This is a genomic window from Halobellus rarus, assembly GCF_024494595.1.
Lineage (GTDB): Archaea > Halobacteriota > Halobacteria > Halobacteriales > Haloferacaceae > Haloquadratum > Haloquadratum rarum.
The window spans coordinates 280,100-334,327 of record NZ_JANHDI010000004.1 but is presented as its reverse complement, the minus strand read 5'-3'; the positions used below and the strand labels follow the sequence as shown (position 1 = coordinate 334,327).

Below are 54,228 nucleotides of genomic sequence, written 5' to 3'. Positions count from 1 at the left end.
ATGGTGATCGCGTACTTCCGATTCTCCATCGGCATCTGCTCGTACGCGTCCATCACGGACGAGAGGAACTCCCGGATCTGCTGCTTCTGCGCGCTTAACCCGGCGTCGACGTTCGCCTCGCTCATCGGCTCCTCCCTGGATCTCTCATCTGTTTTGCTCGTTGTCGATGCTGAATCCCTTTCTCGCGCTCATCAGTCGACCCTCGTGATGTCGAACGGGATGCCTTCCGTTCCGTCGCGCTGGAAGTCCTCGATGAACTCGTTGACCTCGTGGTAGCCCACGATGTTCTCCTGGATCGCGCGTTCGATGATCTCCGTGCGGAACTTGATATCCTCGTAGATCTTCCGCGTGTCGTCGTAGCCGAGCAGCGTCGCGATCTTCTCCTCCATAATGTAGGAGTTGTTCCGGCCCTGGAAGACGATCTCGTCCTCGACGGGGTCCCAGTAGAACGCCTCGCGGGTGACGACGCCGCCCATCTCCTTGGAGTATCCCTCGATCTCCTGCACCGAGGTGACCCGACGCAGGGTGTCGTTGCCGCGCTTGACGCGGTTCTGGAAGAGCGCGATGTCGGCGTTCGACATGAACGTCTCGGGAACGTTGATCGGGTCCCCGGTGAACCGCTGGATCATCGAGACGATGTCCGACGCGTGGAACGTCAGCATCACCGGGTGACCGGTCTGTGCGGCCTGGAAGGCCATCCGACCCTCCTCGCCACGGACCTCCCCCACGATGATGTAGTCGGGACGAGACCGGAGCGCGGCCGCGACGAGGTCGAACATATCGACTTCCGAATCCGCGCCGCGCCCCTCCCGCGTCAGGAGTTGCTGCCACGTGTTGTGCGGCGGCAGCACCTCGGCGGTGTCCTCGGCGGTGTATATCTTCGAGTCCCGCGGGATGAACGACGTGATCGCGTTGAGCGTCGTGGTCTTCCCCGACGCCGTCTCGCCGACGACGAAGATCGTCCGCTCGTTCTCCAGGGCGATCCAGAGGTACGCGCACAGCTCCGGCGAGAGCGTCCCCCACTTCGCGATCTGAAAGATCGACAGCGGCACGTCGTCGCCCTGGCGGATCGTGAGCGAAGACCCCTTCAGCGACACGTCGTCCGAGTAGATGATGTTGATACGCGACCCGTCGGGAAGCGTCGAGTCGACGATCGGGTGGGCGTCCGAGACCGGGTCGCCGATTCGCTCGCCCATGTTCCGGAGCCAGTTGTCGTACTGTTCCTCGGAATCGAACTCGACGGTGGTCTCGAGCAGTCCGAACTCGCCGTGGTCGACGTCGACCTGGTTCGGGCCGATGACGTGGATGTCCTCGTTCGCCGGGTCCCGCATAATCGGTTCGAGCGGGCCTAGCCCGACGATGTCGCGGACGAGCCGGTACTGGACCTTCTCGTAGGTCTGTTCGGACACCTCGAGCGGTCCGAGTTCCAGTCGCTGGACGAGTTCCGCCAGCCGGCCGTTGCGCTCGTTCTCGAGTACGACGATCTCCTCGAGCAGCTCTCGAATCCGGTCCTCGTACTCGTTTTCTTCCGCCGGCGCGGGCTTGGTGACTGACCGTTCCAGGAGTTTGTCCTTCACCTGCCCGAAGATGTCCCGCTCGGGGCCGTCGAGCTCCGGTTCGATGGTGTAGTACTTCGTCGTCTCCCCGAAGTTCCCGTACACCTGACAGTAGACCGGTCCGCCGAGGTGATAGAGGATGTTCGGTCGACGCGACTCGTAGCCGTCGGGGTCGTCGACGTACTTCGGGAACTCGCCGGTGATCTGCCGGAAGCGCTTGAGGTGCTCGCGGAGGTGTCGCCACCGACCCGCGTGCTGTTTCAGATCGTTGCCGATCTTCGCGGAGCCGTGTTCGGTCGCCATTACGCCACGCTCCTGGACTCGATGACGATCCCGATCCCCGAGCGGACCGAGAATCCCACGCGGTCACCGACCTGTTCGCCCATCCCGGCGAACCGTTTGACGAAGATGTTCCGCCGGACGTCGTTGCCGACTTCGACCATCTCCAGTTGGAGATAGACGTCGGCGATCGAACGGAAGGGACCGATCGCCTCGTCGTCGACGGTCGAGGGGTCGACGGTCAGCACGATCGTCTTCCCCTTCGTGGTCAGGTCCCGGAAGAACGAGATGATCTCCAGGGCGGCCTGTCGCTCCTCGTTCTGTCGAACGAGCGCCTCGAACTTGGGGTCATTTCGGAGGATCGCATCGAAGGTATCGATGATGATCGCGTCGGCGTCCCACATCGTCTCGGCCTCCATCATCCGCCGGAGGAGGTCCTTCCGCTCGTCGTCCTCCCCGCTCCCGGTCAGGGTCCCGGAGGCGTCGATCTCGGCGGGGATGAACAGGATCTCCTCGTCGAGCAGCGGCTTCACGACGTCGTACGTGAGGGAGTGCATCTGATCGAGAAACCCGCGGACGCCCAGCTCCGTCGAGACGAGCGTCGTGACGACGTTCTCCTGCGTGAAGCCGTAAGTAAACCGCTGCGAGAGCACGCTCTTTCCGGCCCCGTAGTCGCCCTCGATGAGGACGATCGAGCCCTTCGGGATTCCCCCGCCGAGTTCCTTCTGGAGGCGGTCGTGCTCCTTCAGCCCGATCGGGTAGTGATTCGTGCTCATGTGTTGAACCTGAATATCTCTTCGTCGCCGTCGACGGTCAGCGTGATCCGGTGATCACCCGCCCCCAGGTCGAGGTCGCCGATCCGCACCTCGACGACGCCGTGCGGCGTCCACTCGTCGCCGCCGTCGACGACGTCGACGGAGACGTTCGTCCGGTACTGGGCGTCGACGATGACGTCGAAAGTCTCGCCAGTCGCCGGAAGCGTTCGACGCCCGGTGTTCTTCACGTAGAGGGTGACGGTGTCGGTGTCGTTATCGTAGACGCCGCCCTCCGCGCTGCTGATGATCTCCACGTCGGTTCGGATGTTGTCTGCGACGTCAGCGCCGCGGTCGTCGAGCGCACCGGAGATCCCGGTCACCGTGTCGATGAGGACGCCCGCGACGCCGGCCGCGATGACGATGCTCGCGATGAACAGGATCAGGCTCGGTACGGAGACGTCGGCCACTCAGATCACCTCGACCGTCGAGTTGCCGTCGGCGACGCCGTTCTCGGCGACGACCTTCACGCGATCCGGTTCGGCGGTGACGTCGCTGACGTTGATAACGAGCGTCTGGTCCCCGCCCCAGACGTCGGTCGACTCGTCACCCTCGACTCGCGTCGAATCCGCGGTCTCGAATCCGTTGTCGACGAGGACGCTCGCCCCATCCACCGAGAGTGTCGTCGTTCCCCTGTTGGCCACGTTGATTTCGAGTTCGTCAGTCGAGTTGTCGTAGGCGACGCTCGTGATCTCCAGTTCCGTGTTCCGCCGATCGAGGAGGTCCTCGCTGTCCTCGTCGCGAGCCTCGGAGATCTGCTCTGCGCTCCCCGCCGCTGCCGTGTACAGCGTCCCCGACGCGATCAAGATTCCGAGGAAGATGACCGCCGTCGACCCGCTAACGCCGAATCCCACGAGCACCACCTCCGAGCGCCGATAGCTCTTCGAGGAGCCGCGCTTCGTCGACGTCGCCGGCGAGGCGACTGATGTACGTCAGGCTCTCTTTGTGGTGTTCGACGCGGAGGTCCTGCGGCCGCTCGGTCTCGCCAGTGGTGGCGGCGTTCCGGACGTGCTCGCTCATCGTCCGTTCGACCTCCCGGGTGATCCACCCCTGCGAGCGGTACTGTCGGAGCGCTCGCGCGGCGCCGATCGCTCCGCCGGTCTCGACGAGGAACCGTGTCCACTCCAAAACGACAGATTCGGCGGTGTACCGCGCCGGGAGCGTCGACAGATACACGTCTTCCGCTTCGGCGGAGCGGCGAGCGGTCGACGTCTGTCCCGCATCCGTCGCCTCCCGGCTCTGTGCCTCTGTCGCCTGACCCGTCACGGCCTCGTTAGACGGCTCCTCGACCCCCGGTTCGACAGCCTCGTTCTCCTCGCCAGTCTGCTCGGAGTCGAACAGCGCCTCGTCGGTGTCAACTTCCTCGGCAGGACGTTCTCCCTCGAGGACGCCCTCCCCGTCGTCCTCTGATTCCTCGTCGGGCAGTTCTTCGATTTCGTCGTCGAACTCGCCTTCCTCACCGAGTTCCGATCCGTCCTCGTCGTCTTCGTCGTCTCCCCCTTCGACGTCGTCCCATCCCTCGTTCTCCTCGTACTCGGCTTTCAGGTCGTCGAAGCTGGCACCGCCGCTCGCCGTGTCTTCTTCCTCCGCGCTGTCGTCGAGTTCCATCGCGGGGTCCTCGTGTTCCTCCTCGGCGAGTTCGTCTTCCGCCGCGAGCTCGGCCTCGTCCTGCTCGTCGTCGAGGTCGCCGAAGTCCTCGTCGAAGAACGACTCGGCGTCCGCGCTCGCGACTTCCGAATCGAGGTCGTCCTCGGTCTCTTCCTCCATCTCGAAGAGACCGAAGGCACCGTCGCCCTCCAGTCCGCCCATCTCGCGGGCGTCGTCGACGAAGGGGTTGATCCCGCGGGTCACCATCTCGTAGATGTCGAGGAGCTTTCGAATCGTCTCGTCGAGCTCCTCGACGGTCTCGCCGATCTGCTTGTTCTCCTCGCGGACCGTGTTCATCTCCGAGGTGGTCGAACTGACCTGGTTTTCGAGTTCGGAGATCCGATCCTCCATATCGGCGATCGTATCGGGGTCGACGTCGCCACCGCCGAAGTCTCCGCCATCGTCGAAACCGCCCATACCATCGCCGAAGTCGTCCATTCCGCCCTCTAGACCGCCCATCTCGCCGTCGAGATCGTCCATCTCGCCGTCGAGGTCCCCCATATCTCCCATCTCGTCGTCGAGGTCCTCGTCGAACCCGAGCCCGTCGGTCGCGACGGTGTCGGAGCCGTCGCCGTCGTCACCGTCCATCCAGTCCATCACGCCCATCCGTACCCCCTCCTGTCACCCCAGCACCGGCCACTCGTCGTCGGACGCGGTCGCCACGGAGCGTTACGACACGCTGTGGGCCGCGCCGACCGCGTGGTCCGACCGGTCCGGTCGTCCGGTCTCGGTGGAGCAGGTCTCATTAGCCTAACTGTCCAGTCTTCGGTACAAGAAGGTTCGCTCCAAATTATCGCTCGTGATAGAGAACTTGGGTGACAGAAATCGCATCGCCCCGTCGCGGTGTATCCACCGACACTGCACGCGGAATTTCTGATCTTTCGACCACAGGAGGGATTAAATAGTAGCGTCTGATCGTTCGATCACAGCCTCGTGTGATCGCGTCTGGAACGAATTGCAACTGCCACGGCAGGATCCGCTCTTTCAGGGTGGGAAGAATTATCCGCGTGCAGGACCGACCTCGTAGCCAACACCCGCCAGGAAGTGATCACAGGTATGCCAGAATTCGTCAAGACCGGAATTGAGGGTCTCGATTCGATCCTCAACGGGGGAATCGTCAAGAACGCTGCCGTACTCGTCAGCGGTAACCCCGGAACCGGAAAGAGCATCCTCGGGCTCCAGTACCTCTACAACGGCGTCGAGATGTTCGACGAGGGGGGAATTTACCTCACTTTCGAGGAGACGAAAGACGACATCAGCCAGGCCGCCGAGTCGATCGGGTTCGACCGCTGGGACGAGTTCGTCGAGTCGGGCCGCATCAAGGTGTACGACAAGCGGACGTTGCTCCGTAGCGGCGATTTCTCCTCGACGCTCGATACGATCCTCGAAGACCTCCAGGACACCCAGTACGACCGACTCGTCCTCGACTCGCTGACGATGTTTCAGCTCTTCTTCGAGAACGAGCAGGAACAGCGACAGTACCTCCTCAAGTTCATCGACATCCTGAAAGACAGCGGCCTCACCTCGATCCTGACGATGGAGCAGTCAGCGGTCTTCCCCGACACCGAAATCGGTCTGGAGAACTTCCTGACCGACGGCAACATCTATCTCATCCAGTCGCCTGCGGGATCGACCTCCAATCGATACATCTGGGTCGCGAAGATGCGGAAACAGCCGATCAAGAACTCGATGTTTCCCCTGGAGATCGACGAGGGCGGCATCGAGGTCTACGAGCAGGCGGCGGGCTTCTCGATGATGGGCGACACGCCCCCGATGTTCGGCGAGGAGGACACCGGCGGACTGGAGTAGCGTACTTTTTCGAGGGGATATCGACGGCGGCGCTGTCGCTCTCTGATCGGCGTCGAGAGAAGTGAAAGTCTGTTCGTCGGCGATGCGAGGGGAGAGACCGGAGCTTAGAGCTTGACCGGTTCGTTTTCTTCCTGCCCAGCCAACTGCTGCGGCATCGTCAGGATCACCTGCGTGGTGCCGCCCGTCTGGCTCGTGATGTCCAGTTGGACTCTCGCCCCCGTGTCGAGGCCGTCCCCACCCTCGATAGCCGCCGTATCGATCGCGACTTCGTACCGGTCGTCGCGGCTGTTGAGAACGCCGAAGGACGTATCGTCGTCCCGGACTTCGGTGAGACCGAACTGGGTTGCGTCCGGCGTCGGTCCGTCCGAGTTGTTGGTCAGTGTCGTGACCGTACCGTCGCTGAGATACTTGATCGAGGTGGTGTTCATATTCACGCTGCTGGAGCCGGCCGCCAGGCGGACGGTCAGATTGAGCCGTTTGATTTTGTCACTCTGACCGACGGTCCCGTGCTGATTGATGACCTCGACGCGGTTCGTCACTTTGTCGACGCTCTCCTGACCGGCCTCTTCGGCAGTCGCCTGCAGGAAACCGGCCGTGTTCACGAGGACGCCGGCCGCGATCGCGGCGACCAGCACCATCGCGATGAACACGATGAGCGTTCCGATCCCGACCTGACCGCGGTCGGCGTCTTCGTCTCGGTTGAAGATATTGAATTCGAACATTTAGATCACCTCACAGCGGCACCGGGTCGTTGTTGTCCTGTCCGGCGAGCTGTTGGGGCATCGTGAAGATGACCTGCGTGGAGCCGCCGTCTCTGCTCGTGATGTCCAGTTCCACCGAGTCGCCCGTGCCGAGGCCCTCCTCGTTACCCTCGACGAGCGAGGTGTTGATGACGATCTCGAACCGGTCGGCCTGGCTGTTCAGCACCGGGTACGAGGTGTCACCGTCGTCTTCGAGCGCGTAGGCGGTGTACTCGGAGGTATTCAGTCCGAAGCCAGTTCCCGAGTCGTACCTGGTCACGTTGCCGAGATCCTTTCCATCGTTCGTTGTCTCGTTTTCGAACACGAGGTTCTCGGCGGTGGTGCCGCTCACGTACTTTATCGTGGTACTTTCGAGCGAGACACTCCCAGAGCCGGCAGCGAGACGAACCGTGAGGTTCAGGCTGTCGATAGCTTTCCCGTCATTGGTGTCGTTGACGAGGCCGTGAGAACTCACGACGTCGAGTCGATTCGTCACCTTGTCGACGCTCTCTTGCCCCGCGTCCTCCGCAGTCGCTTGGAGGAAGCCGGCCGTGTTCACGAGGACGCCGGCCGCGATCGCGGCGACCAGCACCATCGCGATGAACACGATGAGCGTTCCAATGCCGACCTGACCACGGTCGGCGTCGTTTTCTTCGAACATATTGTTGTTGTCTCCAGTCTGGTCCCAGTGCCTCCCCGCCGGAGGTGAGGACCGTCAGGTCGATCAATCAACGGACTGTACATAATAGTACTGACCGAGATATCAGAGTTGATATCAATATCTACAGGCCACATAACGTGCTATAACCCGACTTTAGGAAGTTCACACTCACGAGAATGTGTTCGAATCCGAGTCCGCACTCCACTACGATCGACGAACGTGAACCAGCCGACATACGCGGCCCGACCGCGCTGACTGCCCCGAGAATCCATACTCCGCTACCGTAAACGAGTCTGACCGGATCGCTGTCGATCGAGACTTATCCTATTCCTGTGAGATCTTCCGCCAGACGTCGTCGAGTTTGTTCTTCACTTCGGGACGTTCCGTCACCTGAATGTTGAGCTCGTTCTCGTCGAAACTGATGACGATCTCGTCGATGTCGCGGCGGTAGACGTTCGTCCGGCGGTGTTCGTCCGAGAGGACGCGGTCGTGTAGTTCGAGCAGTCCGGCTCCGGTGAGTTCCTCGATCCGGCGGTAGCACGTCGCGATCGGGATGTCGAGCATTTCGCTGAACTCCTGTGCAGAGTGGGCCTCGTCAGCAGCGCGTAGAATGTCGGGATTGTATTCGTTCCCGAGCGCGGCGAGCGTCCTGTCAGACTCCATAGACAGCGCCACGTTCTAACCGGAATTATGTGAATGTGACGGTCGTTCGCTTTCGCTATTGATACTGATATCACACTTCGTTCACGCCCGATCAGGTGCGCCTGCGATGCCCTTATTATTCCGCCGCGGGCATTCCGGGTATGGCTCCCGCGGACCCTCCCGACGACGCGCCGCCTGCAGCGCGCGAAGAGGAGGGTGTCGTCCGGCCCGACGAACTCGATTACACCAGTTCCGAGCGCGTGGCGGAGCTCTCGGACGGGCGGTACGTCGTGGCGACCGACAGCGACGACGCGCCGTCGGCGGACGGGGCCGACGGCGCGGGCGAGTCAGACGGCGATTCAGCGCCCGACGACCGGGGCACGCTCGCTCGCCAGCAGATGGCTCGATACGTCTCCGAGCGCGATTCGGACTACGGATTCGCCCTGACGGCCGCATTCGACGGGGAAGTCGCCCAGCACGAGCGGTTCACCGACGACGTCGCAGCGGGGTTCGGAGACCTGGTCACCTGGTACGTCGAACAGATCGATACGGAGGCGTCTCCGGCCGAGGCGATCGGTATTCTTCTGTTGGCATCGGAGACGTCAGTCACGTACCCCGCGAACACCCTCGCCGCCGTCCTCCGCGAGCACGGTCTCACGATGGACAACTCCATCGCGGAGCTGATCGAGGCGCTCAGAGACGAGCGACTTCAGATCCCAGCGGACGAGTGACCTCCCGGGGCCGGCGTCGGCGGTTCGAGAGTCCGGTGGATCGCGTATCAGCCCTGATAATGAGGACGATGCGTTTATACAGCGTTTCTCGGAAGGAAACGTATGGCACGCTCCGTACTGGTGGTGGACGATTCGGCGTTTATGCGGAACCTCCTGAAGCAGTTACTCGAGGACGACCACGAAGTCGTGGGCGAGGCAGAGAACGGCGTCGAGGCCGTCGAACTGTACCGCGAACTCGACCCCGACGTGGTCACGATGGACGTCGTGATGCCGATCCGGAACGGCATCGAGGCGACGTCCGAGATCAAGTCGATCGATCCCGACTCCTCGGTGATAATGTGCACCTCGGTCGGGCAGGAGGAGAAGATGCGCGAGGCGGTGGAAGCGGGGGCCGACGGCTACATCACGAAACCGTTCCAGAAGCCGAACGTCCTCGAGGCCATCGACGACGTGGTGGGCGTCGAAGCATGAACCTCGACGTCCAGTCGCTCCGGACCTTCAGCCGCCTCGCCCACTCCGGGGCCGAGGAGGCTGCGGGCTCGCTCTCGACACTGACCGGATTCGACGCGCGGGTCGCCGTCACGAAAGTCGAGATGGCGACCCGCGCCGACGTCGAACGGGAGTTCCGGGAGCGCGATCTCGTCTCGGTTCACATCGGGTTCTCGGGCGCGATCGAGGGTCACACCGTTCTCGCGTTCGACCGCGAGCGTGCGGTCTCTCTCGTGGACGCGCTCGTCCCCGGCGCGTCCGACGATCCAGACAGCGACCTCGCGACGAGCGGGCTGAAAGAACTCGGCAACATCATGCTCGGCGGGTTCATCGACGGCTGGGCCGACTTTCTCGGAGATTCGATCGACATCACCACCCCGACCTACGTCGAACTGGACGCCGGGCGCTCGCTGCAGGACGTCATCGGTGCCGAGGGGGTCCCCGGCGGCGCAGCCGACACCGACGTCCCCGACCCCTCCGGCACCACGATCGACTCCGATCACGTCCTCGCGTTTCGAAACCACCTCGAAACCGTGGACGAGGAGGCGGGATTCTACATCTATATGCTCCCGACGCAGGAGTCGGTCGAGACGATCGTCGACGTCGCCGGCAACGCGGAGGACGCGATCCCGGTCGAGACGTTCACCTCGTTCTCGCAGATGATCTCCGAGGGCGCGGGACAGGCGTCGGAGGACCTCACGGCGATGACCGGAATCGACACGAACGTCGACGTGAGTCGGCTGAGCTTCGTCCCCGTCGAGGGCGTGCCGATGGAACTGACCGACGACGCCCGGCGCGGCGTCGTCTTGGAGTTCAGCGGGACGCCGTCGGGGTACATCGCGATCCTCTTCGACCCCGAGTCCGCCGAGAGCGTCGCCGACGCCCTGATGCCGGGGATGGAGTCCGACCCGGCGATGCGAAAGAGCGCCTTACAGGAGATCGGTAACATCGTCACCTCCGGCTTTCTCGACGGGTGGGCGAACGCCCTGGAGACGACGATCGAGATCTCGCCGCCGCGGTACGTCGACGACATCGCCTCCGCGATCGTCGACCCGCTGGTGACGGAACTCGCTCGGACGCAGGACTACGCGTTCCTCATCGACTCGGCGATCGCGACACCGGACGAGACGTTCACCTGCGACATCTACGCGCTGCCCGACGAGCGGGAACTCCGCGCGGCGTTCGATCAACTCGCGCCCGAGGCGAACTGACGCTGTGAGACGAATCCGCTCCAGATGAGAGCCGTGAACGTCCGACACGCGCCCCGCGACCCACCAACGGGCCCCCCGCAGTCGATCGATACTCCCGAAAGGAACCTATGAAGGTCTACACCACCGACCGTTCGAACGACCGATCGGAGCCCGAACGGATCAAAGTCGGCGTCGCCGACTACGCGATCGCCCACGCGGGGTCGACGCTCGTGACCAGCGGTCTCGGCTCCTGCGTCGGAATCGCGCTCGCCGACGTCGAGGCCGGCGTGGCCGGACTCGCACACGCGATGTTGCCGTCCGCGGGTGCAGAGACCAAGCGGGAAGCGGCCGAGGACGACGTCCATCCGGACACCTGGAAGTACGTCGATACCGCGGTCCCCGAACTCGTCCGCGAACTGACCGACGACGGTGCCGAGCGGTCCCGGATCGAGGGGCGCATCGCCGGCGGGAGCGCGATGTTCGAGTTCGAATCCAGCGCCGGTGCGGTCGGAGAACGCAACGTCGCTGCGGCCCGAGAGGCGCTGGGAGCAAACGGGATCACGCTGATCGACAGCGACGTCGGCGGCGACTACGGCCGCTCGCTGGCGTTCGACGCGGAGACGGGGGAGCTCTCGATCCGTCGCGCCCACGGCGAAACGCACGTCATCTAATCCGACCCTCTGAGAGCAGTTCCGTACCCGTCCGCGGTATCTGTTCTGATAATCTCGGGGCCACGTTTATGCACGGGCCTGTGAATGATCCGGTACGACAGACGAGCGGCGTCCCGGTCGCCGCGACACAGGAGACAGTCAATGACAATCGATCCCGACGACTACGACCTCCGAGAGCTCAGACGCATCGCAGACGAACGCCGGGGGGCGCGTCGCTCCGAGAGCGACGAACGGTCCGCCGACGCGGACGACGCCCCGAGACGACGGACGGACCGCCGACGTCGCGACCGGCGCGACAGCCGGCGGTCCGAGTCGACGTCGGGTCACGACTCCGCCCGGCGGAACGGCCGACGGCGAACCGGTCGGGACCGTGACGGCGACGGTCGAGGACGGAACGGGCGCACGACCGATAGCACAAGCGGCGGCGGCCGAGGTCGGAGCGGTCGGGGCGACAGCCGCCGAAGCGAGGAATCGTCAGCTGATCGGGATACAGCGGACGGGCGGGGGGCAGCCGACGACGTCTCTGTGCGGCCCCGCGAAGGAGTGACCCCGCCCCGACGCGGCGACTCGGATCACGCCCGCGGCCACGACGAGGTCGTCCTGGCCGATCAGATCGCGCGTGACCTCGGATTCGACAGCGCGGCTCGGGAGCGACGGCGCGACGGCCGTCGCGAGGAACGGTCCCGCGGTCGGGACTCCCGATCCGACTCGCCCCGGCGGAACTCCGGTTTCGGATACGATTCGCCGGACGACGTCGGTCGGTTCCAGTTCGACACGGAGATCCGCGAACGTCCCCGCGGGCGGGCGGGCGAAGCGCTCCGACAGAACCAACTCGAACACCTCCTCGTACACGAGACTGCCGCGGCCGACGGCGGCCTCACGAAACCGTACCTGGGCTCGCTTCCCGACGCCTACGCCGCCGAACGCCTCGTCTTCGACTGGCTCGAGTTCCTCGTGCTGAAGGGGGGATACAAACGGACGATGGACGCGCTTCGGTACTACCACACCGTCGAGTGGCTCACCGAGGACGTCGAGGCCGAACTGCAGGACTACCTCGTGGGCTTCTCCGGTGAGGTGTCGGAGACGACCGACTACGACGTCGACGATCATCACCTGAGCCTCGTCTACATCGCGCGGCTCGCCTCGATGACGTAGTCGCTCGGCGATCGAAAGCCGCTCTCTCGGACCGGCGATCGCGGGGGTTGCGACGGACGCGTCTACCGCGGCACACAGCACTACCCATCTGTATACTGTCACGTCTCTGAACGCCAGTCTCGTCCCCGATGTACGACGGTTCGACTCGTGTCAACCGAGACACCAACAGGACTTTTTACCCGTTCTCCTTCGATTAGCCTATGACAGACGACGAAGACGTTTCGGCGGACGGCGAGGATGCAGGGCAGGCTGCGGGACCGACCCCCGTGGGAGTCAAACTCGGCAGTACGCGGACTGTCCTCCAGTACGTTCGCGACGGGGAGATTCAGACGGTCCGAACGCTGACGTGTCTGGCGACCTACGAGGACGCGCTGACGGGCGAGGAGCGCGTCCTCTTCGGCGAACAGGCCGCCCGGGAGTACCCCGACACGGTCCAGTACATGCTCCGCTCGGGGCTGCCGGAGGACGACGACCGCGCCGATCTCGCCGCGAAGTTCTTCGAGGAAGTCGTCTCTTCGGAGGGACTCGACGCCGACAGCGCGGTCGTCTACGCGATCCCGACGATCGACAACGAACCCGGCCTCCGAAACCTCAACCGCGTCATCGAGGAGAGTTCCGTCGGCGACGCCCTGGTCCGGAGTTTCCCCGAGTCGCTGTGTGGTTCGATCCCGGCGTTCGGCGACGGACTCGACGCGATCGACGAGGTGTTCGCCGCGGTCAATATGGGGTCGACGAACCTCGAGGCCTCCGCGTACCGCCACGGGGAACAGCTCTCGCCGTTCGTCTCCGGCGCGGTCACCGGCAACGAGGTCGACCGCCGGATCGCCAACGCCGTCGAGGAGGAGACGCAGGGCCGCGTCAACATCGACCTGACGACCGCCCGGGAGTACAAGGAAGAGCACGCCGACTTCGACGACTTCGACCCGTTCACCGACGTGATCCAGCAGCCCGGCGGCGGCGCTCACGAGTTCACCATCGAGCGCTCGGTGATGGAACCGCTCGACGACTACGTCGACGACGCCGTCGACGAGGTCGCCAACAACTTCCTCGCCCAGTTGGCCAACGACCACATGAAACCCTACCAGCTCGCCCTCTCGCAACCGATCGTCCTCACCGGCGGGATGGCCTGCATTCCGGGCATCGTCGACGTCTTCGAGGAGCGCCTTTCTGAAGAGCTCGACCGCGACGTCGAATGCATCTCCGCGGACCGCCCGGACCTCGCACCCGCGGAGGGTGCCCGCCGGATCGCCGAACGGCTGAGCGAGTGAGTCGGTGCCGGTCGTGGGACGGTCGATAACGCCGGCTGTCGCTATCTCCCCCGCTCTTTTCGCCGGTTCCCGCCCCACCCTTTCGGTCGTTCCCGCCCCGCGGTAGCCATCCAAAACGTCTAACTGTCAGTCCGCGAACCACGAGGTATGTACGATCGTATTCTGGTGCCGACGGACGGAAGCGAGTGCGCGGACCGCGCGGTCGAGCACGCGCTCGACATCGCGGGCCAGTACGACGCCGAACTGCACGTGCTCTCGGTCGTCGACGCCCGGGACGTGAGCCACAGCGCCCCCGCGATCAGCCCCGATCAGGTCGAACAGACGCTCCGAGACCGCGCCGAATCGGTGGTCGAGGAGGTCGCCGACCGCGCCGAAGCGGCGGGCGTCGACGCCGTCACCGCGGTCGAACCGGGTATTCCCGACGACGTCGTCGTCGAGTACGCCGAGGACGAGGACTGCGACCTGATCGTGATGGGGACCCACGGGCGCACCGGCCTCGAACGGTATCTCCTGGGGAGCGTGACCGAGCGGACCGTGCGCCGGTCGTCGGTACCGGTCCTGACGGTCCGCGGAACCGACGAGGACGGGGACGAGGACGCGTAAGCGACTGCGGCGGGCGATATATGCTATCGTAATTCGGACAGGCCGACCGTATATACGCCCGGAGACCGTTCGCCGTGATATGGAACTCCGGCGGCTCCTGCGCGGTCGGGTCGAGTGGTCGCGGCTGGAGGCCGTCGCCCGCGAGATCCGCGATCGGTACGAGCGCGACGAGGTCCGGGTTCGGTTTCTCGACGCCGACAACTGGCTCTCGACGCCGATGGTGGTCGACGATCGGTGGTTCGTGAAGGTCATCTCCCGCCAGAACTCGATCGTCCACGGCCTGTTCACCACGGGGCGAAACCTCGGCGCGTTCTCCTCGGGGACCGAGGGGTTCTTCGAGCACTTCGAGACGCCCATCGAGATGGCTCAACACGAACTCGAAGCGACGCGGCGGATGCGAGACGTCGGGCTCAACGCGCCGGAACCGGTCGAGGCGTTCGAGGTCGATGGACTCGGGGTCCTCGTCTTGGAGTACCTCCCCGACTTTCGGACGCTCGACGAACTCGACGAGGCGGCCGAGGCCGACCTCGCGCCGAAACTCTTCGCGTCGCTCCGGCGGATGCACGACCACGACCTCCTCCACGGCGACCTCCGCGCGGAGAACGTGCTCATCCTCGAGGAGGAGATCTACTTCATCGACGCGACGAACGTCCGCGAGGGCGGCGCGTCGGACGCGAAGTCCTACGACGTCGCGTGCGCGCTCGGGGCGCTCGAACCGCTGATCGGCGGCAAACGGACGGTCGAGGCGGCGGTGACCGCGTTCGACCCCGACGAACTGCTCGCGGCCACGCGCTTTCTCGACTTCGTCAACATCCGTCCGGACCACGACTTCGACGCCGCGGTACTGAAAGGCGAGGTCGAAAAGCGCGCGTCGTCGCCGTAGCGGTCGATTTTAGTCTAGTACGGTGGCGCGGTCGACCGAGTACGTACAGCAGCAGCGCCACGAATACGGGGAACTGCCGACGTGTTCGACTCGGTTCGGCGGTCGGGAAGGCGGAGGCGGGAGTGGTGCGCTCAGTCGCTCTCTCTCCGGGACGAGAGAGCGCTGGACGCGGTGGGCCGCAGCGGACCCCGAGACACTGCGGCGGTGTGCGGCGGGTCTGTGCCGACTTCGACGAGAAAAGCGTCGGTCGTCGGCAGATTGCGATAACAGCGGGGCATCAATAAAGCCTCCGGGATGATATAGTCGGATCCGCCCCCTACGCGTCGGATTCGACGGCCTGTCGAAGCGCGCGTTCGAGGTTCTCCAGTTCCGCGTCGAGGTTCCGTTCGAAGAACCGCTCGACGCCTGGAACCCGGCCGTCGACGACGAACTCGTTGACGAGGCGCGCGCCGCCCTCGATCGCTTCCACGGTGTGTTCGCCGGTGACGCGCAACACCGAGGACTTGCCGACGAACTTGACGTGTCGCGGCGGGTCGCGGGCGATGTCGCTCGTCTCCACGCGCGCCGTCGACTTCACGAACGGGATCGGCAGTCGGACGTGCCACGTCGCGTCGCCGCTCTCCTCGTCGATCTCGTACCGCTCGACGACGCTGATCGAGTCCGCTCGCTTCGAGGGGTCGGAGATGAAATCCCACACGGCCTCTGCCGGGGCGTCGAACTCGAATACCCGCCGCACGCGTACCGTCATACGCGACCCTGGGAGGGGGAGACAAAAAAGGTCCTGAATCGCGATCCGGCAGGTGCCGCGGGCAGTAGCGGGTGAGACAGCAGTGGCTCAGCTGCGGGTGACGCGCCACGTCGTCGACCGCGCGCGCCCCCACTTCTCGATTTCGACGTCCTCAGACTTCTCGGCGAGTCGTGGGAGTCGGACCCCTACCTGCTTGGCCGAGAGGCCGATGGCTTCGGCGATGTTCTTCGCTCGGAAGTATCGCTCGCCGGCGGAGACGCTCTCACGGAGGTACGCGACGATGCGCTGTTCCTCCTCGGTGAACTCGCTCATTTCACTCCGTGTACGGACGGTTCGCTCTTAAGCTTCTCGTCCGTTCGCGCTCAGCCGAAGAGGTGCGTCGCCGACACCGCGAGCGAGGCGGCGATGATCGCGGCAGCGAAGCCGACGGCGGCGACGAACTGATCCCCGCTCAACCCCGCGGCGAACATCGCGGCCACGCCGAGGACGGCGACGATCGAAAAGAGGACGGTCAGGCCGAATCCCTTGTCCGAACTTGCGGCAGCAGTTTCCATACGTTGGGGTGTCTCGGTGCCGACTTAGTTCATACGACTCTCCTCCCGGTGTCGGCGGCTATCCTCACCCGGGAGTTGACGCGCGCCGTCCGCTGTCGTGAGGCCTATGTACGTGCCCCGACCTCGACCGAACGAGATGTGGTCGATTCTCCCCGTCGGCGGTCGGCTTCGCACCGTCCTCCTCGTTCTCGTCGCCGCGGGACTGCTCGGCGGCGGCGCGTTCGCGGCGGGCGTCCTCGGCGTCCCGTCGGTGGCCGGCGTCGAGAACTCCTTCGGTCCGGTCGACGAGAACACGACCGTCGTCGAGACTGACCTCACCGTGTCGAATCCGAACCCCATCGGCGTCTCGCTGGGCGGCGTCACCGTCGACTACGACGTCCTGCTGAACGACGTGTCGCTCGCGAACGGGAGCAAGGAGGGGGTCGCCGTCGGGGCGGGCAACTCCACGCTGGGCTTCACGACGGCGGCCGACAACGAGCGCATCCCGCCGTGGTGGGTCTCGCACGTCCGCAACGGCGAGGAGACGACCGTCACCGTCGACACCTCGGTGACCTCAGAGACCGTCGGACGGACCGTCGACCCGCCGAACGTCACCCGGCAGATCGAGACGGACCTGCTCTCGCAGTTCAACTCCACGGAGACGAGACCGATCGACGCCGATCAGCCGCTCGTCTCCGACCCCGTCCTCTACGTCAACGAGACCAGCGCGCGATGGGGCGAGGTGACGGAGTCGCGGACGGCGATGGAACTCACCTTCGTCGTGTACAACCCAAAACCGTACCCGATCGCGGTAAGCGAGCTCGGCTACGACGTCACGATGAACGACGTCGCGGTCGGTGAGGGGGCGACCGAGTCCGAGTACGTCGTCCCGCCGAAGTCGACGGCGACGGTCGAGGCCACCGCGTACATCCGGAACGAGCGGCTCGACGACTGGTGGGTGACTCACCTCGAACGCAACCAGGTGACGGACCTCCGGATCGACTTCTCGGCGCGGCTCGATCTCGCGGAGACAACCGTGAGCGTCCCGCTCGACCCGCTCACGTACACGACGACGATCGAGACCGATATTTTCGGGACGAAGCCGACTGATGGGGCCGGGTCAGGCGACGGAGACGGGGCTGGCGATAGGGACGGGTCAGCCGATGCGGACGCGTCGGACGGTGAGGCGTCCGACGACACCGACTCGGAGACGGCGACCGGGCCGCCCGCGGACGGAGAGACCCAAACGTCGACGACTGCGCCGACGGAGACAGAGACGGATGCGGGGGGCGGAACGACGACGGAGACGCCCACGGCGGAGCCGACGACGACCGACGGCGGACTGATCGAACTGTAGTTTCTGCGCGACGTCGCCGGCGGGCGACGGTTCCGCCCGCCGCTCCGAACTCACCCGATCGTGACGTGTTCGGACTCCTCGTTCAGCGCCAGGTTGGCCGCGATCTCGGCGTTTCGCATCGCGTACTGGGCGGTCTGTTGGAGGCTAACGAGGACCTCGCGGATCTGCAACAGCTTCTCGTTCTCCATCTCGGGGAGGTCGTTGAGGATCTCCTGTTCGCGGTCCCGCAGTTGTCGGAACAGCGTGCGGCACTCGACGGTCTTGTCGTAATCGCGCTCGACGACGGACTGTACGGCCGTCTTGGTGAGTTTGTCGACCTGATCGGTGAACTCCCGGATCCGACGCATCGTTCCGGAATCGACGTCGAGGGTGTGGCCCTCGGCGTTCATCGCGATGTTGGCGATGTCCTCGGCGTTGTCGGCGGTCAGTTCGAGGTTCTTCGCGACCGAGCGGTACCCGATCAGCGGGAACCCCGACTCTAAGCCGACCGCGCGGGCGAGGTTCGGGTTCTGGTAGGCGGTGAAGATCAGCCGCAGGAGGAGCACGAAGATCTTGTTCGCCTGCCGCTCCCGGTTCAGCGCGCGCTGGGCGAGGTCCGTGTTCCCGTGTGCGAGCGCTTTGATCGCCTCCCCGCGCATCGTGCTTCCGGTGTTCTCCAGCCGTTCGAGGAGGTTATCGAGGGTGAAGTCCTCGGGATCCACCGAACAGCGGATCGCGATCCGGTCCGGCGTCTCCTCGATGACGCCGAGACCCATCAGCTGGGTTTCGGCCCTGTAGACGGCGTTGATGTGCTCGGAGTCGAGCGCGCCGTCGCTCTTCTCGATGTGAATCACCCGTCGCCCGAGGACGTACTGGGCGACGATCGCCCGTTCGAGCGAGTCGGCGTCGAGGTTGTCCGCGCGGATCGTCGCCGAGGAGTCCTCCTGGCTCGCCGACTCCGGGAGCACCGTCAGCGTGCCCTTCCCGCCCATCCGGAGCGAAACCTCGTCGCCTTTGTTGACGTTGTGTTCCTTGGCCCACTCCGCCGGCAGCGTCATCGCCAGCGTCGAGGGACCTAACCGCTGTACCTTACGCGTCTCCATATCACACCCTTGCCTTCAGTGACCTTAATCCTCACTATATGTGAATTATATAACTTCTATTCTACCCCGTAAAATGGGTATATGGCTGAAAATATTAAAATAATTGGAGCGAGCGGTTCCGGGGTCCCTACTCCTCGCGTCTTCCCCGAAACGATCACGCGATCCGCATCATCCGCCGCTCGAAACGGCCGATTCTGACCTTCGTCCACCCGCGGAGATCGGCGTCGAGCTCCGGGTCGTCGGTGTCGACGCGTAGTTCGCCGATCGTGTCGAGCTTCGAGCGCGAGGCGACGATTTCGACGTCGCTGCGGCGGATCACCGCCGGCGAGAGCTGGGGATTTCCGCGACCGAAGACGAACCCCTGGCCGCCGATCGGGGAGACGACCACGACGTTCTCGCCGTCGGGGCCGAGCGCGTCCAGGATATCGGACTCGCTCGCGTCCACGGCGAGCACCTCGCCGTCGCGCCAGACGTCGACGCCGAGCGGCGAGCCCTCGAAGCCGAGTTCCGCCTTGATCGCGCCGACGGTGCTCCCCGGGCCGAGCACGAACGTCTTCTCGCTCTCGCGGATGTCGTCGGCGACGCCCGCCGCGAGCGCCTCGACGTTGCCCCCGCCGAGCTGCTTCGAGGACTGCAGTTCCTCGGCGACGGGAACGCGAGCGATCGCCCGCAGTTCGGGGTGGACCTCCCCCTGGCGGTACTCGTCCTCGTCGATGTCGAGTACCTCGCGGCGCTCGGTCCGCTCGAACGTCGCGATCACGTGGGCGGCGTCCTCGGGGGAGACGGCGAACACCGACGAGTAGACCTTCACGCCCGCCGGTACGCCCAGGATCGGCGTCTCGGCTCCCTCGACGACCTCTGCGACGTCCGCGGCGGTGCCGTCTCCGCCGACGAACACCACGAGGTCGACGTCCGCGTCGAGAAACGCCTCGACGGCCCGTACGGTGTCCTCGGCGCTCGTCTCGGGGGCGGTTTCGTCAGCCGTTCCGTCGCCGCTCACGGCGGCTCCGTCGTCGCCGGCGGCCGTTTCACTTTCGGGGCCGCCGAGCACCTCGGCGTCGAACCCCGCCGCGCGGGCGACGTCCGCGCCCATCGACCCGCCCCACGTCACCAAGTCGGCGTCGTCTCCGACTTGCTCGCGCAGGGCTTCGAGCGCCCGTCTCGCGCGTTCGGGCGCGCGAGGTTCCGCCCCGCGGCGGCGCACCTCTTCGACCTTGTCGTCGGTTCCCTTCAGTCCGACGCGACCGCCCATCCCCGCGATGGGGTTGATCACGAACCCGAGTCGCATACCCGAATCCAACGGCGGTGCGCGCAAAAGCCCGCCGGTGCGGCGATGCCGGAGGGTGGCACGCACAATCCACTCGATATCGGGTGTGGCACTTACAGCCCACAGTATGAACGTTTAAGAGTTATCTCCCGGAACTGAGGGATATGCTTCCACTCGCAAGCGAGGGCGTGGCCCTCCCGATCGCGGAGACCGGCGCGGTGATCCTCCTGCTCAGTCTCGCGATGACGGTCGGCTGGCTCTACTACCTGTACCGATAAGCGTCCACGAACGAGCGCCGTCTCCCCGATCGACTACTCCGCGTCTTCGACGAGGTCGACCCGCAAAGCCAGCCACTGCGCCGCCTCGTCGACGACGGCCTCGTCGGTCGCGGTGAGTTTCACCCGCACCGAATCCCCGGGGTAGCTCCCGACGGTGACGTCGAACCGCTCCCGTAGCTCCGACAACCGGTCGATCAGTTCGCTCTCGGGTTCGTCGACGTCGACGACGGTCGAGAACGTCTTTTCGCCGCTAAAGTCCTCGGCCACGCTCTCGAACATCGCCTTCATTTCACTCGGCACGCCCGGCAGGACGTAGATCCCCTCGACGACGGCTCCCGGTGCGACGCCCTCGACGTTCGGGAGCATCCGAGCCCCCGCCGGGAGCTCGGTGGTGCCGTCGACGAGGCCTTCGGCGGTGTAGCCGCCCTCGCCGGTCAACCACTCGCGGGCCTCGTCGTGCGGCTCCAAGTCGCGGCCCACCGCCGCGGCGACGCCCGCCATCGTCACGTCGTCGTGAGTGGGACCGAGGCCGCCGGTGACGACGACGGCGTCGTGCTCGGCGCGGTACTCGTTGACCACGCGGGCGATGTCGGCGACGTCGTCCGGGACGGTGGTGACGCGCTCGACGTCGACGCCGCGCGCGGTCAACTCCGCGCACAGCCACGACGCGTTCGTGTTGACGGTGTCACCCGAGAGGAGTTCGTCCCCGACGGTGACGACTGCGACTCGCATACGCGTGATACACTCGAAGCGGACAAAAGCGCAGCGCCTCCGCGTTCTGTGCTCTTCCCGGGCGGGAACGGTCAGCGCATCCCCGGCGGCGGTCCCTCGTCGTCGTCGTCGATCTCGACGTCGATCCCCATCTCCAGGCGTCGCTGCCGGAGCCGGTCGATCTGCCGGCGGTAGTAGAACAGTCCGCCACCGCCGACGGCGACGACCACGGCGACGATTCCGCCGAAGATGTAGAGGTCACGCTGGAGGTAGAAGCGAATGGAGATGGTGTCCGCCGTCACCGGTTCCGCCCAGACGACGTGGACCTGCCCGTTCTCGTCGAGTTCCGTGTCGTAGCCGCGCGGCGACACCTGCCCGAAGACCGGGAAGTCCAGCCGACGGTCCGGCGGCAACACGACCTCGTAGGTCCCCTCCACGTAGGTCGGCAGCGTGAACCGCTTCGGCGTTCCCCCGCTCGTGAACGCGAGCGCGCCGCCGCTCGGCGGCGCGCCGTCGGGGAGTGCGACGATGGTCTCGTCGCGCGTCTGCCGGACCTCCCCGCTGCGGTTCTGGATCTCGCTCCCGGTGATCACCGTCCCGTTGGGGTAGCGGTACCGCACCGACTGCACCGAGAGCGGGTTCGTCCCGCCGAAGCCGTCGCGTCGGTACAGTTCGATCGTCGAACTGTTCGTCTCCATCACCGTCCGGAACTGGGTGTTCTCCTGGACCGTGATGTGGGCGGTGCGGTTCGCCTCCCACTCGTAGGGCTCGGCGGGGTCGCTGTCGAGGCGGTCCGCCGAGACGGGGCCCGTCCCGATACCGAGACAGCCGCTGGTGATCGCGAGGAGGGCGAGACAGCCGGCCGCGAGGAGAAGGCGTCGGTTCATACGTTGGATCGAGGGTTCGAGATGGATTAATGCGTTCGCCGGGGAGGCAGTTCAGACTATCGAACGTCGGACAGTATCAGCCAGTCAGGACGCACTTCAGTTCCGAGCGGAGGTACGAGCCGATGCTGGCGAGTAACCCCGGCGGGTCGGTCCCCTCCGGACAGACGATGCTCTGTTCGAGCAGTCCGAGGCGTTCGACCGTCACGATGTCCGTCGCGTGGCCAGCCCGGTTCACCGTCGCCCGGACCTCGCCGCGGGTGGCGCTGTTGACGTTGACTCGGCCGCTTCCCTCCTCGCGCGTCCAGTCGTACAGGCGGTCCCGGGTCGCGTCCGCGAGACGGGGATCGTCGCCGGCGACGAACCGCAGCGGCGTGTGCTGGACGACGCCGAACCGATCGCGGATCTGCGTCGCCGACCCCGTTCCGAGGCCGAGATCGTCCGTCGCGATCCGAATCGACCCGCCGTTACCGGCGTCGAGGGTCCAGCCGTCGTCGTCCCAGGAATCGAGCGTGCCGACGTACGTCTCTCCGTCCTCGAACTCGGGCGTGACTTCGCCCCAGGTCTCGGCGAGGACGTTGGCGGCGACGGTCGCGTCCTCGCCGTCCAGTTCGACGCTCACGAAGTCGTCCTCTCGGACCTCGATCGTCCACGTCGCTTCGAGGTCGCCGACGTCGTTGCGGACGAGCGAGTCGAAACTGTCCAGTGCGCGTTCGCGGGCGTCGCCCTCGACGTAGCACTTGGTTGCGAGAACGACCATCAGTCGTCCCGGCCCACGTCGACGTTGAGTTCGTCGCGGAGCCCCTCGATTCGACGCTCCATCGCCTCGACCATGTCGTCGTTCTCCATCGGTTCCAGCGGCGCACCCGTCTCCGGGCACTGGAAGCCCTGTTCCATCGCCTCGGAGAACTCGAAGCGGATCCCCGCCGGTTCCGAGAGGTAGAACTCGTGGGTCCGCTCGTACTCGAGGCGCTCCTCCAGGGCGTCGAGGAGGCGGTACATCTCCTCCTGGAGGTTCTCCGGGATGTTCTCGTAGTGGAACGTCCAGAGATAGGTGAGCCATCCGGAGTCCTCGTCGCGGACCCGGCGGTACTCCGCCAGGTCGTTCTCGTAGAGGATGAAAAGCGCCCGTCGGACGTCGTTGAGTTCGAGTCCCAACTCCTCGGCGAGTTCCTCGTCGGTCACCTCGCCGTCCGGCGGAGCCGCGGCCACCGGCATCCCCGTCGGTCCGACCAGCTCGTGGAGGTACTTCTGGATGACAGGGTCGTTCAGCAGCTCCTCAAAAGCCATTGTACTCAGTTGCGCCGCTCAGTCGTTTTAAAGTTGCGGAAGCGGGGTCGGTCGCGGCGTTCACGCGCCGTCGACTCCGCTATCATTCGTCGACGCTCCGTGCTCCTCCGTGAGGTCGCCGCCGTCGACGACGCGCTTGCCTCGTTCCTGCGGGATCACGCGCTGGTCGGCATCTTTCCACGCCCGTTCGAGTTCGCTTCCCTCGAACAGCCGGTCCAGGAAGACGGCCAGCCCCGCGACCTCCGAGTGGGGCTGGTTCGTGACGCCGACGTTCCAGTCGGCCTCCTCGTACACCTCGAAGGGGACCTTCTCGCCGCCGACGACGATCAGGAGCGCCTCCTCGCGGTGCGTCTCGCGGACGTCTCCAGTCACGTCCTGCACCCGCTCGCCGTACATCGTCAGGTGAACCACCGACCCCTCCCACTCGCGAATCGTCGCGTCCAGTTGCCCCGTCAGTTCCACCTCGAAGGGACCGCCGAACCGCTCCGTGATGTCCTCGACGGTCTCCTGGGACTGCCCGGCGTTGTCGGGGAAGATCACGCGGTCCGCGCCGAGCGCCCGCGCGGTCAGGCCGACGTGCGTCGTCATCCGGTCGTCCCGCCCCGGGCGGTGGCCGTACCGGAGGACGGCCACCTCTGGTGTGTCGTTCATACGCGGTTCGAGGCGGGGCGGGCGCTAAGGGGCTTCGCTTCGGCGACCCGCGGGGTGGGTGGACACAGAACCGCTGGCTGGACCCGACGACCCCATCGGCAGACACGAGGAACGGCATCGCTTTCACGCCCCGGTCGCTACGATGACTCGTGCAGTTCGTCGGCTACGACACGGACGATCCGGGACTCTACGTGAGCCGAGCGGCCAGCGACAACGCGTCCGACACCGACGTCCCCGGCACCGTCGAGTTCGTTCCGCTGGACCCGGGAACCGAACTCGCGTACACGCTCGGGGAGCGCCACTGCGCCGGGACGATCACCGATGGCGGACACGTCCCCTGCTCGAATCCGACCGCCCCGCACTGCCCGCAGCACCGCTCGACGTGGGTCTGTGCGAAGTGCACCGGCACGTGTCTCAAGGACGAGATGGACTGCCTCGAACCCCACGCGATCTACCTCGCGGCGTTCGCGCCGGACACGTTCAAGGTGGGCGTCACGAAGGAGTGGCGACTGGAGACGCGGCTTCGCGAGCAGGGCGCGGACCGCGGCGCGCTCCTCGCCGTGGTCCCCGACGGTCGTATCGCCCGCGAGCGCGAGGCCGAAATCGCCGCGGAGATCCCCGACCGGATCCGGATCCCGAAGAAACGCGCGGGGTTCCACCGCGACGTCGACGCCGACGCGTGGGACGCGCTTCTGTCCGATCTCGGCGTCGACGAGGACGACCGCTACACGTTCGACTACGGCCTCGATCTCCGGGATCGCCCGGTCGCGGAGACTATCGCCACCGGGACTGTCCGCGGCGTCAAGGGCCGGTTGCTGGTCCTCGACCGCGCGGGAAGCACCTACGCCGTCGATCTGCGCGACCTCGTCGGCTACGAGGCGACCCCGGAGGCGACGACGCGCGACCTGCAGGCGAGCCTCGGGGCGTGGGACTAACCCGGTTCGGAGCCGGCCCGGAACGGAGCTTCACCGATCGCAGTCGGATCACTCCCCCGACGTCAGTCCCCGATCGCGGGCGTCGTAGCCGGCGTCTCCCGCGTTCGCAGGTACGTCACGACGAAGACGCCCGTGGCGACGGCGATGAACGCCGCGGCGGTGAGGAAGGCCATCGTCGTCGAGACGGCGTCTTTGATCCCCCCGACGAGGACGGGACCGGTGACTTGCCCGACCTTCCAGGCGATCGAGCGGAGCGACATACTGGACGCGACGGAGTCCAGCCGTTCGCCCTCTTCGACGAACAGCGCCATACTCGCTGGCAGACGGACGCTGTCGGCGATGCCGAGGATTCCGTAGGCGGCGAAGAGCGCGAAGAAGGCCCCGCCGAGGACCTGCGTTCGGCCGAACGCCTCGAAGCTGATCGGTCGGATCGCCCCCTCGAAAAAGAGCGCAAGGGGGATGAGCGCCGTCCCGAGTCCGTACAGCAGCGCGCCGCCGACGACGAACCAGTACCGCCTGCCGATCCGGTCGGTCAGATCGCCCATGTACCCCTGGAAGATCGACTTCGTCAGCTTCCCGCCGGCGAGGATCCACCCGATCGCGAAGGCGTTAATCCCGAACTCAGTGCGCGCGAAGATCGGCAGGAAGATGATCACCGCCATCTTGCCGACCGAGAACCCGAGCCTGAAGATCACGAGCGACCGGATCATCGGCCGGGCCAGGAGCGCCCGGATGGTCTCCATCCCGGTGGCTTCGTCGGGGTCCTTCCGGCCGCCGGGGTCGTCCCGGAGGTGCCGCCACACGAGGCCGAACGCGAGGATCGTGACCGCCGTCAGCGCCGCGTACGCCCAGACGAAGTCGTAAGCGTAGAGGAGGTACCCACCCACGACGTCGCCGGCGAGACTGGAGAAGGCCCCGACCTGATTGTACGCGCCGAGCCAGCGGCCGCTGCCGTCTTCGGGGCTGATCTCGCCGACCACCGCCGACCCGGTGACCCACAGCAGACTGGCACCGAGTCCCTGCAGCACTCGGATGAGGATCACGTGGATCGAGTTCTGGACGAGCGCGAACCCGACGAAGACCGCGACGTTGAGCGCCAGCCCCGCGAGCAGGAAGTGCTTGGCGTTGCCGGTGTCCACTTTCCGTCCGAGCGGCAGGACGACGAGCAACTGCGCGATGGCGAAGGCCGTCCCGAACAACCCCTCGACGACGCCGGTCGTTCCGAACTGGTCGGCGTACAGCGCCAGCGCGATGAGGATCGTCGAGTACGCCTGACTCCGAGCGAAGGCGACCCCGGACAGCGCGGCGAACTCGCGGTCCCGAAGGAGCCCGAGCGCACCGCTGGCGCGTCCCGTCATTCCGTGTTCGGAACGCCGCCGCCGACGGAATTAAACGACACTATCCCGCGGCTCACAGGGGCGTGTTCTCGGGTCACATATGCTGCGGCCGCGGGGCGGCCCGGGCGAACAGCGTCGACGGGACGACGCCGTCGCTCTCGGAGGTGAAGTCGGTATGAATGGTGGACAGCGGGATTGCCCGACGTTCCGGCACGGGGAATCTCGGTCGCCTCCTCCACCCCGCGATCCTCCGAGCGACGAACGTTCGCTGGTCCGCTGCTCGCTTCCGCGCCTGACGGGTTGCCGGCGACGAAGCACCTCTGTCCGACCCTGCGGCCGGCGTCGGTGAACCGCCGTCCCCGAAGGACGAGGTTTCTACGTTGGCTTCCGAGGCCCGCGCCGGTCTGACCGGACGCACCCGGGTTCGGTCCCCGCTGAAGGCCAAAGATGCGGGTGGAGAGCAGGGCCTAGCTGCCCGACCTAGTCCATCAACAGGTACACCGGGGCCACATAAGGGGCTTTCGACTCACAGACCCCCACGATCGCCGGACACCGTTCGGGTCGTGGGGCCGAAGACCGGACTTTCGCGACTCTCGCGGCGCTAGGTCAGCCGCGCTCTCGCGAAACTCCCCGCCGCGATCGCGACGACTGCCGATCCGGTGACGACGATCCAGCGGTGGTTCTCGATCCAGGCGTACTCCGCGGGGAAGCTGAAGAGCAGCGTCTGATCGAGCGACAGCGCCCACAGGAGCGAAAACAGGACCATCGCCAGTGCGGACACGAGGGCGACGCCGGCGAGCGTCACGGGGTCGGACCGCTCCTGTGCGGCCGCGAGGAAGACGACGACGTCGAGCAGGGCGAGCACGCCGACGATCGAGACCCCGATCGGCCCGGCGGCGTAGTAGTCGGCGACGCCCGCGCCGGGCACGGAGATCAGCAGCGCCGGCGCGAACACGACCCCCGCGAGTAGCAGACAGGCGATCGCACCCAACCTCGGAGCGACGGAATCGGCATCCACGTTCATATCGAGTCCTCGATGCGGGGAACGTGTAAGCGCTTCGAGAAGGGGCGACGAAGCTTCCATCGACCACCCAGTGCCGCCCGTCTCTGAAAAGGGAAACCGGTAAGCCACCGCCCTCTCGTTGTCGACTATGGAGCGCGTAGCGATCATCGGCGCGTCGATGACCCAGTTCGGGCAGCGCGAGGAGTGGATCCGCGACCTGCTCGCGGAGGCCGGAATCGCCTGCCTCGACGACGCTGGCGTCTCGCCCGACGCGGTCGAACACCTGTACGTCTCGAATATGGCCAGCGGCGAGTTCGAGGGCCAGACCGGCGTCCCGAACGCCCTCGCTCACGACCTCTCGGCGGTCCCCGCCTACACCGCCCGGATCGACCAGACGTCCTCGTCGGGCGGCGCGGGCGTGTACGCCGCCTGGCAGTCGATCGCCTCGGGGGCCTCGGAGATGACGCTTCTGGTCGGCGGCGAGAAGATGACCCACCGGACGACCGCGGAGGCGACAGACGTCATCGCCTCGCTGACGCACCCGGTGGAGTACAAACACGGGCTCACCCTCCCGTCGTTCGCGGGGCTCACCGCACGTCACTATCTCGATAAATACGACGCCCCGCGCGAATCGCTGGGGAAAGTCGCAGTCAAGAACCACAGAAACGGCGTCGACAACCCGCACGCCCAGTTTCAGAAGGAGGTCGACCTCGACACCGTCCTGGAGTCGCCGATCGTGGCCGACCCCCTCAGGCTCTACGACTTCTGTCCGATCACCGACGGGTCGGCGGCGCTGCTGCTCTGTCCGGAGTCGGTCGCCCGCGAGTACACCGACGAGTACGCGGTGATCTCCGGCATCGGTGGCGCGACCGACACCCACGTCGTCCACGAGCGCGCGGACCCGACGACGATGGGCGGCGTCGTCAACTCCTCGGAGCAGGCCTACGAGATGGCCGACATCGGGCCCGAGGACGTCGACGTCGCGGAACTCCACGATATGTTCACGATCCTGGAGTTCCTCCAGTCGGAGGACCTCGGCTTCTTCGAGAAGGGCGAGGGCTGGAAGGCCGTCGAGGAGGGCGTCACCGACCGCGACGGCGAACTGCCGATCAACACGTCAGGGGGACTCAAGTCGAAGGGACACCCCCTCGGGGCCTCCGGCGTGGCACAGGTGTACGAGAGCTACAAACAGGTCGTCGGCGACGCCGGCCCGCGCCAGGTCGACGCCGAGACGGCGCTCGCCTGCAACGTCGGCGGGTTCGGAAACTGCGTGACGACGACGATCCTGGAGGGTCAGCTATGAGCGACGAATCCACCGCACACGACGCGACGGACGGACACGAGATGGAGGCGTACCGCTACCCCGACGGCAGCATCACGTACCCGGGCCACCCGCTCGGTCCCGGCGGGCAGGAGCCGACGGGCACCGTCGACCTGAGCGACCACGTCGCGGAGGTGGTCACCTGGACGACGTCGACCGCGACGCCGCCGGGCGTCCGACAGCCGAACACCGTCGCAATCGTCGAGTTCGACGTCGACGGCGAACCCGTGCGCGCGATCGGCCAGGTGACGACCGACGGCGTCGAGATCGGCGACGAGGTTCGGCCGGTCTACTGCGAGGAACTCCGCGATCCCGACGCGGGCATCCGCGAGGCCGAGAGCCAGGAGTGGGACGGCTTCCGGTTCGAGCCGGTCGAGTAGGCGGAGCCGATTCCGGGGTTGTCCGGCGCGGTTCTCCCGGATCCACTCGGCCTGTCCGTCGGCGGGGCTCCCGAACCCGTCGTCGAAGTCGCTCTCGGCGGTGTCGCCGAGCAACCGGTCGAGGACATCGTTGGAGGATTCGCCCGCCGGCCACCCACGCTTTTGCACCCGCCGCGTCTCTCTCCGGTATGAGCCTCGACTACCGACGACTCGGCTCGACCGGCACGAAGGTCTCCGAACTCTGCTTCGGCACGTGGCGCTTCGGTCGCGAGACCGACGGCGTCGTCGAGACGACGAAGGGCGAAGCCCACGAACTGCTCGACGCGTTCGTCGACCGCGGCGGGAACTTCATCGACACCGCGAACGTCTACGGCGATCCGAACGGGCGCAGCGAGTCGTGGATCGGCGACTGGCTCGCCGACTACGACCGCTCGGACGTCGTCCTCGCCTCGAAGGTGTACTTCGGCTTCGACCCCGACAACCCGAACGGTTCCGGCCTCTCTCGCACGCACATCCGGAACCAGATCGAGGGCACGCTCGACCGCCTCGGCACCGACTACCTCGACCTCTACTACATCCACCGCTGGGACGAGGAGACGCCGATCGAGGAGACGCTCGCGACGCTCGATCGCCTCGTCGAGGAGGGGAAAGTGAACTACCTCGGCGCGTCGACGATGGCGGCCTGGCAGCTCACGAAGGCGCTGTGGACGTCCGACGTCCACGACTGGGAGCGCTTCGAGGTCACCCAGCCGCTGTTCCACGCCGGCTACTACGAGGACGTGAGCGAGTACCTGGACGTCTGCGGCGATCAGGACCTGGCGGTCTGTCCCTACTCGCCGCTGGCCGGCGGCTTCCTCACGGGCAAGTACGAGCGCGCCGATCCGGACGACCCGACGCAGGTGATCGCGCCCGACGGCTCCCGAGGGTCGATGGACGACCAGTTCGACGAGTATTACCTCTCCGAGCGCGGCTGGCACGTCCTCGACGCGGTCAGGGACGTCGCCGCGGAGGAGGACGCCTCGCCCGCGCAGGTCGCGCTGCGGTGGCTGATGGACTACCCCGACGCGACGGTCGTCCCCATCGTCGGCGCGCGGACGGTCGAGCAACTCGACGAGAACCTCGACGCGGCCGACGTGGACCTCTCCGATTCTCAGTGGGACCGGATCTTCGAGGCCCGCTACGACGAGGAGGGCCGTCGCTGGGGCCATCCGAACTGACGCGCTTTTCGCGCCGCTGTGGTCTCGCCGCCGCGATCACCAGCACGGGACGACAACCTCTCAGATACCCTCTCGGACGCGCCGCGTGATCGCGTCGACGTCGTAGTCGTCCTCGGATTTGTCCCAGACGACGTCGCCGTCGACGGCGACCGTGAGGACGCCGTGATCGCCGGTCACCAGCGCGACGCGGTCCAGGCGGTCGCCGAACTGTTCGAGCAGCGCGTGCTGGATCTCCTCGGCGCGGTCCAGAAAGCCGCAGGGGACGCAGTACTCGATTTCGATGGTTGACATCGCCTTCGCATTTGCATCCGCGGTCGAATAAGCGCGTTGTGCGCGTCGCCGGCGATCGAGTCGCGCCGGAGGTAGCTTTTTATTCTCTGACTGTTAACACTTATATTGGTATGTGTTACCACGCCCAGCGGCGCGAGGCGCTGGCGGAGTTGGAACACGAGACTGGCGCGCGCGGAGCGGACGACGAGAGAGCCGACGACGGGTCGGGCGGTCGAGCGGACGACCCCGAGCTACCAGCGCAGGAGGAACCGACCGAGGAGCACCGTCCGGACGCTCCGGAGAACGCGGATCGACCCGAGCCCGTCGGGTTCGCCTGAGCGGCCGTCGCGGTTCTGCGGCCGTTATTCTTTCGGACCGACGAGGCGGCTGCCGACGAACGGCCGCCAGTACAGCAGCGCGACGGTGAGGAGAAACACGGCCGTCGAGATGTCGTAGGAGAAGTCGAACGTCGCCGCGACGAGCACCGAGCCGCCGCCGGCGACTCCCGACAGCAACGACGCGAGGATCGGCCACGAGCAGGAGACACAGGAGAGGAGTCCGACGACGCCCGAGACGGCCGCGCCCGACGCGTCGATCACGGTGGCGTACACGAGGTACGCGAGCGCGGCGTAGCCGACCACGCGAGCGGGCATCAGGACGAGCGCGGCCCACGGCGACGAGAAGACCGGCGCGGGTCCCCACCCGGGTGCGAGCGTCGCCAGGCGGACCCCGAACTCGCCCGCGCCGGGGCGCATCGCGGTGACGACGACGCCGCCGGCGACCGCGAGCGCGACGAAGTAGACGAGGGCGACCGCGGCCGCGCGTCGCCGCGTGGAATCGTCCGCCGGCGCCGGCTTCGTCTTCCACAGCACGAGCACGCCGACGAAGACCCAGAGGAGGCCGTAAAACGCGTAGCGCGGTTGCGTGATCGAGATTCCCGCGAGCAGCAGGTACGCGAGTGCGAGCGCGCCGAGGGTGTTGCCGACGAGCGCACCGTAGAGGAGGTCCCGCGCTCCCAGCCGCGACGCGGTTCTCGTGACGGACATCGTCACACCACCAGCGCGTCGACGACGACCGCGAGGAGCAGCGCGCCGAGGTACGCGTTCGAGGCGTGGAACGAGCGGAACGCCGCGGACTCGGTCTGCTCGTAGTGGAGGCGGACGGCGAAGTAGAGGAACAGGCCGCCGAAGACCACGCTCGTGAGCGCGTACACCAGCCCCAGCGCCTCCATCGACGCCAGCGCGCCCGCGGCGACGAGCGTCGCGGCGAGGTACCAGAGGACGTGCTTTCGCGTCTCGGTCTCGCCGCGCACCACCGGCATCATCGGGAAGCCGCCGCGCTCGTAGTCGTCCTTGTAGGCCAGCGCGAGGTTGTAGAAGTGCGCCGGCGTCCACAGGAAGATGATCGCCGCGAGCGCGAGCCCGCCGAGCCCGACCTCGCCGGCGACGGCGACCCAGCCGATGAGCGCCGGCAGCGCGCCGGCCGCGCCGCCGATGACCGTGTTCTGTACGGTGTTCGGCTTCAGGAGGAGCGTGTAGACGACGCTGTAGAAGACGATCGCGGCGACGCCGAGGACGGCCGCGAGGGCGTTCACCCAGGCGAACAGCGCGATCGACCCGGCGGCCAAGAGCAGGCCGAACGCGAGCGCGTTGCGGACCGGGACGAGGTCGGTCGCCAGCGGCCGGTCGCTGGTCCGCTGCATTCTCCTATCTATGTCGCGCTCGAAGACGTGGTTGAACGTCCCCGACGCGCCGATCGAGAGCACGCCCCCGCCCAGCGTCGCGAGCACGACGCCGATCGTCAGGCCGCCGGTCGTCGTCGCCGCCAGCGCCATCCCGGCGGCGGCGACGAGACAGAGCAGCCACATCAGTCGCGGTTTGGTCAGACGGAGATAGGCCTTCGCCGTGGCGACGAGTCGCTCTCGGCGATTGCTCGGGATGTCCGGTTCGTACGTCGTCTCCAGCGGCGGATCGAGATCGACGCTGTCGACCGACTCCTCGTCCGGATTGCCCGTCTCGGTTTCGAGCGTCCACGCGAGGGCGGCGACAAGCGAGAGGAAGATCCCCATCCCGGCCGTCAGGTGGACGGCAGAGAGGGTCGCGTCGGCGCCGCCGATCGCGACGAACGCCCCGAGGGCGGCCTGGATCGGGTAGAGGACGCCGGCGAACACCATCGCGCCGAGAACGCGCCGCTCGATCCCGGCGCGAACGCCGACGAAGAGCGTCGCGACACCGAGAGCGCCGACGGCGACCGCCGCGAGACGGTGTCCGAGGGCGAGCCACCCGCCGGTCGAGGTCGGCGTCGTCCACCCGTCTCCGCAGGCCGGCCAGGCGGCACACGACGCCGCCGCGTCGGTCAGTGCCGTCGTCGCTCCGACCAAGAGGAGGAGATAGACGCCGATGGCCGTCGCAGCGAGCAGGCCGTGAAACCGGTTGTGAGTTGCGGTCGACGACACGAGTTACACCTACGCGACGTTAGAAATCAGCGTACTTAGGAGCCCCGCTTTCGACCCCGGGGTCGTGGCCGTGGTCGCGGCCCGCAGCCTCTTTGGTCGGGGCGCTCGAGTAGCGAAAGTCAGCAACTATTTACGTGACTCTTCCTAACCTCAGATCGATGCGAAAGACGCGTTTGGCACTCGTTTCACTGCTCACGGTCCTGGTGGCGGGCCTCTTCGCGGACCCGGTCGCCGCGCAGTCGTCCGCCAGCGCGGAGCTCATCAACGGGCTGAACAATAAACTGCTGTACATCGCGATCCCGATCACGCTCCTCGTTGAGGGCATCCTCATTTACACGATCGTAACGTTCCGAAACAACGACGATCCATCGCCGACGAAGGAGAACCGTCGGCTGGAGATCACCTGGACGATCGCCACGGCGATCATCCTGCTCTTCGTCGGCGTCGCCTCCTACGGCGTCCTCGCCGACGACAACGTCACGCCTCAGCCGCAGGTCGAGGACGCGGCCGGCGATCCGGTCGTCGTCCACGCCGAGGCCTACCAGTGGGGCTGGGAGATGTCGTACCCAGAGGACGGTAACTTCACCACCGGGACCGAAATCGTCGTCCCGAAGGACCGGCCCGTCGTCATAGAGGTCACCTCGCGGGACGTGATACACGGGTTCCACGTCCCCGATATGGCGCTCAAGGTCGACGCGATGCCCGGTCAGGTGAACACGGTCAAGACCGTCCCGTACGAGGAGGGCACCTACCAGGGGTACTGTACCGAGTACTGCGGCGTCGCCCACTCGCAGATGTACTTCACCATCGAGGTGGTCTCTCAGGACGAGTATCAGGACTGGCTGGACGAACAGCAGAGCAGCGAATAGCGACCGGCGTCTCTCCTCTCGATTCTCTGACGGCCCCGACTCGTTCCTTCGCGACCGCGATCTACGTCACCGCCCCGAATCACTGTGGCCTGATTCTCCGCACCCCGACTCACCGAGATCCGGACGTCCAGCGGCGGCTGCGTGGCCGCGTCGATTTGCCCCTCGAACGTGCTGCGACCTCGAACTACACCGCGTCGGCGTCGTCGGTCTCGGACGCCCGCGCTTCGACGATCCGGTCGACGATCCGCCCGGTCGAGAGCAGTTCGCCCTCGTAGCGCGGTTCCCTGCCGGAGGCCCGCGCCACTTCGCAGTCGATGCCGCGCCCCGAGAGCGCCTCGCGGATGGCGTCCGCGTCGTGGTGTTGGTCGTGGCCGAGAACGATCACGTCGGGGCCGATGCGCTCGATCGGGACGAAGATGTCTTCGGAATGACCGAGGTGGGCCTCGGTCACGACTTCGAGCGCGTCGATGACGTCCCGACGCTGCCGGTCCGGCAGCACCGGCGGCTCCTTGTGCGTGACGTTCTCCCGGCGGGCGACGATGACGTGCAGTTCGTCGCCCATCGACGCCGCTTCCGAGAGATAGTGGACGTGGCCCGGGTGGATGATGTCGAAGGTTCCCTGTGCGACGATCCGGCGGGTCACCGTCGCCGCCCTCCGGATTCGCGGTGTCCCTCTGTGTAGTCGATGTCGAGATCAGCTTCGGTGAAGTCGAAGAACTCCTCGGGATCGGGGAGCTCGACGTCCAGCACGTCCAGATCGCGGACGTCGCCGCTCTGGTCGAACGCCTTCCAGTCGGTCGGTCCGTAGGGGTGCCCGAGGATGATGTGGACCTCGCCCTGTCCGAACGTGTCGAGGTCGGCGTCGCTGGGACGGAGGACGCCGTTCGGGTGCGAGTGGATCGACCCGACCGCCCGACGGTCGTTCGGGATCATATTGTTGTCGACGGTGGCGCTGGTCGGATTCGAGCGCGTGCCGGGGATGATCATCACCTCGGTGATCACGGTTCCCGATCGGTCGAGGTCGAAGTTGCGGGCGTCCTCGCCGCGGAGGAATCCCATGTACTCGTCGGGGTGCGTCTCCTGGGAGGCCTCCCGTGCGAAATCGAGCGCGTCGGCCGCGATGCCGAGCACCTCACTCGACCGGAAGAGTCGCATACTCGGAGTCGGGTTCGTCGCCTTCTAAAGGTTTCGAGGATCGTAGCAGTAGCCGTCTCGCCGACCGTGGATCGATCGCGACGCACGCCGTTCGAGACCGACCGGCAGACGGTCGCTGTCCGCTGGAGCGGCGTCGGCAGCGATTGTAAAGTCTTAACCGCGACGCAGCACTGTTCGGCAGTATGACCGCCGACAACGCCGGGGATTCCGGCGGCGGGTCCGCTCCGAATTCGGAGGGCGACTCGCGACCGATCGTCTACGATCTCGCACCGAACTGCACGTCCGAGGACGTCGAAGCGGACGCCAACTACCACGCCGTCGTCAACGGCGTCGTCGAGTACGGCATCTTCGTCGACGTCTCCGACGAGGTCTCGGGTCTGGTCCACGAGTCGAACCTCGACCGTTCTTACGAGGTCGGCGACCGTCTGACGGTGACGCTCGAAGAGATCAAAGAGAACGGTGACCTCGCCTTCGACGTCTTCCGGGGGTCGACGTACCAGACGGTCGTCGTCGATCACGAACCGGATCTCACGCCCATCGCGGGGCTGGAAGCCGGCGACTCCGTCCACGTCGAGGGGCAGGTCGCCCAGATCAAACAGACCGGCGGGCCGACGCTGTTCCGGATCGCCGACGAGACGGGCATCGTCTCCGCGGCGGCGTTCCGCGAAGCGGGCGTCCGCGCGTTCCCCGCGGTCGAACTCGACGACGTCGTCCGGGTCGGCGGCGACGTCGAATCGCACGACGGATCGGTTCAGATCGAGGTCGACTCGCTGACCCGACTCGACGGCGACGCGGCGGCGGCGGCGCGCGAGCGCCTCGACGCCGCTTTCGAGGACCGCGCGGCCCCCGCGGACGTCGATCCGCTCGTCGACTGGCCGGCGTTCGAGAAGCTCAGAGGGGACCTCCGCGACGTCGCCCGACTGCTGCGCCGGACGGTGCTGGAGGGTCGCCCGATCCGCGTTCGACACCACGCCGACGGCGACGGGATGTGCGCGTCGGTGCCGGTCCAGTTGGCCTTAGAGAACTTCATCGAGTCCGTCCACGACGACGCCGACGCCCCACGGCATCTCATCAAGCGTCTCCCCTCGAAAGCGCCGTTCTACGAGATGGAGGACGTCACGCGCGACCTCAACTTCGCGCTCGAGGGCCGCGCCCGGCACGGACAGCGCCTCCCGCTGCTCCTGATGCTCGACAACGGTTCGACCGAGGAGGACGTTCCCGCCTACGAGAACCTCGCGCACTACGATATGCCGATCGCGGTCGTCGACCACCACCACCCCGATCCCGAGGCCGTCGAGGACCTCCTCGACGCCCACGTCAACCCGTACCTCTACGACGAGGACTACCGGATCACGACCGGGATGATGTGCGTCGAACTCGCGCGGATGATCGACCCCGACCTGACCGACGAACTGCGGCACGTTCCCGCTGTCGCCGGACTCGCGGACCGCTCGAAGGCCGACGCGATGGAGGAGTTCATCTCGCTGGCCGAAGAGGAGGGCTACGACCGCAAACGCCTCCTCGACGTCGGCGAAGCCCTCGACTACGCGGCCCACTGGCTGCGCTACAACGACGGCCAGTCGCTCGTCAACGACGTCCTGAACGTCGGCTGCGACGACGAGGAGCGCCACCGCGAGCTCGTCGAGTTCCTCGCGACCCGCGCCGAGCGCGACATCGAACAGCAGATGGACGCCGCCGCCTCCCATCTCGAACACGAGCGGCTGGAGTCGGACGCGCACCTCTACACCGCCGACCTCGACGAGTGGGCCCACCGCTTCACCTACCCCGCGCCGGGGAAGACGACCGGCAAACTCCACGACCGGAAGGTGAAAGAACACGGCGAACCGGTCATCACGATCGGGTACGGTCCCGACTTCGCCGTGCTCCGCTCCGACGGCGTCCGCCTCGACATCCCGCGGATGGTCGAAGAGCTGAACGAGGAGGTCGTCGGCGGCGGCGTCTCCGGCGGCGGCCACCTCGTCGTCGGCTCGATCAAGTTCGTCAAGGGGATGCGCGAGTCCGTCATCGACAGCCTCGTCGAGAAGATGGCCGACGCCGAGCTCGACGAGGAGCTCTCCTCGCAGGCGATCGTCGACACCGAGATCTGAGCGGGGCGATCGGGGTGATCCACGACGGCGAGCCGCGAACGGTTCCGACTCATTCGAACTCCACCGTCCGTCGGAGCGCCACCCCGGCGAGCGCGACCGCTGAGAGCGCGCCGAGCGCCAGCGTCGTTTTCGTCTTCCAGCCCGTCTCTTCGCTCCCGCCGGCCGACCGCTCCCAGTCGGCCGCGAACGTCCCCGCGTAGTAGGCCGCCGGTTCCGTCCCGTCGAGGGCGAGGACGACCTCCCTGTTCTCCGTCGTCGCGTGCGCGTTCCAGTTGAGACTCCCGAGGATGACCGTCTCCCCGTCGATCACGGCCCCCTTCGCGTGGACCTTCCCGAAGCGACCCCCGGGCCGGGCGATCCGCGCCTCGATCGGGAGGCCTCGCTCGCGGAGTTCGGCCGTCCGCTCGACGACCGCCCGGTTCGACTCCTCGTCGTACCACGCGTTCGAGAGCAATATTCGAACCTGAACGCCGCGCTCGGCGGCGGCGACGAGCGCCGCGAAGTACCTCCCTTCGACGTCGAGTCGCGGCGAGAGCACGTCGACGCGCTCATCCGCGCCTCCGATCGACCTCCTGACCGCTGTCCCGGCGTTCCCCGGTGCCGTCAGGACCCGCACGTCGTCGACGGCGACCTGCCTCGGGTCGACTCGTGAATCGAACGACCCCGTCGCCGGCGACTCCTCGACGAACGACGCGTTCTCGCGATGTCGCCGCCACGGAATAGCGTCGAGACCGTCGGCGTCGTGCGCGAAGACGGCGGCGAGTTCGTCGGCCGTCCGCGCGGAGCGGACGCGCACGCCCCAGCCGCGACTGTCCCGGCCGCCCGTCCCCGAGGGCTTCCAGTTCTCCGTCATCACGAGCGCCGCGTCGTCGGCGACGGCGTACTTGGGGTGGTGGAACGCGAACCGCGCGTGCGGGCCGCCGATCACGCGGACTTCGACGCCGCCGGCGACGAGCCGGTCGAGTTGCTCGCGCTGATCAGTCGTCATCCCGCCGACCGGGCCGCCCTCCAAGAGGATCCGCACCCGGACGCCCCGTTCTCTAGCGGCGAGAAGCGCGTCGGCGACGCGCGAGGAAGAGAAGGTGTACCCGGCGAGGAGGATTCGCTCGTCCGCTTCTTCGAGCGTCTCCGTCGGGACGTCGGAGGCGTCGGGGAGCACGAACGCCGTCGCGTTGGCCGGCCCGGTCGGGACGACCGGACGCGGCGTCAGCCCTCGCGGCGTCCACCGACCGGTCGTCGCGTTCAGCCGCTCGCCCTCCTCCGCGCGGTCGTACGCGAGTCGGTCGACGACGCGGTCGTCGCGCCGGAGGATCAGTTCCTCGCCCCCGTTCGACAGATAGAGGCCGGCATCGACGACCGGCGCGTCGACGAGAGAGCGGGTCGCGTTCGGGTGCGCGGACAGAGCGACGACGCCGGCGGGCGGAACGGAGACCGTCGATTCCCCGTCCGAGAGCGTCAGGTTCGCCGTGCCGGCGGCGTCGACGACGACGTACTCGCCGACGTCGTCGTCGGCGACTGGGTCCGGGAACGCGGCGACGATCCGAGGGCCGGGAGTGGAGGCGTTCGCTGTCGACGCCGTCGTTCCGATCTCCAAGCCGTCTCCCTCGACGGCATCAGCCACCGGAATCCCTGCAAGTGCCGTGACGCTCACGACCAGAACGAGACACGCGAGAACGGCGACGCGGTGGCCCCGCGGGGAGGCGGCACGGTCCCGCGTCTCTCGGGCGCGGATGCGATCGATCCGTCGGGCGGGTGGCACGGGGCCTCTGGCCGCCCGCCCCTACTTGAACTTACGTCACGGGGAGAAGCCGTCCGCTGTGCGTCCGCGGCCGGCGCTTACGCGGCCGGCGCTTCCGCGTCGGCGTCGGCGTCGCCGTCTCCGAGCGCCGCCGCGGCGAGGTCGGCCTCGTGCTGGACGAGGTAGGAGCGCTCGTGGGTGTACTCGGCGACTGTCTCGAGCGCGTCCTCGGTACCGATCTGTCGCAGTGCCCACGCGGCGGCCGCGCGGACGGTGTCGCTGTCGTCCTCCGCGAGGGTGTCCGAGAGCGGCTCGACGGCGCGGGTGTCGCCGATGAGTCCCAGCGCGCGGGCGACGTACGGTCGCACGTTGTCGTTGTCCATTTCGAGTTTGTCGGCGATGGCTTGCGTCGCCTCTGTCGAGCCGATCTCTCCCAGCGCGCGGAGCGTCACCTTCTGGAGACCCGGATCGGAGTCGGCGTCGACGTACTCGAGGAGCGTCTCGACCGCCTCTTCGGCGCCGTCGCCCATCCGACCGAGCGCCTTGATCGCGGTCTTATCGCGGCGCTGGGCCAGCTGGTGCATCTCCTCGAACGCCTCGGGGTTGGCCATCCGCACGAGAGCGTCCATACAGTGCTCCTCCATAAATTCGGACTGAAGGCTGTCCTTCGCGAGCAGGATCATATCGACGCGGCCGCGCTTCTCCCACTCCTTCAGCGCCGACAGCTCCGGCGGGTAGTCCTTGTAGTGCCCGAGGACGTCGTAGAACCCCTCCGCCATCAGCTGTTCGTTGGTCTCTAAGTCGTCCCACTCTTGGGCGTCTTCGAGACCGGATTCGAGTTCGTCGGTCGCCTCCAGGAGCGCCGCGATGGTCTCGGCGTCCTCGTCGGCGTCGAGGCCGGCGTCCTCGACGGCCGCTTTCGCGTCGTCGAGGGCAGCGGCGAGCGCCTCCTCCTGCGCCTCGCCGCTTTCGTCCTCGTCGACTGCGACGTCCGCGTCGAGCGTGTCGTTCACGGCGTCGGCGAACGCGACGACGACGTCGACGATCTCCGTCGCGCCCTGTTCGGTCCAGCGCGTGTCGGTCACCTTCGCGCGGGCGCTTTCGACGTCGTCGACGACGTCGCTGGCGTAGGGGCCCCGCTGGGATTCGAGGTCGTCGCGGAGTTCTGCGACCCGCGATTCGAGCTCCTCGCGCGGGTCCTCGGCGTCCTCGTCGTCCTCGTCGGGTTCCGGCAGGTCGGCGGACTCGAGGTCCGCCTCGACGCCGTCGAGGTCGGCTTCGACGCCGTCGAGGTCCGACTCGGTCGCCGCGTCCTCCAGGGCGGACTCGACGTCGTCGAGGCGTTCGTTCAGGGTGTCTGGCGTCACGTCAAGTTCGTCTTCGGACGCCGCCGCGTCGGAATCAGCGGCCGTCTCGTCGTCCCCGTCGCTCATATGCCTCATATCCGTCCGTACCCGAAAAGAGCGTTTCCCTTCTGGTCTCGGAGGTCGTCGCCGCTCGACGGCGACCGCCATCTTATAACCCGCCGGGCTCACAACCCCAGTCGATGACTGCGCCGAACGAGGACCCGGGGGACGGAGCCGAAACAGACCCGGAATCGGACTGGGACTCCGACGCCTACGACGGCTCGCACGCCTTCGTCTACGAGTACGGTGCCGACGTCCTCGACCTCCTCGACCCGGGACCGGGCGAGCGGGTCCTGGATCTGGGCTGCGGCACCGGCCACCTGACCGAGCGCATCGCCGACGCCGGGGCCGACGTCGTCGGGATCGATCAGTCCGCGGAGATGGTCGAGACGGCCAGAGAGACGTACCCCGAGCGGGACTTCCGGCGGGCCGACGCCCGCGACTTCGACGTCGAAGAGCTGTTCGACCCCGAAGAACCCTTCGACGCCGTGTTCTCGAACGCGGTCCTGCACTGGATCGACGACCAGGACGCCGTCCTCGACTCGGTCGCGGACGCGCTCCGTCCCGGCGGGCGCTTCGTCGTCGAGCTGGGCGGTTCGGGCAACGTCGCCGCTATCGCCGACGCCGTCCGGGCGGAACTGGACGCGCGCGGCTACGAACCCCCGACCCATCCCTGGTACTTCCCCACGATCGGTGAACACGCCACGACGCTCGAAGCGCACGGCTTCGAGGTCCGCTACGCGAGGCTGTTCGATCGCCCGACCGAACTCGAAGACGGCGATGAGGGGATGGCCAACTGGCTCGAGATGTTCGGCGATCGGCTCCTGGGGCCGGTCCCGGACGGCGAGCGATCCGACGTCGTCGCCGCCGTCGAGGATCGACTCCGCGGGGAACTGTACGACGACGGCGTGTGGACTGCCGACTACCGCCGACTCAGATTCGCCGCGGTGCTGGAGTAGGAACGCTCTCTTCGTGGAGCGTCTCTTCTCACGGGCCGCCGCTACACCGCGTCGAGGTACGTCTCCGCGAGCGCATCGAGCGCCTCGTGGTGTTCGGTCGTGTGCGGCGCGGTCAGCGGCGAGACCGACACCCGCCCCTCGACGACGGCGCGGCGATCGGTCCCAGCCGGGTCCGGGAGGTCGTCGCCGCGCATCCGCTCCCAGATCCCATCGTGGAGGGTGACTGTTCCGTTGCCGTCGTGTTCGGCCGTCATCTCGTATAGCTTCGAGGGCGTCGTGATATCGATCGGCGCGGGATCGGCGCTCTCCTCCAAGAGTGGGGCGTTGACGTTGAGGTACTCGGCCTGCTCGAAGACGCCCGCGCCGAGCGCGTGCCGGAGCAGGTACGTCGTCGCGCGGGTCGCCTCGCGGAAGTCCTCGGTCTCGGTCGCCTGCTCGTGCCACGGCGTGTCGCCGCCGCCCGGAACGTACAACGATGCGGCGATCGCCGGTACGTCGAAGAAGGCCGCCTCGACGGCCGCACTCACGGTCCCCGACCGACCGAGCACGTACGCGCCGAGGTTCGCGCCCTTGTTACACCCCGAGACGACGGCGTCGACGTCGGGGCAGAGCGATTCGAGGCCGGCGACGACGCAGTCTGCGGGAGTACCCTCGACCGAGTATCCGAATTCGTGCTCGCGGACGCTGACGTCGGCGGAGAGTTGCCGACCGACCGCGCTCTGGTCGTCCGCGGGCGCGACGGCGGTCACGTCCGCGAACTCCGAGAGCCCTTCGTACAGCGCGCGGAACCCGACGGCGTCGATGCCGTCGTCGTTGGTCAGGAGGACGGAGAGCGATTCGCTCATACCGGTCTCTTCGTCGGACGGCGGAAATGTGTACCGCTCAGACGGTTTCGGGTGACAGTTCGCTCACGCGACCCGCTCGACGACCGTCTCGCCGTCGACGACGAGGTTGTACGCGCCCTCGTCGTCGTTCCACAGACAGAGGACGTTCTCGAACGCGAGAATTTCACCGTAGTCCCCGAGGAACACGGCCTCGTTCAGCGGGTCGCGGACGGTCGAGACGGCGTAGTGTTCGACCGCCTCGCTCCCGTCGCCGACCTTGAACAGCGGATTGGCGTCGGCGTCGTCGGTCAGATCCCGGCTCAGTTTGACGGCGAGGAGATCGATCCGGTTCGTGACGTGACGCTCCATCTCTGCCATCTTCGCGTGGCGACTCGGGTCGGCACGGACGTCGGTCCGACGCGCGCCGTCCGGGCGGAGGACGAAGTAGGAGAACTGCACCGTCTCGTTTCTGAACGTGCCGTCGCCGGGCGTGCGACCGGACGCGCCGCTCCCCTCCGGCGGTTCGTCCGACTCCCCCGCCTCGTCGAGGCGGCGCTGGAACGGAGGCGCGGCGACGTCGGGGCGGCGGTCGAACGACCAGCCGCGGTCCGAGGGGGCCTCGCCGGGCCACAGTCGGAGCGTCGGCGCGTAGACGGAGACGGTGGAATCGGCGGGTGCGAGCGCGCGTTCGATCTCCCGGAGCCCGGTGCTGGTGTTTCGATCCGCGGGCGCGAGCGCGAGGAACGATCCGTCGTCGGCGACCGCGTCCAGATACCGCGCGGCGACGTCCTCGGAGTCGTCGAGTTCGCTCAACACGTTGGCGAAGACGACGAGGTCGATTCCGCTGTCGTCGTCGCCGATCGACTGAGGGTCGAACGCCTCGGCGGTCTCGCGGTGGATCGTCGTCCGGAAGTTCCGACCGGTCTCCGTCAGCATCCGTTCGAGCACGTCGGCCGCGGCCGACGGTTCCACGGCGTGGTAGTCGACGACGGCGTCGTCGGGGAGGTAGTCGTGGAGGCCGAGCGCCGGTCCGCCCGCGCCCGCGCCGACGTCGAGCACGCGGAGCGTTCTGGGAAGCAGGTCCCGCTCCGCGAGGTCGTCGAGCACGTACCCGATCGCGGCGTAGTAGTCCGGGAGGTGGTAGATCGCGTATCCGAGCGCGGCCTCCTCGTCGTACTCGACGGGGTTCTGCCGGTAGTAATCCTCCTTGAGCCGTCGGATCGCTCCCCTGAGTCGGTCGCCGCTCTCGCCGCGGTGCCAGTTCGCGCCGTAGCGTTCGACGAGCAGGTCCTCGACGGCGAAGGCGTACCCCTCGGGGAACGTGTCGGGGGCCCATCCCGGCCGCGGCGCGGGGTCGTCGCTCACCGGGACGAACGTGCCGTCCTCGCGTTCACGCAGGCGCAGGTCGTACGCTTCCTCCCGGAGCGTCTCCCGGACGACCGCCGGGTGCGGCGTCCCCTCGACGTACTCGTGGATCTCCTCGGGATCGATCGGACGCACGTTGCGGAGATACTTCGCGTTCGACCGGACGGCCTCGCGGTCGATCACTGTCCGTCGCCTCGCGTCGAGTCGTCGTCTCGCGCAGTCGCGTCGCCGTCTACCGAGTCGTCGGCGGTGCCCGCGTCCTCGACCCGTCGGCGTCGTTTCTCTCTCGCCTCCTCGTACAGTCGATCGAACGCCTCGCCGTCCGCCTCGGCGATCCGGTTCGCGGCGGCCGCGACGGCGTCGGCCCCCTCGAACGACTCTTGAATCTCGCGGTAGACCCGTGGGGTCCCCTCGGTCACGGTCCCGACGAGGTCCGAGAGCGCGCGCGAAACGGGCGTTGCGAACTCCTCGCGGACGTCCTCGGCGGCCAGGGCGTACGCGAGGATCGCGGTGTGGGCTCCCGCCTGGACCGTCTCCATCGCCGAGTCGTGCTCCTCGGGGTCCGTCTCGAAGACGCGGTTCCCGGCCTCGGCGATAGCGTCGAGCGCCGTGTCGGTCACCGGTCCCGTGGCGTCGACCACGGCCGCGACGTTTCCCGGCGCGTTCTCCGGCGCGAAGAGCGGGTGGAGACTCACGCGCTCGCGCTCGGGCAGGTGTTCCCGCATCGCCGCCACCGGGCCGGCCATCACTCCGGTGACGTCGAGCATCGCTCGCGAGGCCCGGTCGGCGTGCGCCTCGATGGCGGCACGCGCGGCGGTGATCGGCACGGCGATGCAGACCGCGTCGAACGTCGCCGTCGTTTCGAGTGCGACCGCACGTCCTCCTACCGCGTCCGCAGCGGCGCTCGCGGCGTCCGGATCCCGATCGGCGAACGCGACGCTGAACTCCGTTTCGAGCGTTTCGCCGGCCCAGCGACCCATCGCGCCGGCTCCGACGACGAGTACCTCCATTGCCGCCGACTACGCGCCGCCGCAATCAAAAGGAGTTCGATGACGGGGTCGGCTCCGTCCGCGCGGCCTCCGAACCCAGTTCGTTGTTATCGACTTTGATACCTGGGCGCGTACGTTTATTGGTCCGGTCGCTAGAAGACCGCTGGGGGAAAGGAATCTGCGACACCGAGACACTGCCCGGTCGATCGAGTCGAAAGTGGCTTCCGCTGACGCGCGGACACCGGAATCCGGCCACGCAGGAGGCGAATGCACGCTTAACCGCCGTATAACAATACGCACGTAAGGACAGCAGTTACTGATGAAATTTCCCACGGTCTCCGGGAGAGACACGCAAGGGCGTCGGGTGACCCTGCCCGACGACCTCGACGGAGAGCAAACGCTCCTCGTCGTTAGTTTTCACCTCCGCCAACGGTCGCTCGTCGGATCGTGGCGGCAGTTCGCCACCGAACTGTGCGACCGCTTCGATCACTTCGCGTACTACGAACTCGTCGTCGGCAGTCAGGGGGGGATGCTCCCGCCGACCTCCACGGGCGGGATGTCGCCGACCAACGCCAGACAGCGCGTTCACGACAACACGATCCTGCTGTCGGTCAACAAACAGAGGTTCCAGCGTCAACTCGGCCTCCTCGGCGAACAGACGATCTACGCGTTCCTCGTCGAGGACGACCACGTGGTCCGTCAGGCCGCGGGCGTTCTCACCCCCGAGACGGGTGAGGCGCTGGAGTCGCTGCTCGAAGACTACCGAGACGCGAAGAACCGACATTCGAACAGCTCCGAAAACGCGGGCGAATCGTCCGTCTGAGGCGGCAGCCGCTCTCCCGGCGACTGCCGTCCGCGGACCGCGACCGGCATACTGTTTCTCGGCCCGCTTCGCGCTAAGCACGGCTTAATCGCGGTCAGATCTGCAGTTCGATCGGTTGTCGGGTCAGGTTCTCCGAGCCGCCTTCGGTGACGACCACCAGGTCCTCGATGCGCACGCCGCCGACCTCCGGGTCGTACAGCCCCGGTTCGACCGTGACGACGTGGCCCGGTCGCAGTTCGTCGCCGTCGGGGGACAGCCGCGGTAGTTCGTGGACGTCGAGTCCGACTCCGTGGCCGGTCGAGTGGATGAACCCGGTCTCGCTCTTCGGGTCCGAGCGGAGGGTCGGGAGGCCGGCGTCTTCGTAGACATCACAGACGATATCGTGGACGGCCGCGCCGGTCACGCCCGGTTCGATGGCGTCGCGCGCGGCGGCGAGCGCCTCGTGGGTCAGGTCGAACCACTCGCGGAGGGTGTCCGTCGGCTCGCCCTTCACGAAGGTCCGCGTCATGTCCGCGTGGTACTTGGTCTCCTTCGAGCGCGGGAAGATGTCGACGATGATCGGCTCGTCGGGCCTGAGCGGCCCGCTCCCCCGGTCGTGGGGGTCGGCGGCGTCGGCTCCGCAGGCGACGATCGTCTCGTCGAGCGCGCAGCCGTGACGGAGCAGCGTGACCTCGATCTCCTCGCGGACGCGCTCGCTGGTCAGGGCGTCGCCGTCGACGGCGAGCACCCGTTTCCCATCCTGCCCGCTGATCTCGGCGTCACGAAGCAGGTCGGCCGCGGCGTCCATCGCGGCCTCGTTGGCGCGCTGTGCCGCGCGAATGTGCTCGATCTCCTCGTCGGTCTTCCGCGCGCGCACTTCTGTCACGACGTCCTCGGTTTCGTGCGCGACGGAGACGTCCCGCTCGCGGAGTCGGTCCGCGGGGCCGAGCGGGAAGCGCTCCGGCGTCGCCACGTCGTCGACGCCCCGGTCGTCGAGCCACGCCGCGACGACGCGGGCCTTCGCCGCCTTGGGACCGTGTTCTCCGGCCAGCGACCGGTAGTCGTAGTCTGCCAGTCGCGACACCTCGTCCGCGCGGCTCTGTCTGTTCGCGCGGCCGTACTCCAACGCGGAGACGAGAAGCGCGGTCGTCTCGGGCGTGTAGAGCGTCACGAACGGGTCCGGCGCGTCGAAGCCCGAGAGGTATCGCTGGGTCGAGTCCGAACTGTCGGCGTCGACGAGGTAGCCGTCTAGGCCCGCCTCGTCGAGGTAGTCGTCGAGCGGCGAAAGGTCCGGGTCCATACGCGATGGTCGCGGGCGGGCGGATAAAGAATGTCGACTCGGGCGGTGGCGATCGCTCTACTCCTGTGCGGGTCGGCCGGTCGCGGGCGGGACCACAACCGTATTACGGGCGCGTCGCGGTCGTTGGACTATGGCTGTCGAGAACGTCATCTGGCCGCGCTACCTCGACGCGTCGGTCTCCCGCGAGGACGGCCGTCGGGTCCCGCTCGACGACGCCGTCGAGGAGCCGACGGTCGACGAGATCGCGCAGGCCGTCCAGCAGATCGGCTACGACGCCGTGATCGAACGCGACGTGACGCATCCCCGCGAGTGGGACGCCCGCGGTCGCGTGCTCGTGAAGGGCGCTGAGGACTCGACGAAGAACGACCTCGTGCAGGCGGTCGCCGCCTACGTCGGGATCCTCCGGGACTGACGATGCAGCGCCTCGGAACCGTCTCGCGAACGGCGCAGAACCTCCTCATCGTCCGCTGTGACGACGCCGACCACCCCGACATCGGCGCGCAGGCCGTCGACGAGTCGCTGTCGGCGGTCGGCCGCGTCGTCGACGTCTTCGGGCCGGTTTCCCGTCCCTACGTCGCCGTCACGCCCGCGGGCGACGTTCGGCCGGCGTCCCTCGTCGGGAAACGGCTCTACGCGCGGTAACGAAGAGCGCTCGACTTCGCCGGACGCGCGGTGGATTTCTTTTCGACCGCAACGGACGCCAGCGAGCGGAGCCCTCAGCAGACGCGGTTGACCGGATCCTCGCCGGCGCGGATACGCCGGACGCTCTCGGCGACGATCGAGGCGACGTGGTCGCCGTACTGCCGGGTTGCCGATCCGGCGTGGGGCGTGACGATTACCTCGTCCATCTCCCAGAGCGGCGAGGACTCCGGGAGGGGTTCGGTCTCGAACACGTCGAGCGCCGCACCCGCGATCCCGCCGTCTTCCAGCGCCCGGACGAGCGCCCGCTGGTCGACGACGGGGCCACGCGCGACGTTGATTAGGTACGCGTCCTCGCGCATCGCCGCGAAGACGTCGGCGTCGACCATCCCCTCCGTCTCCGGCGTGAGCGGGACCGTGAGCACGACGAACCGCGCGTCGGAAATCGCCGTTTCGAGGGCGTCGGGCGTGTACATCCGATGGACACCCGGCTCGGGAACGGGCGTCCGTCTGACGCCGTCGACGTCCAGGCCGAGTCCGGTCGCGCGGTCGACGACGCCGCGTCCGAGGCTCCCGAGACCGACGACGCACGCCCGCTCTCCGGCGATCGTCCAGGGTTCGTCCCACTCCGGCCGCGACCAGCGTTTCTCCCGTTGGTTCGCGACGTGCGTGTGCAGGCGGCGGGCGAACGCGAGCATATACCCCGCGACGGTCTCGCCGATCGCGTCGCCGTGGAGGCCGGTGCTGTTCGTGAGGCGCACGTTCGCCTCGCGGAACCGCTCCTGCGGGAACCGATCGACGCCGGCCTGCACGGAGTGCACCCACGAGGCGTCGAGGAGGGACGGTCGGTACTCGAACGTGACGACGCCGTCACAGCGCTCTGTCGTATTCGAGTCCGTGTTCGAGTCGCCGTCGATCAGGACCGTCTCGACCGGGAGGTCCCCCAGCGTTTCGAGGAGTACCTCCGGTGGGAACAACACCGAGACGGAGCGGTCGACGCCGAGCGTATCGAGGCGCATACCACCGCGTACGGGGAGCCGCCTAACGGATGTTTCGGGCGTGGCCGTCGCGAGCGGTCGACGTTCGTGACCGACCGCCGGCAGCCCGAAACACAATCCCCATAGTGGGTCGGTCGCAACGCTGGCGTATGCGAAGACGCGTCGCCGCCGGCGTCGGGTTCGCCGCGCTGTTGTTCCTCCTCGTCCAACTCGGCGCGCTGGCGCTCGTGCCGACGTTCTACGAGTCGGGCTATCAGACCGTCGAGGACCCGTCCGATCCCACGAACAGCCTCGTCTACATCGTCGCGATCCTCGTCGCGACGGCGGCGATGCTCGCGGCGTTCAAGTTCGACCTCGACTGGGTCGTCCGCGCGTTCGTCGTCCTCGCGGCCGCCTCGATCGCGTGGTACGTCTTCTCCGTCCTGCTCCCGCCGCTCGCGGCGATCGGCGCGTCGGTCCTCCTGGCGGCGCTGCTCGTGGTTCACCCCGAGTGGTACGTCATCGACGCCGCGGGCGTCCTGATGGGCGCGGGGGCCGCGGGGCTGTTCGGAATCAGCTTCGGGCTCTTGCCCGCCATCCTGCTCCTCTCGGTGCTTGCCGTCTACGACGCGATCAGCGTCTACGGCACCGAACACATGCTCGATCTGGCCTCCGGCGTGATGGATCTGAAACTCCCGGTGGTGCTCGTCGTGCCCACGACGCTGTCGTACTCCCTTCGTGACACCGACGCCGCTGAAACGGTGGCAGAGGCGGGCGGCGACGACGACGCGGACGCCGCGGGCGGCGACGATCACGTGGACGTCGCGGGCGATGACGGCGACGACCGCGACGTCGCGGGCGGTGGTGACGTTGCGGCCGACGTCGATGATGACCCTGTCGAAGACGCCGACGACGTCCGCGACGCGTTCTTCATCGGCCTCGGCGACGCCGTGATGCCGACGGTGATGATCGCCAGCGCGGCGTTCTTCCTCCCGGCGTCGCTGACGCCCTCGCTCGGAATCGGGTGGCTCCCGGCGCTGACGTTCCCCGCGCTGACGGCGATGCTCGGGACGTTCGCCGGCCTGTTCGTCCTCCTCTGGATGGTCCTGAAGGGACGCGCTCACGCCGGGCTCCCGCTCCTGAACGGCGGCGCGATCGGCGGCTACCTCGTCGGCGCGCTCGCCAGCGGCGTTCCGATCCTCACCGCGCTCGGGCTCTGAGAGTCGCTATCGCCCGGACTACACGTCGCCGTCGGCCCCGTCGCGAACGTGGACCGCCATCCCCGTCTCGAAGTCCGCCATCGCGTCGGCCGAGAGCTCCGCGCGCCCGACCGCGATGACGGTGTCGTCGTCGAGGACGACCGCGACCTCGTCGCCGGGTCTGACGTCGGGGTCGACCTCCCGGACGAACTTCGCGAAGGCGTTCTTGCCGTCGCGGACGAACGGCTCGCTCTCCTCGCCGACGACGACGCGGGCCGTCGGCTGTTCTAAGGCGTCGACCAGTCGGCGGCCGCCGGCGACGCCGAGCGTAAACCGACCGTCGGTCCCGTAGGAGACGATCCGACCCTCGGTCGCGACGATCTGTCGGGGGCGACCGCTCGTCGACCGGTGCACCGTCAGCGACTCGTCGTCGTCGCTCGGAAACAGCGCCTCGCCCGCGCCCGGTCCGAACTGGTAGTCGGCGATGGTTCGCAACTCCGGCATCGTCTCCCCATCGCCGTCTGCGTCGCTCATAACCCCGCTTCACCGCGGAGCGGCAAGACGTTCGCGGTCCGCGGGGGCGTTCCAACCCCTCACCCGAGGCGGTCGAGTGGGTGCCTCCGACGACCTATGCGCCGTGTTCGCACACTCTCGCGACTCGGAAACTCATATATACCGACGCGTTCTCCGAGTCGAGTATGACAGTCGACGTCCGGTTGGTCGGGTTCGGTGCGCTGCTGCTCTTCGCGAGCAGCGGCCTCTTCTTCGAGGCGGGCGTCAGCGGCTATCTCGCCGGAACTATCGCCGGCGTCGCCGTGGTCGGCACGGCGCTCGCGGCGCTCAGAGCCGGCGGGTCCGACGCCCGCGCCGCCTGAGTCTGGGGCCCGGGCTCGCACCCTCGGTCGGGGAGCCGTCGTGGTCGGCGGGACGGTTTCTAGAGCAGGAACGTGTCTTGGCGTTCGGAGAGGTCGATGAACGCGTCCGTCGCCTCGATCAGTTCCTCGGCGGTCGATTCCTTGAACGCCATCACCTCGACGCGGACGCCCTCGTGTCGGAGATGCGAACACAGCCTGGAAAAGTCGCCGTCGCCCGTACAGAGGACGACCGTGTCGACGTGGTTCGCGAGCGTGACGGCGTCGAGGCTCATCCCGACGTCCCAGTCGGCCTTCTTCGACCCGTCGCCGAACGTCTTGATCTCCTTGATCTTCGGCTCGAAGCCGATGTCGGCGAGCGCCTCGAAGAAGCTCTCCTCGTCGGGCGAGTCCGCGCGGACGACGTACGCGATGGCGCGGGTGAGTTCCCGCCCCGCGACGCCCTTCTCCAAGAGCGCGGAGTAGTCGATGTTCCGCGAGTAGAGACTCTGGGCGGTGTGATAGAGGTTCTGTGCGTCCGCGAGCATCGCCACCCGCTGACTCGGGTGAATCTCGGTCATACTGTCCCTGGGGGCGTCATAGTACATGAATGTCCGGTCCTGCGGTGGGACCTCCGATTTGCCGTCATCGGCGTTCGACGACGAAACGTATATTATTCCGGAGCGTCCACTGCCCAGTGTGACGCGTGCCACGTCGACTTCGACGGACTCGCCCCGTCAGTCAGCGACGCGTGGCTCCCTTTTCACCAGTAAAAAACGCGCGCCCTGACGCTCTGGGCGGGAGTGGCATCCCCGTCCCTGGCGGCCTCCGGCCGGGCGCGCACCGACGTTCGACCGTCGACCGACGTCGAAACCCACGGATCGGCGACGAACAACCGACACACCCTACACGGTAGACGACAGTACACCCTACAACGATGACACAGATCGACTTCACCGGCGTGTTCCCCGCGATGACCACGCCGTTCGACCAGGATGGCGAAATCGACCACGAAACGCTCGCAGCCGACGCCCGACGGCTCGAAGCCGCCGGCGTCGCCGGACTCGTTCCGGCCGGCTCGACCGGCGAGAGCGCGACGCTGACCCACGACGAACACATCGAGGTCGTCGAGACGGTCGTCGAGGCCGTCGACGACGTCCCCGTCGTCGCGGGGTCGGGATCGAACTCGACCCGCGAGGCGCTGAACCTCTCCCGCCGCGCGGCCGACGCCGGCGCGGACGCGCTGCTTCTGATCTCACCGTACTACAACAAGCCCGAACAGGCGGGCCTCTACGAACACTTCCGGACGATCGCCGACGAGGTCGACCTCCCGCAGATCGTCTACAACGTCCCGAGTCGAACGGGCCAGAACGTCGAACCCGAGACGGTCGCGGACCTCGCGACCCACGAGAACGTCCGGGCGTACAAGGCCGCAAGCGGCGACGTCGCACAGATCTCCGAAGTGATCGAATACACCCGCGAGGAGGATCTCGCGGTGCTCTCCGGCGACGACGCGCTCACGCTGCCGGTCTGCTCGCTCGGCGGCCGCGGCGTCATCTCCGTCGCGGGCAACGTCGAACCCGAGCGGACCGTCGAACTCGTCGACGCCGCGATCGACGGCGACCTCGAACGCGCACGCGAGCTCCACTTCGAGCTCTCGCCGCTGTTCCGACAGCTCTTCGTCGAGACCAACCCCATCCCGGTGAAGGCCGCGATGGCGATCCGCGGGCACAACTCCGGCGCGCTCCGCCCGCCGCTGACAGAGATAGAGCCGGAAAACCGCGCTGACCTCGAACGGATCCTCGCCGACCTCGACGACGAGGACACGCAGCGAGAGCAGACGGAGGCGGTGTGATGGGCGGCGACCTCACCGTCGCGATCACCGGCGCGAGCGGTCGGATGGGCGGCGAACTGCTCACTGCCGCGGCCGACCACGGGGACGTCGGGTACGTGCTCGCGGCGAGTCGAACGCCGGGGAACGTCCCGAGCGGCGACGCGCCCGGCGCGCCGGACGCGGTCGTCGAGGACTCGGCCCTCGGAACCGCGCTCGACGAGCACGCCGTCGACGTCCTCGTCGACTTCACCGTCCCCGACGCCAGCGTGGAGTACCTCCGCGCGGCGGCCGACCGCGGCGTCGCCGTCGTCGTCGGGACCACCGGCTACGACGAGGCGGGAGCGGAAACGCTCGACGCCGTCGCCCGGGACGTGCCGTTCCTGCGCGCGTCGAACTTCTCTCGGGGCGTCGGCGCGCTCCGGCGGGCGGTCCGCGAGGCCGTCGCCGCGCTCCCCGGCTACGACATCGAGGTGACGGAGACCCACCACAACGGCAAGCGCGACGCGCCCTCGGGTACCGCGTTGACGATCCTCGACGACATCGACGACGCGCGGGGATCGGGGGGCGACACGAGCGACGAAGGAAATACTGAAACCGCCGAACGCGTCCACGGGCGCGTCGGCGAACAGCCGCGCGAGGGCGACGAGATCGGCGTCCACGCCCGCCGCGCGGGCGACGTGACCGGCGAGCACGAGGTCCTGCTCGCCGGCAACGAGGAGGTGCTCGAACTGACCCACCGCGCCGGTTCGCGCGGCATCTTCGCCGCGGGCGCGCTCGACGCCGCGGTCTGGCTGGCCGGCCGCGACCCGGGGCGGTACGATTTCGACGAAGTCTTGGACGCCGGCGATGACGACACGGACACTGATTCACGATGAGCCTCGAATCCGACGTAGAAGACCTGTGGCAGCGCTACCAGGACGACGACGTCTCCGCCGCGAGCGCGGGGTCGGCGGCGCGCTCGACCCTCGACGCGTTCCTCGACGCCCTCGAGACGGGCGACGTGCGGGCGGCCGAGCAGGTGGGGGAAAGCGGCCCCGACGGCTGGGTCGTCAACGAGTGGGTCAAGCGCGGCATCTTGCTGAACTTCGGCCTGCGCGAGACGCTCCCGCGCGAGTACGGCGACGTCACCTACTACGACGTCCTCCCGCTCCGGTCGACGACCGACCTCGGCGGCCGCGGCACGCGCAACACGCCGGACGGCACCGCCATCCGCCGCGGCGCGTACCTCGGCGCCGACTGCATCATGATGTCGCCGTCGTTCGTCAACGTCGGCGCGCACGTCGGCGACGGCACGCTCGTCGACTCCTGCGACACCGTCGGCTCCTGCGCCCAGTTGGGCGAGAACGTCAAGCTCGGCGCGAACACGCTGATCGGCGGCGTCCTCGAACCCGTCGAGGACGCGCCCGTGATCGTCGAGGACGGCGTCTCCCTGGGCGCGGGCTGTCGCGTCACCTCCGGGTTCCACGTCGGCGAGAACACGGTCGTCGGCGAGAACACGCTCCTCAGCCCCCGGATTCCCGTCTACGACCTCGTCGAGGAGGAGGTCATCTACGGCCACCTTCCGTCCGACCGCCGCGCGTTCACCCGCTACGTCGAATCATCGCTCGGCGATCACGACCTCTTCGAGTCGGGCGCGTACAAGCCGGCGGTCGTCGCCCTCGACATCGAGGACGACACGCTCGATAAGACCCGGCGCGAGGAGGCGCTGCGGGAATGAGCGAGGTCGGCGACGGCGGGCCGGCGGTCCGCCGACTCGCCGAGTGGGACGAGGAGGACCTCGTCGCGCTCGCCGAGGAGTACGAGACCCCGCTCTACGTCGTCGACCTCGATCGGGTCGAGGAGAACTGCGTTCGGCTCCGAGAGGCGTTCCCCGACGCGGACGTCCGCTACGCCGCGAAGGCGCACACCGGCCGGGACGTGTTGCGAACGGTTCGCGAGGCCGGCCTCGGCGTCGAGTGCGCGTCGGCGGGCGAGGTCGAGCGCGCGCTGGCGGTGGGCTTCCCCGGCGATCGAGTCCAGTACACGGCGGTGAACCCGCCCGCCCGCGACCTGGACCTCGTGGTTGAACGCTGGCGGGAGCACCCGGGACTGACGGTCACCGTCGGCGCGGAAGACACGGTCGACAGACTCCGCGAGCGAGGCTTCGACGGGCGGCTCTGCGTCCGCGCGAACCCCGGCGTCGGCGCGGGCCACCACGAGAAGGTCAGTACCGGCGCGAACGCGAAGTTCGGGATCCCGATCGAACGGGTCGCCGATCTTGCCACCCGGTGGGCTGACGAGTTCGACCTCGTGGGCGTCCACGCCCACGCCGGCAGCGGCATCTCCGGCGAGGACCTCTCGGCGCACCGGGAGTTGGTG

General features: G+C 67.3%; 62 protein-coding genes and 1 other RNA gene (2 of these 63 only partly in view). 27 read left to right on the top strand and 36 right to left on the bottom strand.

Annotated features, from left to right (window positions below; all coding sequences use genetic code 11):
• From flaJ to NO876_RS06805, 6 genes are all read right to left on the bottom strand, one after another.
• Positions 1–125 carry the 5' portion of an archaellar assembly protein FlaJ gene (gene flaJ / locus NO876_RS06830; protein WP_256420929.1) on the bottom strand. 1,627 nt of this gene lie to the left of the window's left edge, so 125 of the gene's 1,752 nt are visible here — the first part of the coding sequence; it begins with the start codon at positions 123–125; its stop codon lies off the left edge, out of view.
• A gap of 66 nt (positions 126–191) precedes the next feature.
• On the bottom strand, positions 192–1,859 hold the full coding sequence (locus NO876_RS06825) for a type II/IV secretion system ATPase subunit (protein ID WP_256420928.1): 1,668 nt from the start codon (positions 1,857–1,859) through the stop codon (positions 192–194).
• Entirely contained in the window at positions 1,859–2,611 is a 753-nt protein-coding gene (arlH, locus tag NO876_RS06820; RefSeq protein WP_103991604.1) for an archaellum protein ArlH, read from the bottom strand. Before arlH ends, NO876_RS06825 begins: the two co-directional genes overlap by 1 nt.
• A complete protein-coding gene (arlG, locus tag NO876_RS06815) occupies positions 2,608–3,057 on the bottom strand; it encodes an archaellum stator protein ArlG (RefSeq protein WP_256420927.1) in 450 nt (149 codons plus the stop codon). Before arlG ends, arlH begins: the two co-directional genes overlap by 4 nt.
• Entirely contained in the window at positions 3,058–3,501 is a 444-nt protein-coding gene (gene arlF, locus NO876_RS06810; RefSeq protein WP_256420926.1) for an archaellum stator protein ArlF, read from the bottom strand.
• A complete protein-coding gene (locus NO876_RS06805) occupies positions 3,485–4,900 on the bottom strand; it encodes a FlaD/FlaE family flagellar protein (protein ID WP_256420925.1) in 1,416 nt (471 codons plus the stop codon). The genes arlF and NO876_RS06805 overlap by 17 nt, the downstream gene beginning before the upstream one ends.
• 450 nt (positions 4,901–5,350) lie before the next feature.
• Here NO876_RS06805 and NO876_RS06800 point away from each other — a divergent pair, with 450 nt between their 5' ends.
• Positions 5,351–6,103 (top strand): RAD55 family ATPase, encoded by a 753-nt coding sequence (locus tag NO876_RS06800; RefSeq protein WP_256420924.1) that lies wholly within the window; start codon positions 5,351–5,353, stop codon positions 6,101–6,103.
• Between the two features lie 104 nt (positions 6,104–6,207).
• Here NO876_RS06800 and NO876_RS06795 read toward each other — a convergent pair whose 3' ends face one another.
• The 3 genes from NO876_RS06795 to NO876_RS06785 all read right to left on the bottom strand — a co-directional run bounded on the left by NO876_RS06795 (position 6,208) and on the right by NO876_RS06785 (position 8,167).
• Positions 6,208–6,825 (bottom strand): archaellin/type IV pilin N-terminal domain-containing protein, encoded by a 618-nt coding sequence (locus tag NO876_RS06795; RefSeq protein WP_305882865.1) that lies wholly within the window; start codon positions 6,823–6,825, stop codon positions 6,208–6,210.
• Between the two features lie 10 nt (positions 6,826–6,835).
• Positions 6,836–7,504: an archaellin/type IV pilin N-terminal domain-containing protein gene (locus NO876_RS06790; protein WP_256420923.1), complete on the bottom strand. Its 669-nt coding sequence runs from the start codon at positions 7,502–7,504 to the stop codon at positions 6,836–6,838.
• Positions 7,505–7,828: 324 nt separating this feature from the next.
• A complete protein-coding gene (locus NO876_RS06785) occupies positions 7,829–8,167 on the bottom strand; it encodes an ArsR/SmtB family transcription factor (RefSeq protein ID WP_256307873.1) in 339 nt (112 codons plus the stop codon).
• Positions 8,168–8,307: 140 nt separating this feature from the next.
• On the opposite strand from NO876_RS06785, the gene NO876_RS06780 reads away from it, so the two are divergent.
• The 8 genes from NO876_RS06780 to NO876_RS06745 all read left to right on the top strand — a co-directional run bounded on the left by NO876_RS06780 (position 8,308) and on the right by NO876_RS06745 (position 15,136).
• Positions 8,308–8,877: a DUF7500 family protein gene (locus NO876_RS06780; RefSeq protein ID WP_256420922.1), complete on the top strand. Its 570-nt coding sequence runs from the start codon at positions 8,308–8,310 to the stop codon at positions 8,875–8,877.
• Between the two features lie 102 nt (positions 8,878–8,979).
• Positions 8,980–9,348, top strand: coding sequence for a chemotaxis protein CheY (gene cheY, locus NO876_RS06775; RefSeq protein ID WP_256420921.1), 369 nt, complete (start codon positions 8,980–8,982; stop codon positions 9,346–9,348).
• Positions 9,345–10,577, top strand: a complete 1,233-nt coding sequence (locus NO876_RS06770) for a chemotaxis protein CheC (protein ID WP_256420920.1) — start codon at positions 9,345–9,347, stop codon at positions 10,575–10,577. The genes cheY and NO876_RS06770 overlap by 4 nt, the downstream gene beginning before the upstream one ends.
• A gap of 107 nt (positions 10,578–10,684) precedes the next feature.
• Positions 10,685–11,227, top strand: a complete 543-nt coding sequence (locus NO876_RS06765) for a chemotaxis protein CheD (RefSeq protein WP_256420919.1) — start codon at positions 10,685–10,687, stop codon at positions 11,225–11,227.
• A gap of 600 nt (positions 11,228–11,827) precedes the next feature.
• Positions 11,828–12,382 carry a FlaD/FlaE family flagellar protein gene (locus tag NO876_RS06760; protein ID WP_256420944.1) on the top strand — a complete coding sequence of 185 codons (555 nt, stop codon included), beginning with the start codon at positions 11,828–11,830 and terminating at the stop codon, positions 12,380–12,382.
• A 200-nt stretch (positions 12,383–12,582) separates the two neighbouring features.
• Entirely contained in the window at positions 12,583–13,650 is a 1,068-nt protein-coding gene (locus tag NO876_RS06755) for an actin-like salactin (RefSeq protein ID WP_256420918.1), read from the top strand.
• 147 nt (positions 13,651–13,797) lie between these two features.
• The gene (locus NO876_RS06750; protein WP_256420917.1) at positions 13,798–14,253 is read left to right on the top strand and encodes a universal stress protein; all 456 of its coding nucleotides are present in this window, start codon (positions 13,798–13,800) and stop codon (positions 14,251–14,253) included.
• A 79-nt stretch (positions 14,254–14,332) separates the two neighbouring features.
• A complete protein-coding gene (locus NO876_RS06745) occupies positions 14,333–15,136 on the top strand; it encodes an RIO1 family regulatory kinase/ATPase domain-containing protein (RefSeq protein WP_256420916.1) in 804 nt (267 codons plus the stop codon).
• A gap of 316 nt (positions 15,137–15,452) precedes the next feature.
• On the opposite strand, the gene NO876_RS06740 is transcribed toward NO876_RS06745, so the two are convergent.
• From NO876_RS06740 to NO876_RS06730, 3 genes are all read right to left on the bottom strand, one after another.
• Positions 15,453–15,884: an SRPBCC family protein gene (locus NO876_RS06740; protein WP_256420915.1), complete on the bottom strand. Its 432-nt coding sequence runs from the start codon at positions 15,882–15,884 to the stop codon at positions 15,453–15,455.
• 87 nt (positions 15,885–15,971) lie between these two features.
• Entirely contained in the window at positions 15,972–16,196 is a 225-nt protein-coding gene (locus tag NO876_RS06735) for a DUF7123 family protein (RefSeq protein WP_256420914.1), read from the bottom strand.
• A gap of 50 nt (positions 16,197–16,246) precedes the next feature.
• Entirely contained in the window at positions 16,247–16,438 is a 192-nt protein-coding gene (locus NO876_RS06730) for a DUF7525 family protein (protein ID WP_256307862.1), read from the bottom strand.
• 136 nt (positions 16,439–16,574) lie between these two features.
• On the opposite strand from NO876_RS06730, the gene NO876_RS06725 reads away from it, so the two are divergent.
• Positions 16,575–17,774, top strand: coding sequence for an LEA/WHy family protein (locus tag NO876_RS06725; RefSeq protein WP_256420913.1), 1,200 nt, complete (start codon positions 16,575–16,577; stop codon positions 17,772–17,774).
• A gap of 50 nt (positions 17,775–17,824) precedes the next feature.
• Here the strand turns inward: NO876_RS06725 and NO876_RS06720 are convergent, their stop codons facing one another.
• The 7 genes from NO876_RS06720 to NO876_RS06690 all read right to left on the bottom strand — a co-directional run bounded on the left by NO876_RS06720 (position 17,825) and on the right by NO876_RS06690 (position 23,937).
• The gene (locus NO876_RS06720; protein ID WP_256420912.1) at positions 17,825–18,856 is read right to left on the bottom strand and encodes a phosphate signaling complex PhoU family protein; all 1,032 of its coding nucleotides are present in this window, start codon (positions 18,854–18,856) and stop codon (positions 17,825–17,827) included.
• Positions 18,857–19,010: 154 nt separating this feature from the next.
• Positions 19,011–20,144, bottom strand: coding sequence for an ATP-NAD kinase family protein (locus NO876_RS06715; protein WP_256420911.1), 1,134 nt, complete (start codon positions 20,142–20,144; stop codon positions 19,011–19,013).
• Between the two features lie 290 nt (positions 20,145–20,434).
• The gene (locus NO876_RS06710; protein WP_256420910.1) at positions 20,435–21,133 is read right to left on the bottom strand and encodes a competence/damage-inducible protein A; all 699 of its coding nucleotides are present in this window, start codon (positions 21,131–21,133) and stop codon (positions 20,435–20,437) included.
• Between the two features lie 71 nt (positions 21,134–21,204).
• Positions 21,205–21,999, bottom strand: a complete 795-nt coding sequence (locus tag NO876_RS06705) for a DUF5803 family protein (protein ID WP_256420909.1) — start codon at positions 21,997–21,999, stop codon at positions 21,205–21,207.
• A gap of 76 nt (positions 22,000–22,075) precedes the next feature.
• The gene (locus NO876_RS06700) at positions 22,076–22,756 is read right to left on the bottom strand and encodes a DUF2110 family protein (protein WP_256420908.1); all 681 of its coding nucleotides are present in this window, start codon (positions 22,754–22,756) and stop codon (positions 22,076–22,078) included.
• Positions 22,756–23,286 (bottom strand): transcription factor, encoded by a 531-nt coding sequence (locus NO876_RS06695; protein WP_256420907.1) that lies wholly within the window; start codon positions 23,284–23,286, stop codon positions 22,756–22,758. The genes NO876_RS06700 and NO876_RS06695 overlap by 1 nt, the downstream gene beginning before the upstream one ends.
• 60 nt (positions 23,287–23,346) lie before the next feature.
• Positions 23,347–23,937: a tRNA (cytidine(56)-2'-O)-methyltransferase gene (locus NO876_RS06690; RefSeq protein ID WP_256420906.1), complete on the bottom strand. Its 591-nt coding sequence runs from the start codon at positions 23,935–23,937 to the stop codon at positions 23,347–23,349.
• 149 nt (positions 23,938–24,086) lie between these two features.
• Between NO876_RS06690 and NO876_RS06685 the strand changes: the two genes are divergently transcribed.
• Positions 24,087–24,872 carry a DUF2797 domain-containing protein gene (locus NO876_RS06685; protein WP_256420905.1) on the top strand — a complete coding sequence of 262 codons (786 nt, stop codon included), beginning with the start codon at positions 24,087–24,089 and terminating at the stop codon, positions 24,870–24,872.
• Between the two features lie 62 nt (positions 24,873–24,934).
• On the opposite strand, the gene NO876_RS06680 is transcribed toward NO876_RS06685, so the two are convergent.
• The 3 genes from NO876_RS06680 to NO876_RS06670 form a co-directional block, all read right to left on the bottom strand.
• Positions 24,935–26,230 carry an MFS transporter gene (locus tag NO876_RS06680; RefSeq protein ID WP_256420904.1) on the bottom strand — a complete coding sequence of 432 codons (1,296 nt, stop codon included), beginning with the start codon at positions 26,228–26,230 and terminating at the stop codon, positions 24,935–24,937.
• Between the two features lie 159 nt (positions 26,231–26,389).
• Positions 26,390–26,700, bottom strand: an RNA gene (gene ffs / locus NO876_RS06675) — signal recognition particle sRNA.
• A 110-nt stretch (positions 26,701–26,810) separates the two neighbouring features.
• A complete protein-coding gene (locus NO876_RS06670) occupies positions 26,811–27,233 on the bottom strand; it encodes a DUF7548 family protein (RefSeq protein WP_305882864.1) in 423 nt (140 codons plus the stop codon).
• A 127-nt stretch (positions 27,234–27,360) separates the two neighbouring features.
• Between NO876_RS06670 and NO876_RS06665 the strand changes: the two genes are divergently transcribed.
• The 3 genes from NO876_RS06665 to NO876_RS06655 all read left to right on the top strand — a co-directional run bounded on the left by NO876_RS06665 (position 27,361) and on the right by NO876_RS06655 (position 30,130).
• Positions 27,361–28,515, top strand: coding sequence for a thiolase family protein (locus NO876_RS06665; protein WP_256420903.1), 1,155 nt, complete (start codon positions 27,361–27,363; stop codon positions 28,513–28,515).
• On the top strand, positions 28,512–28,913 hold the full coding sequence (locus NO876_RS06660; RefSeq protein WP_256420902.1) for an OB-fold domain-containing protein: 402 nt from the start codon (positions 28,512–28,514) through the stop codon (positions 28,911–28,913). The genes NO876_RS06665 and NO876_RS06660 overlap by 4 nt, the downstream gene beginning before the upstream one ends.
• A 188-nt stretch (positions 28,914–29,101) precedes the next feature.
• Positions 29,102–30,130 carry an aldo/keto reductase gene (locus NO876_RS06655; protein WP_256420901.1) on the top strand — a complete coding sequence of 343 codons (1,029 nt, stop codon included), beginning with the start codon at positions 29,102–29,104 and terminating at the stop codon, positions 30,128–30,130.
• Positions 30,131–30,190: 60 nt separating this feature from the next.
• On the opposite strand, the gene NO876_RS06650 is transcribed toward NO876_RS06655, so the two are convergent.
• A complete protein-coding gene (locus NO876_RS06650; protein ID WP_256420900.1) occupies positions 30,191–30,421 on the bottom strand; it encodes a SelT/SelW/SelH family protein in 231 nt (76 codons plus the stop codon).
• A 110-nt stretch (positions 30,422–30,531) separates the two neighbouring features.
• Here NO876_RS06650 and NO876_RS06645 point away from each other — a divergent pair, with 110 nt between their 5' ends.
• A complete protein-coding gene (locus NO876_RS06645; protein WP_256420899.1) occupies positions 30,532–30,738 on the top strand; it encodes a hypothetical protein in 207 nt (68 codons plus the stop codon).
• 24 nt (positions 30,739–30,762) lie between these two features.
• Here the strand turns inward: NO876_RS06645 and NO876_RS06640 are convergent, their stop codons facing one another.
• Together NO876_RS06640 and cyoE are read right to left on the bottom strand one after the other, a co-directional pair.
• Positions 30,763–31,446 (bottom strand): DUF7546 family protein, encoded by a 684-nt coding sequence (locus NO876_RS06640; RefSeq protein ID WP_256420898.1) that lies wholly within the window; start codon positions 31,444–31,446, stop codon positions 30,763–30,765.
• A gap of 2 nt (positions 31,447–31,448) precedes the next feature.
• Positions 31,449–32,855 (bottom strand): heme o synthase, encoded by a 1,407-nt coding sequence (gene cyoE / locus NO876_RS06635; RefSeq protein ID WP_256420897.1) that lies wholly within the window; start codon positions 32,853–32,855, stop codon positions 31,449–31,451.
• 158 nt (positions 32,856–33,013) lie between these two features.
• Between cyoE and coxB the strand changes: the two genes are divergently transcribed.
• The gene (gene coxB / locus NO876_RS06630; protein ID WP_256420896.1) at positions 33,014–33,724 is read left to right on the top strand and encodes a cytochrome c oxidase subunit II; all 711 of its coding nucleotides are present in this window, start codon (positions 33,014–33,016) and stop codon (positions 33,722–33,724) included.
• 184 nt (positions 33,725–33,908) lie between these two features.
• Here the strand turns inward: coxB and NO876_RS06625 are convergent, their stop codons facing one another.
• Together NO876_RS06625 and NO876_RS06620 are read right to left on the bottom strand one after the other, a co-directional pair.
• Complete coding sequence (locus tag NO876_RS06625; RefSeq protein WP_256420895.1) at positions 33,909–34,367, bottom strand: FAD synthase family protein; 459 nt, start codon at positions 34,365–34,367, stop codon at positions 33,909–33,911.
• A complete protein-coding gene (locus NO876_RS06620) occupies positions 34,364–34,879 on the bottom strand; it encodes a Mov34/MPN/PAD-1 family protein (RefSeq protein ID WP_256420894.1) in 516 nt (171 codons plus the stop codon). Before NO876_RS06620 ends, NO876_RS06625 begins: the two co-directional genes overlap by 4 nt.
• Before the next feature lie 182 nt (positions 34,880–35,061).
• Here NO876_RS06620 and han point away from each other — a divergent pair, with 182 nt between their 5' ends.
• Positions 35,062–36,987, top strand: a complete 1,926-nt coding sequence (gene han / locus NO876_RS06615; RefSeq protein WP_256420893.1) for a Hef-associated nuclease — start codon at positions 35,062–35,064, stop codon at positions 36,985–36,987.
• A 49-nt stretch (positions 36,988–37,036) separates the two neighbouring features.
• Here han and NO876_RS06610 read toward each other — a convergent pair whose 3' ends face one another.
• Together NO876_RS06610 and NO876_RS06605 are read right to left on the bottom strand one after the other, a co-directional pair.
• A complete protein-coding gene (locus tag NO876_RS06610; RefSeq protein WP_256420892.1) occupies positions 37,037–38,746 on the bottom strand; it encodes a phospholipase D-like domain-containing protein in 1,710 nt (569 codons plus the stop codon).
• Between the two features lie 77 nt (positions 38,747–38,823).
• Complete coding sequence (locus tag NO876_RS06605) at positions 38,824–40,158, bottom strand: HEAT repeat domain-containing protein (protein ID WP_256420891.1); 1,335 nt, start codon at positions 40,156–40,158, stop codon at positions 38,824–38,826.
• Positions 40,159–40,271: 113 nt separating this feature from the next.
• On the opposite strand from NO876_RS06605, the gene NO876_RS06600 reads away from it, so the two are divergent.
• Positions 40,272–41,090 carry a class I SAM-dependent methyltransferase gene (locus NO876_RS06600; protein WP_256420890.1) on the top strand — a complete coding sequence of 273 codons (819 nt, stop codon included), beginning with the start codon at positions 40,272–40,274 and terminating at the stop codon, positions 41,088–41,090.
• 41 nt (positions 41,091–41,131) lie between these two features.
• Here the strand turns inward: NO876_RS06600 and surE are convergent, their stop codons facing one another.
• The 3 genes from surE to NO876_RS06585 all read right to left on the bottom strand — a co-directional run bounded on the left by surE (position 41,132) and on the right by NO876_RS06585 (position 44,289).
• Positions 41,132–41,935 (bottom strand): 5'/3'-nucleotidase SurE, encoded by an 804-nt coding sequence (gene surE / locus NO876_RS06595; RefSeq protein WP_256420889.1) that lies wholly within the window; start codon positions 41,933–41,935, stop codon positions 41,132–41,134.
• A 63-nt stretch (positions 41,936–41,998) separates the two neighbouring features.
• Positions 41,999–43,462 (bottom strand): small ribosomal subunit Rsm22 family protein, encoded by a 1,464-nt coding sequence (locus tag NO876_RS06590; RefSeq protein ID WP_256420888.1) that lies wholly within the window; start codon positions 43,460–43,462, stop codon positions 41,999–42,001.
• On the bottom strand, positions 43,459–44,289 hold the full coding sequence (locus NO876_RS06585) for a prephenate dehydrogenase/arogenate dehydrogenase family protein (RefSeq protein WP_256420887.1): 831 nt from the start codon (positions 44,287–44,289) through the stop codon (positions 43,459–43,461). Before NO876_RS06585 ends, NO876_RS06590 begins: the two co-directional genes overlap by 4 nt.
• A gap of 298 nt (positions 44,290–44,587) precedes the next feature.
• Here NO876_RS06585 and NO876_RS06580 point away from each other — a divergent pair, with 298 nt between their 5' ends.
• A complete protein-coding gene (locus NO876_RS06580) occupies positions 44,588–45,091 on the top strand; it encodes a hypothetical protein (protein ID WP_256420886.1) in 504 nt (167 codons plus the stop codon).
• Positions 45,092–45,185: 94 nt separating this feature from the next.
• Here NO876_RS06580 and NO876_RS06575 read toward each other — a convergent pair whose 3' ends face one another.
• Positions 45,186–46,370, bottom strand: coding sequence for a M24 family metallopeptidase (locus NO876_RS06575; protein ID WP_256420885.1), 1,185 nt, complete (start codon positions 46,368–46,370; stop codon positions 45,186–45,188).
• A 130-nt stretch (positions 46,371–46,500) separates the two neighbouring features.
• On the opposite strand from NO876_RS06575, the gene srp19 reads away from it, so the two are divergent.
• On the top strand, positions 46,501–46,782 hold the full coding sequence (srp19, locus tag NO876_RS06570; protein ID WP_256420884.1) for a signal recognition particle subunit SRP19: 282 nt from the start codon (positions 46,501–46,503) through the stop codon (positions 46,780–46,782).
• A gap of 2 nt (positions 46,783–46,784) precedes the next feature.
• Positions 46,785–47,012, top strand: a complete 228-nt coding sequence (locus NO876_RS06565) for an H/ACA ribonucleoprotein complex subunit GAR1 (protein ID WP_256420883.1) — start codon at positions 46,785–46,787, stop codon at positions 47,010–47,012.
• A 74-nt stretch (positions 47,013–47,086) separates the two neighbouring features.
• On the opposite strand, the gene ddh is transcribed toward NO876_RS06565, so the two are convergent.
• A complete protein-coding gene (ddh, locus tag NO876_RS06560; protein ID WP_256420882.1) occupies positions 47,087–48,028 on the bottom strand; it encodes a D-2-hydroxyacid dehydrogenase in 942 nt (313 codons plus the stop codon).
• Positions 48,029–48,156: 128 nt separating this feature from the next.
• On the opposite strand from ddh, the gene NO876_RS06555 reads away from it, so the two are divergent.
• On the top strand, positions 48,157–49,206 hold the full coding sequence (locus NO876_RS06555; protein ID WP_256420881.1) for a presenilin family intramembrane aspartyl protease PSH: 1,050 nt from the start codon (positions 48,157–48,159) through the stop codon (positions 49,204–49,206).
• A gap of 18 nt (positions 49,207–49,224) precedes the next feature.
• Here the strand turns inward: NO876_RS06555 and NO876_RS06550 are convergent, their stop codons facing one another.
• Positions 49,225–49,719: a PUA domain-containing protein gene (locus tag NO876_RS06550; RefSeq protein ID WP_256420880.1), complete on the bottom strand. Its 495-nt coding sequence runs from the start codon at positions 49,717–49,719 to the stop codon at positions 49,225–49,227.
• A 164-nt stretch (positions 49,720–49,883) separates the two neighbouring features.
• Between NO876_RS06550 and NO876_RS06545 the strand changes: the two genes are divergently transcribed.
• The gene (locus tag NO876_RS06545; RefSeq protein WP_256307825.1) at positions 49,884–50,060 is read left to right on the top strand and encodes a hypothetical protein; all 177 of its coding nucleotides are present in this window, start codon (positions 49,884–49,886) and stop codon (positions 50,058–50,060) included.
• A 59-nt stretch (positions 50,061–50,119) separates the two neighbouring features.
• Here NO876_RS06545 and NO876_RS06540 read toward each other — a convergent pair whose 3' ends face one another.
• Positions 50,120–50,617, bottom strand: a complete 498-nt coding sequence (locus NO876_RS06540) for a LabA-like NYN domain-containing protein (protein WP_256420879.1) — start codon at positions 50,615–50,617, stop codon at positions 50,120–50,122.
• Between the two features lie 356 nt (positions 50,618–50,973).
• On the opposite strand from NO876_RS06540, the gene dapA reads away from it, so the two are divergent.
• The 4 genes in view from dapA to lysA are tightly spaced (each overlapping or abutting the next) and all read left to right on the top strand, a layout consistent with a single transcriptional unit that may run on beyond the window.
• The gene (gene dapA, locus NO876_RS06535; RefSeq protein WP_256420878.1) at positions 50,974–51,891 is read left to right on the top strand and encodes a 4-hydroxy-tetrahydrodipicolinate synthase; all 918 of its coding nucleotides are present in this window, start codon (positions 50,974–50,976) and stop codon (positions 51,889–51,891) included.
• Positions 51,891–52,745 carry a 4-hydroxy-tetrahydrodipicolinate reductase gene (gene dapB, locus NO876_RS06530; protein WP_256420877.1) on the top strand — a complete coding sequence of 285 codons (855 nt, stop codon included), beginning with the start codon at positions 51,891–51,893 and terminating at the stop codon, positions 52,743–52,745. The genes dapA and dapB overlap by 1 nt, the downstream gene beginning before the upstream one ends.
• A complete protein-coding gene (locus NO876_RS06525; protein WP_256420876.1) occupies positions 52,742–53,587 on the top strand; it encodes a 2,3,4,5-tetrahydropyridine-2,6-dicarboxylate N-succinyltransferase in 846 nt (281 codons plus the stop codon). Before dapB ends, NO876_RS06525 begins: the two co-directional genes overlap by 4 nt.
• A protein-coding gene (gene lysA / locus NO876_RS06520) for a diaminopimelate decarboxylase (protein WP_256420875.1) crosses the window boundary here: on the top strand, positions 53,584–54,228 show its 5' portion. The gene runs 648 nt beyond the window's last position; 645 of the gene's 1,293 nt are visible here — the first part of the coding sequence; its start codon is at positions 53,584–53,586; its stop codon lies off the right edge, out of view. Before NO876_RS06525 ends, lysA begins: the two co-directional genes overlap by 4 nt.

Coding starts and splice junctions, on each gene's coding strand:
- NO876_RS06800 (WP_256420924.1), top strand. CDS start 5,351: ATGCCAGAATTCGTCAAGACCGGAATTGAGGGTCTCGATTCGATCCTC.
- cheY (WP_256420921.1), top strand. CDS start 8,980: ATGGCACGCTCCGTACTGGTGGTGGACGATTCGGCGTTTATGCGGAAC.
- NO876_RS06750 (WP_256420917.1), top strand. CDS start 13,798: ATGTACGATCGTATTCTGGTGCCGACGGACGGAAGCGAGTGCGCGGAC.
- NO876_RS06705 (WP_256420909.1), bottom strand. CDS start 21,999: ATGAACCGACGCCTTCTCCTCGCGGCCGGCTGTCTCGCCCTCCTCGCG.
- NO876_RS06690 (WP_256420906.1), bottom strand. CDS start 23,937: ATGAACGACACACCAGAGGTGGCCGTCCTCCGGTACGGCCACCGCCCG.
- NO876_RS06805 (WP_256420925.1), bottom strand. CDS start 4,900: ATGGGCGTGATGGACTGGATGGACGGTGACGACGGCGACGGCTCCGAC.
- arlH (WP_103991604.1), bottom strand. CDS start 2,611: ATGAGCACGAATCACTACCCGATCGGGCTGAAGGAGCACGACCGCCTC.
- NO876_RS06790 (WP_256420923.1), bottom strand. CDS start 7,504: ATGTTCGAAGAAAACGACGCCGACCGTGGTCAGGTCGGCATTGGAACG.
- NO876_RS06780 (WP_256420922.1), top strand. CDS start 8,308: ATGGCTCCCGCGGACCCTCCCGACGACGCGCCGCCTGCAGCGCGCGAA.
- NO876_RS06545 (WP_256307825.1), top strand. CDS start 49,884: ATGACAGTCGACGTCCGGTTGGTCGGGTTCGGTGCGCTGCTGCTCTTC.
- NO876_RS06745 (WP_256420916.1), top strand. CDS start 14,333: ATGGAACTCCGGCGGCTCCTGCGCGGTCGGGTCGAGTGGTCGCGGCTG.
- NO876_RS06645 (WP_256420899.1), top strand. CDS start 30,532: ATGTGTTACCACGCCCAGCGGCGCGAGGCGCTGGCGGAGTTGGAACAC.
- han (WP_256420893.1), top strand. CDS start 35,062: ATGACCGCCGACAACGCCGGGGATTCCGGCGGCGGGTCCGCTCCGAAT.
- NO876_RS06670 (WP_305882864.1), bottom strand. CDS start 27,233: ATGAACGTGGATGCCGATTCCGTCGCTCCGAGGTTGGGTGCGATCGCC.
- NO876_RS06825 (WP_256420928.1), bottom strand. CDS start 1,859: ATGGCGACCGAACACGGCTCCGCGAAGATCGGCAACGATCTGAAACAG.
- NO876_RS06655 (WP_256420901.1), top strand. CDS start 29,102: ATGAGCCTCGACTACCGACGACTCGGCTCGACCGGCACGAAGGTCTCC.
- NO876_RS06715 (WP_256420911.1), bottom strand. CDS start 20,144: ATGCGACTCGGGTTCGTGATCAACCCCATCGCGGGGATGGGCGGTCGC.
- NO876_RS06770 (WP_256420920.1), top strand. CDS start 9,345: ATGAACCTCGACGTCCAGTCGCTCCGGACCTTCAGCCGCCTCGCCCAC.
- NO876_RS06735 (WP_256420914.1), bottom strand. CDS start 16,196: ATGAGCGAGTTCACCGAGGAGGAACAGCGCATCGTCGCGTACCTCCGT.
- NO876_RS06525 (WP_256420876.1), top strand. CDS start 52,742: ATGAGCCTCGAATCCGACGTAGAAGACCTGTGGCAGCGCTACCAGGAC.
- dapA (WP_256420878.1), top strand. CDS start 50,974: ATGACACAGATCGACTTCACCGGCGTGTTCCCCGCGATGACCACGCCG.
- NO876_RS06720 (WP_256420912.1), bottom strand. CDS start 18,856: ATGGAGACGCGTAAGGTACAGCGGTTAGGTCCCTCGACGCTGGCGATG.
- NO876_RS06665 (WP_256420903.1), top strand. CDS start 27,361: ATGGAGCGCGTAGCGATCATCGGCGCGTCGATGACCCAGTTCGGGCAG.
- NO876_RS06605 (WP_256420891.1), bottom strand. CDS start 40,158: ATGAGCGACGGGGACGACGAGACGGCCGCTGATTCCGACGCGGCGGCG.
- NO876_RS06785 (WP_256307873.1), bottom strand. CDS start 8,167: ATGGAGTCTGACAGGACGCTCGCCGCGCTCGGGAACGAATACAATCCC.
- NO876_RS06640 (WP_256420898.1), bottom strand. CDS start 31,446: ATGTCCGTCACGAGAACCGCGTCGCGGCTGGGAGCGCGGGACCTCCTC.
- NO876_RS06550 (WP_256420880.1), bottom strand. CDS start 49,719: ATGAGCGACGCAGACGGCGATGGGGAGACGATGCCGGAGTTGCGAACC.
- NO876_RS06765 (WP_256420919.1), top strand. CDS start 10,685: ATGAAGGTCTACACCACCGACCGTTCGAACGACCGATCGGAGCCCGAA.
- NO876_RS06620 (WP_256420894.1), bottom strand. CDS start 34,879: ATGCGACTCTTCCGGTCGAGTGAGGTGCTCGGCATCGCGGCCGACGCG.
- dapB (WP_256420877.1), top strand. CDS start 51,891: ATGGGCGGCGACCTCACCGTCGCGATCACCGGCGCGAGCGGTCGGATG.
- surE (WP_256420889.1), bottom strand. CDS start 41,935: ATGAGCGAATCGCTCTCCGTCCTCCTGACCAACGACGACGGCATCGAC.
- NO876_RS06580 (WP_256420886.1), top strand. CDS start 44,588: ATGAAATTTCCCACGGTCTCCGGGAGAGACACGCAAGGGCGTCGGGTG.
- NO876_RS06555 (WP_256420881.1), top strand. CDS start 48,157: ATGCGAAGACGCGTCGCCGCCGGCGTCGGGTTCGCCGCGCTGTTGTTC.
- NO876_RS06540 (WP_256420879.1), bottom strand. CDS start 50,617: ATGACCGAGATTCACCCGAGTCAGCGGGTGGCGATGCTCGCGGACGCA.
- NO876_RS06585 (WP_256420887.1), bottom strand. CDS start 44,289: ATGGAGGTACTCGTCGTCGGAGCCGGCGCGATGGGTCGCTGGGCCGGC.
- NO876_RS06795 (WP_305882865.1), bottom strand. CDS start 6,825: ATGTTCGAATTCAATATCTTCAACCGAGACGAAGACGCCGACCGCGGT.
- NO876_RS06695 (WP_256420907.1), bottom strand. CDS start 23,286: ATGGCTTTTGAGGAGCTGCTGAACGACCCTGTCATCCAGAAGTACCTC.
- NO876_RS06740 (WP_256420915.1), bottom strand. CDS start 15,884: ATGACGGTACGCGTGCGGCGGGTATTCGAGTTCGACGCCCCGGCAGAG.
- NO876_RS06700 (WP_256420908.1), bottom strand. CDS start 22,756: ATGGTCGTTCTCGCAACCAAGTGCTACGTCGAGGGCGACGCCCGCGAA.
- NO876_RS06755 (WP_256420918.1), top strand. CDS start 12,583: ATGACAGACGACGAAGACGTTTCGGCGGACGGCGAGGATGCAGGGCAG.
- NO876_RS06730 (WP_256307862.1), bottom strand. CDS start 16,438: ATGGAAACTGCTGCCGCAAGTTCGGACAAGGGATTCGGCCTGACCGTC.
- ddh (WP_256420882.1), bottom strand. CDS start 48,028: ATGCGCCTCGATACGCTCGGCGTCGACCGCTCCGTCTCGGTGTTGTTC.
- NO876_RS06660 (WP_256420902.1), top strand. CDS start 28,512: ATGAGCGACGAATCCACCGCACACGACGCGACGGACGGACACGAGATG.
- NO876_RS06710 (WP_256420910.1), bottom strand. CDS start 21,133: ATGCGAGTCGCAGTCGTCACCGTCGGGGACGAACTCCTCTCGGGTGAC.
- NO876_RS06725 (WP_256420913.1), top strand. CDS start 16,575: ATGTGGTCGATTCTCCCCGTCGGCGGTCGGCTTCGCACCGTCCTCCTC.
- NO876_RS06650 (WP_256420900.1), bottom strand. CDS start 30,421: ATGTCAACCATCGAAATCGAGTACTGCGTCCCCTGCGGCTTTCTGGAC.
- coxB (WP_256420896.1), top strand. CDS start 33,014: ATGCGAAAGACGCGTTTGGCACTCGTTTCACTGCTCACGGTCCTGGTG.
- NO876_RS06600 (WP_256420890.1), top strand. CDS start 40,272: ATGACTGCGCCGAACGAGGACCCGGGGGACGGAGCCGAAACAGACCCG.
- srp19 (WP_256420884.1), top strand. CDS start 46,501: ATGGCTGTCGAGAACGTCATCTGGCCGCGCTACCTCGACGCGTCGGTC.
- NO876_RS06565 (WP_256420883.1), top strand. CDS start 46,785: ATGCAGCGCCTCGGAACCGTCTCGCGAACGGCGCAGAACCTCCTCATC.
- NO876_RS06575 (WP_256420885.1), bottom strand. CDS start 46,370: ATGGACCCGGACCTTTCGCCGCTCGACGACTACCTCGACGAGGCGGGC.
- NO876_RS06680 (WP_256420904.1), bottom strand. CDS start 26,230: ATGACGGGACGCGCCAGCGGTGCGCTCGGGCTCCTTCGGGACCGCGAG.